The organism is Streptomyces aurantiogriseus, assembly GCF_014649375.1.
Classification (GTDB): Bacteria; Actinomycetota; Actinomycetes; order Streptomycetales; family Streptomycetaceae; genus Streptomyces; species Streptomyces aurantiogriseus.
Genome location: NZ_BMSX01000002.1, coordinates 371,669 through 429,339, shown reverse-complemented (window position 1 = coordinate 429,339; position 57,671 = coordinate 371,669). Strand labels below are relative to the sequence as shown.

49 protein-coding genes (2 of these 49 running past the window's edge) are annotated in these 57,671 nt (G+C 71.5%); 32 read left to right on the top strand and 17 right to left on the bottom strand.

Annotated elements, in window-relative coordinates:
* Positions 1-426, top strand: the 3' portion of a protein-coding gene (locus tag IE263_RS05360; RefSeq protein WP_189932707.1) for an ABC transporter permease. Its footprint begins 354 nt before the window's first position; only the last 426 of its 780 coding nucleotides appear in the window; its start codon lies beyond the left edge, outside the window; it ends in the stop codon at positions 424-426.
* 20 nt (positions 427-446) lie between these two features.
* Positions 447-1,286: an ABC transporter ATP-binding protein gene (locus IE263_RS05355; protein WP_189932705.1), complete on the top strand. Its 840-nt coding sequence runs from the start codon at positions 447-449 to the stop codon at positions 1,284-1,286.
* Between the two features lie 40 nt (positions 1,287-1,326).
* Here IE263_RS05355 and IE263_RS05350 read toward each other — a convergent pair whose 3' ends face one another.
* A complete protein-coding gene (locus IE263_RS05350) occupies positions 1,327-1,992 on the bottom strand; it encodes an MmyB family transcriptional regulator (protein ID WP_189932702.1) in 666 nt (221 codons plus the stop codon).
* A 231-nt stretch (positions 1,993-2,223) separates the two neighbouring features.
* Between IE263_RS05350 and IE263_RS05345 the strand changes: the two genes are divergently transcribed.
* The 3 genes from IE263_RS05345 (at position 2,224) to IE263_RS05335 (ending at position 4,241) form a co-directional block, all read left to right on the top strand.
* Positions 2,224-2,874 carry a helix-turn-helix domain-containing protein gene (locus tag IE263_RS05345; protein WP_189932700.1) on the top strand — a complete coding sequence of 217 codons (651 nt, stop codon included), beginning with the start codon at positions 2,224-2,226 and terminating at the stop codon, positions 2,872-2,874.
* Between the two features lie 32 nt (positions 2,875-2,906).
* Positions 2,907-3,449, top strand: coding sequence for a toxin-antitoxin system, toxin component (locus IE263_RS05340; RefSeq protein ID WP_189933191.1), 543 nt, complete (start codon positions 2,907-2,909; stop codon positions 3,447-3,449).
* Between the two features lie 552 nt (positions 3,450-4,001).
* Positions 4,002-4,241: a hypothetical protein gene (locus tag IE263_RS05335; protein ID WP_189932697.1), complete on the top strand. Its 240-nt coding sequence runs from the start codon at positions 4,002-4,004 to the stop codon at positions 4,239-4,241.
* A gap of 75 nt (positions 4,242-4,316) precedes the next feature.
* Here the strand turns inward: IE263_RS05335 and IE263_RS05330 are convergent, their stop codons facing one another.
* Positions 4,317-5,006: a 4'-phosphopantetheinyl transferase family protein gene (locus IE263_RS05330; protein ID WP_189932695.1), complete on the bottom strand. Its 690-nt coding sequence runs from the start codon at positions 5,004-5,006 to the stop codon at positions 4,317-4,319.
* Entirely contained in the window at positions 5,003-5,863 is an 861-nt protein-coding gene (locus IE263_RS05325; protein WP_189932693.1) for a metallophosphoesterase family protein, read from the bottom strand. The genes IE263_RS05330 and IE263_RS05325 overlap by 4 nt, the downstream gene beginning before the upstream one ends.
* Positions 5,864-6,158: 295 nt before the next feature.
* Here IE263_RS05325 and IE263_RS05320 point away from each other — a divergent pair, with 295 nt between their 5' ends.
* Complete coding sequence (locus IE263_RS05320; RefSeq protein WP_189932690.1) at positions 6,159-7,316, top strand: ATP-grasp domain-containing protein; 1,158 nt, start codon at positions 6,159-6,161, stop codon at positions 7,314-7,316.
* Between the two features lie 303 nt (positions 7,317-7,619).
* On the opposite strand, the gene IE263_RS05315 is transcribed toward IE263_RS05320, so the two are convergent.
* Genes IE263_RS05315 through IE263_RS05300 form a run of 4 tightly spaced genes read right to left on the bottom strand, consistent with a single transcriptional unit; the run spans position 7,620 to position 14,074 of the window.
* A complete protein-coding gene (locus tag IE263_RS05315; protein WP_189932688.1) occupies positions 7,620-8,870 on the bottom strand; it encodes an alpha-L-fucosidase in 1,251 nt (416 codons plus the stop codon).
* A 3-nt stretch (positions 8,871-8,873) separates the two neighbouring features.
* Positions 8,874-11,927, bottom strand: a complete 3,054-nt coding sequence (locus IE263_RS05310) for an alpha-mannosidase (RefSeq protein ID WP_189932686.1) — start codon at positions 11,925-11,927, stop codon at positions 8,874-8,876.
* Between the two features lie 48 nt (positions 11,928-11,975).
* A complete protein-coding gene (locus tag IE263_RS05305) occupies positions 11,976-13,313 on the bottom strand; it encodes a 6-phospho-beta-glucosidase (RefSeq protein ID WP_189932684.1) in 1,338 nt (445 codons plus the stop codon).
* On the bottom strand, positions 13,310-14,074 hold the full coding sequence (locus IE263_RS05300) for a DeoR/GlpR family DNA-binding transcription regulator (RefSeq protein ID WP_189932682.1): 765 nt from the start codon (positions 14,072-14,074) through the stop codon (positions 13,310-13,312). The genes IE263_RS05305 and IE263_RS05300 overlap by 4 nt, the downstream gene beginning before the upstream one ends.
* A 140-nt stretch (positions 14,075-14,214) precedes the next feature.
* On the opposite strand from IE263_RS05300, the gene IE263_RS05295 reads away from it, so the two are divergent.
* From IE263_RS05295 to IE263_RS05255, 9 genes are all read left to right on the top strand, one after another.
* Entirely contained in the window at positions 14,215-15,267 is a 1,053-nt protein-coding gene (locus IE263_RS05295) for a carbohydrate kinase family protein (protein ID WP_189932680.1), read from the top strand.
* A gap of 47 nt (positions 15,268-15,314) precedes the next feature.
* On the top strand, positions 15,315-16,595 hold the full coding sequence (locus IE263_RS05290; RefSeq protein ID WP_189932678.1) for an ABC transporter substrate-binding protein: 1,281 nt from the start codon (positions 15,315-15,317) through the stop codon (positions 16,593-16,595).
* 124 nt (positions 16,596-16,719) lie between these two features.
* Positions 16,720-17,604, top strand: coding sequence for a carbohydrate ABC transporter permease (locus IE263_RS05285; protein ID WP_189933189.1), 885 nt, complete (start codon positions 16,720-16,722; stop codon positions 17,602-17,604).
* The gene (locus IE263_RS05280; RefSeq protein WP_189932676.1) at positions 17,601-18,473 is read left to right on the top strand and encodes a carbohydrate ABC transporter permease; all 873 of its coding nucleotides are present in this window, start codon (positions 17,601-17,603) and stop codon (positions 18,471-18,473) included. The genes IE263_RS05285 and IE263_RS05280 overlap by 4 nt, the downstream gene beginning before the upstream one ends.
* Before the next feature lie 82 nt (positions 18,474-18,555).
* The gene (locus IE263_RS05275; protein WP_189933187.1) at positions 18,556-19,548 is read left to right on the top strand and encodes an alkaline phosphatase family protein; all 993 of its coding nucleotides are present in this window, start codon (positions 18,556-18,558) and stop codon (positions 19,546-19,548) included.
* Positions 19,545-22,511: a glycoside hydrolase family 2 TIM barrel-domain containing protein gene (locus IE263_RS05270; protein WP_189932674.1), complete on the top strand. Its 2,967-nt coding sequence runs from the start codon at positions 19,545-19,547 to the stop codon at positions 22,509-22,511. The genes IE263_RS05275 and IE263_RS05270 overlap by 4 nt, the downstream gene beginning before the upstream one ends.
* A gap of 194 nt (positions 22,512-22,705) precedes the next feature.
* Positions 22,706-24,535, top strand: a complete 1,830-nt coding sequence (locus IE263_RS05265; RefSeq protein ID WP_189932672.1) for a LamG-like jellyroll fold domain-containing protein — start codon at positions 22,706-22,708, stop codon at positions 24,533-24,535.
* 60 nt (positions 24,536-24,595) lie between these two features.
* Positions 24,596-26,272, top strand: coding sequence for a PHP domain-containing protein (locus IE263_RS05260; RefSeq protein WP_189932670.1), 1,677 nt, complete (start codon positions 24,596-24,598; stop codon positions 26,270-26,272).
* A gap of 70 nt (positions 26,273-26,342) precedes the next feature.
* A complete protein-coding gene (locus IE263_RS05255; RefSeq protein WP_229910798.1) occupies positions 26,343-27,185 on the top strand; it encodes a PaaX family transcriptional regulator in 843 nt (280 codons plus the stop codon).
* A 117-nt stretch (positions 27,186-27,302) separates the two neighbouring features.
* Here IE263_RS05255 and IE263_RS05250 read toward each other — a convergent pair whose 3' ends face one another.
* From IE263_RS05250 to IE263_RS05235, 4 genes are read right to left on the bottom strand one after another with little or no spacing between them, the layout of a single operon-like run.
* Entirely contained in the window at positions 27,303-27,758 is a 456-nt protein-coding gene (locus IE263_RS05250; protein WP_189932668.1) for a MaoC family dehydratase, read from the bottom strand.
* 10 nt (positions 27,759-27,768) lie between these two features.
* Entirely contained in the window at positions 27,769-29,289 is a 1,521-nt protein-coding gene (locus tag IE263_RS05245) for an acyl-CoA synthetase (RefSeq protein ID WP_189932666.1), read from the bottom strand.
* 12 nt (positions 29,290-29,301) lie between these two features.
* On the bottom strand, positions 29,302-30,177 hold the full coding sequence (locus IE263_RS05240; protein ID WP_189932664.1) for an amidohydrolase family protein: 876 nt from the start codon (positions 30,175-30,177) through the stop codon (positions 29,302-29,304).
* A gap of 11 nt (positions 30,178-30,188) precedes the next feature.
* Complete coding sequence (locus tag IE263_RS05235) at positions 30,189-31,106, bottom strand: SDR family NAD(P)-dependent oxidoreductase (protein WP_308430577.1); 918 nt, start codon at positions 31,104-31,106, stop codon at positions 30,189-30,191.
* A 297-nt stretch (positions 31,107-31,403) separates the two neighbouring features.
* Between IE263_RS05235 and IE263_RS05230 the strand changes: the two genes are divergently transcribed.
* From IE263_RS05230 to IE263_RS05210, 5 genes are all read left to right on the top strand, one after another.
* Positions 31,404-31,829 (top strand): MarR family winged helix-turn-helix transcriptional regulator, encoded by a 426-nt coding sequence (locus IE263_RS05230; RefSeq protein ID WP_189933180.1) that lies wholly within the window; start codon positions 31,404-31,406, stop codon positions 31,827-31,829.
* Positions 31,830-31,952: 123 nt separating this feature from the next.
* The gene (locus IE263_RS05225; RefSeq protein WP_189932662.1) at positions 31,953-32,702 is read left to right on the top strand and encodes an IclR family transcriptional regulator; all 750 of its coding nucleotides are present in this window, start codon (positions 31,953-31,955) and stop codon (positions 32,700-32,702) included.
* An 85-nt stretch (positions 32,703-32,787) separates the two neighbouring features.
* On the top strand, positions 32,788-34,062 hold the full coding sequence (locus IE263_RS05220; RefSeq protein ID WP_189932660.1) for a sensor histidine kinase: 1,275 nt from the start codon (positions 32,788-32,790) through the stop codon (positions 34,060-34,062).
* Entirely contained in the window at positions 34,059-34,745 is a 687-nt protein-coding gene (locus IE263_RS05215) for a response regulator (RefSeq protein ID WP_189932658.1), read from the top strand. The genes IE263_RS05220 and IE263_RS05215 overlap by 4 nt, the downstream gene beginning before the upstream one ends.
* Positions 34,742-35,179 carry a GNAT family N-acetyltransferase gene (locus IE263_RS05210; protein ID WP_229910797.1) on the top strand — a complete coding sequence of 146 codons (438 nt, stop codon included), beginning with the start codon at positions 34,742-34,744 and terminating at the stop codon, positions 35,177-35,179. Before IE263_RS05215 ends, IE263_RS05210 begins: the two co-directional genes overlap by 4 nt.
* Positions 35,180-35,182: 3 nt before the next feature.
* On the opposite strand, the gene IE263_RS05205 is transcribed toward IE263_RS05210, so the two are convergent.
* Complete coding sequence (locus tag IE263_RS05205; RefSeq protein ID WP_189932655.1) at positions 35,183-35,587, bottom strand: VOC family protein; 405 nt, start codon at positions 35,585-35,587, stop codon at positions 35,183-35,185.
* A 200-nt stretch (positions 35,588-35,787) separates the two neighbouring features.
* Between IE263_RS05205 and IE263_RS05200 the strand changes: the two genes are divergently transcribed.
* A complete protein-coding gene (locus IE263_RS05200; protein ID WP_189933176.1) occupies positions 35,788-37,893 on the top strand; it encodes an MMPL family transporter in 2,106 nt (701 codons plus the stop codon).
* A gap of 836 nt (positions 37,894-38,729) precedes the next feature.
* Positions 38,730-40,133, top strand: a complete 1,404-nt coding sequence (locus IE263_RS05195; RefSeq protein ID WP_189932653.1) for a glycoside hydrolase family 16 protein — start codon at positions 38,730-38,732, stop codon at positions 40,131-40,133.
* A 52-nt stretch (positions 40,134-40,185) separates the two neighbouring features.
* Here the strand turns inward: IE263_RS05195 and IE263_RS05190 are convergent, their stop codons facing one another.
* Complete coding sequence (locus IE263_RS05190; protein ID WP_189932651.1) at positions 40,186-41,073, bottom strand: helix-turn-helix transcriptional regulator; 888 nt, start codon at positions 41,071-41,073, stop codon at positions 40,186-40,188.
* 156 nt (positions 41,074-41,229) lie between these two features.
* Here IE263_RS05190 and tkt point away from each other — a divergent pair, with 156 nt between their 5' ends.
* The 8 genes from tkt to IE263_RS05150 are packed head-to-tail and all read left to right on the top strand — an operon-like array spanning position 41,230 to position 51,554.
* Positions 41,230-43,305: a transketolase gene (tkt, locus tag IE263_RS05185; protein ID WP_189932649.1), complete on the top strand. Its 2,076-nt coding sequence runs from the start codon at positions 41,230-41,232 to the stop codon at positions 43,303-43,305.
* Positions 43,306-43,324: 19 nt separating this feature from the next.
* On the top strand, positions 43,325-44,470 hold the full coding sequence (tal, locus tag IE263_RS05180; protein ID WP_189932648.1) for a transaldolase: 1,146 nt from the start codon (positions 43,325-43,327) through the stop codon (positions 44,468-44,470).
* Positions 44,467-46,011: a glucose-6-phosphate dehydrogenase gene (gene zwf / locus IE263_RS05175; RefSeq protein ID WP_189932647.1), complete on the top strand. Its 1,545-nt coding sequence runs from the start codon at positions 44,467-44,469 to the stop codon at positions 46,009-46,011. Before tal ends, zwf begins: the two co-directional genes overlap by 4 nt.
* Positions 46,008-46,943, top strand: coding sequence for a glucose-6-phosphate dehydrogenase assembly protein OpcA (gene opcA, locus IE263_RS05170; protein ID WP_189932646.1), 936 nt, complete (start codon positions 46,008-46,010; stop codon positions 46,941-46,943). Before zwf ends, opcA begins: the two co-directional genes overlap by 4 nt.
* Positions 46,936-48,585, top strand: a complete 1,650-nt coding sequence (gene pgi, locus IE263_RS05165; protein ID WP_189932645.1) for a glucose-6-phosphate isomerase — start codon at positions 46,936-46,938, stop codon at positions 48,583-48,585. Before opcA ends, pgi begins: the two co-directional genes overlap by 8 nt.
* A gap of 1 nt (position 48,586) precedes the next feature.
* On the top strand, positions 48,587-49,471 hold the full coding sequence (gene gnd / locus IE263_RS05160) for a phosphogluconate dehydrogenase (NAD(+)-dependent, decarboxylating) (RefSeq protein WP_189932644.1): 885 nt from the start codon (positions 48,587-48,589) through the stop codon (positions 49,469-49,471).
* 7 nt (positions 49,472-49,478) lie between these two features.
* The gene (locus tag IE263_RS05155) at positions 49,479-50,081 is read left to right on the top strand and encodes a histidine phosphatase family protein (RefSeq protein ID WP_189932642.1); all 603 of its coding nucleotides are present in this window, start codon (positions 49,479-49,481) and stop codon (positions 50,079-50,081) included.
* A 33-nt stretch (positions 50,082-50,114) separates the two neighbouring features.
* Positions 50,115-51,554 (top strand): membrane-associated oxidoreductase, encoded by a 1,440-nt coding sequence (locus IE263_RS05150; protein WP_189932641.1) that lies wholly within the window; start codon positions 50,115-50,117, stop codon positions 51,552-51,554.
* Position 51,555: 1 nt separating this feature from the next.
* Here IE263_RS05150 and IE263_RS05145 read toward each other — a convergent pair whose 3' ends face one another.
* Both IE263_RS05145 and IE263_RS05140 read right to left on the bottom strand, forming a co-directional pair.
* The gene (locus IE263_RS05145) at positions 51,556-53,391 is read right to left on the bottom strand and encodes a bifunctional sugar phosphate isomerase/epimerase/4-hydroxyphenylpyruvate dioxygenase family protein (protein WP_189932640.1); all 1,836 of its coding nucleotides are present in this window, start codon (positions 53,389-53,391) and stop codon (positions 51,556-51,558) included.
* A gap of 42 nt (positions 53,392-53,433) precedes the next feature.
* A complete protein-coding gene (locus tag IE263_RS05140) occupies positions 53,434-54,309 on the bottom strand; it encodes a shikimate dehydrogenase (RefSeq protein WP_189932639.1) in 876 nt (291 codons plus the stop codon).
* Between the two features lie 191 nt (positions 54,310-54,500).
* On the opposite strand from IE263_RS05140, the gene IE263_RS05135 reads away from it, so the two are divergent.
* Entirely contained in the window at positions 54,501-55,166 is a 666-nt protein-coding gene (locus IE263_RS05135) for a TetR/AcrR family transcriptional regulator (RefSeq protein WP_189932638.1), read from the top strand.
* A 200-nt stretch (positions 55,167-55,366) separates the two neighbouring features.
* On the top strand, positions 55,367-56,731 hold the full coding sequence (locus IE263_RS05130; protein ID WP_189932636.1) for an MFS transporter: 1,365 nt from the start codon (positions 55,367-55,369) through the stop codon (positions 56,729-56,731).
* A 269-nt stretch (positions 56,732-57,000) separates the two neighbouring features.
* On the opposite strand, the gene IE263_RS05125 is transcribed toward IE263_RS05130, so the two are convergent.
* Both IE263_RS05125 and IE263_RS05120 read right to left on the bottom strand, forming a co-directional pair.
* Positions 57,001-57,390, bottom strand: a complete 390-nt coding sequence (locus IE263_RS05125) for a hypothetical protein (protein ID WP_189932634.1) — start codon at positions 57,388-57,390, stop codon at positions 57,001-57,003.
* Positions 57,387-57,671: the 3' portion of a VOC family protein gene (locus IE263_RS05120; RefSeq protein WP_189932633.1), read on the bottom strand. The gene runs 126 nt beyond the window's last position; only the last 285 of its 411 coding nucleotides appear in the window; its start codon lies beyond the right edge, outside the window; its stop codon occupies positions 57,387-57,389. Before IE263_RS05120 ends, IE263_RS05125 begins: the two co-directional genes overlap by 4 nt.

The following is a 57,671-nucleotide window of genomic DNA, read 5'->3' as shown; positions in this document are numbered from 1 at the left end:
GACACCATGAAGGTCGTGGTGATCGCGGCCGGCTGCGTGTGGCCCGTGCTGCTCAACACCGTCGAGGGCGTACGGGCGGTGGACCCGGTGATGACGGAGACCGCCCGCTCGTACGGCATCACGGGCCTGGCACGCCTGAGGGATCTCGTGCTGCCCTCGGCGAGCCCGCAGATCTTCGCGGGCCTGCGCCAGGCCCTGTCCATCGGGATCATCCTCATGGTCATCAGCGAGATGTTCGCCGCCAGCAACGGCCTCGGCTTCACCATCGTGCAGTTCCAGCGCGGCTTCGCCATCCCCGGCATGTGGACCGGGATCCTCGTCCTCGGCCTGCTGGGCTTCGTCCTGTCGGTCCTCTTCCAGCTGGTCGAGCGGCGCGTGCTCGGCTGGTACCACGGTCTGCGCGCCTCCACCCGGCGGTCCCGGTGACGTCTTCGAAAGGGCGGATCATGCTCGACGTACGCGGCCTGAAGAAGGTCTACGAGGGATCCGGGCGGCGGGTGGAGGCGGTGCGCGACCTCACCTTCACGGTCGGCGCGGGCGAACTCGTCTGTCTCGTCGGCCCGTCGGGCTGCGGCAAGACGACGCTGCTGAAGTGCATGGGCGGCCTGCTGGCACCCACGGCCGGTGAAGTCCTGCTGGAGGGGCGGCAGGTGACGGGGCCGCCGCCCGGGATGGCGTTCGTGTTCCAGGAGTACGGGCGGAGTCTGTTCCCGTGGATGCGGGTCGGCGAGAACGTCGAACTCCCGCTGAAGCAGAAGGGGTTGAGCAAGGCGCGGCGACGGGACCTGGTCGCCGACGCCCTGAGGTCGGTAGGACTCGCGGACGCCTCTTCCGCGTACCCCTGGCAGCTGTCCGGCGGCATGCAGCAGCGGGTGGCGATCGCCAGGGCCCTCGCCTACGAGCCCCGCGTCCTGCTGATGGACGAGCCGTTCGCGGCCGTGGACGCGCAGACCCGCGCCGACCTGGAGGACCTCGTACGGGGCCTGTGGCGGGAGCGCGGAATCACCATCCTGTTCGTCACCCACGACATCGACGAGGCCGTGTACCTGGGCGAGCGGGTGGTCGTCCTGTCCGCCTCACCGACCGTCGTACAGGAACAGCTGAAGGTCGATCTCCCGCCGGACCGTGACCAGCTGCACACCCGGGTCGCCCCGCGCTTCGCCGAGCTGCGCACGCATGTGTACGAGCAGATCCAGGCGGCGAAGCGCGGTGTGCAGCTCGGCGGCACACCCCTGGAGGCAGCCCCGATGGACGCGCCTCCCCCGCTCAAGGACGGTCTTCGCTGACCTGGGCGCCGTCGGCGACCTGAACGCCGACGGTGCCCGGTCAGGCCTCGGGGGCCGGGACCACCCTGAGGTGTCCCGCGGTGCGGCGGGCACGGCGTGCCCTGCGGGGCGCGGGAGCCGGGGCCTCGCGCAGCACCATCGTCAGCCGCGTGTATCCCATGTCCTGCAGGGTCCTCGGCGTCTCGCCGACGATACGGCACTCCGTGGCACCCCGGCGCGGATCCGGATGGCGCAGGGGCCGGACCGCCCCGTCGTGCTCGACGGCCTCCTCGCCGACCGCGCGGATCCAGTGCGGCAGGCCCTGCCGGTAGGCGGCCTCCATGATCGGATCCTGGGCGATCTCACGGCGGATCGCCTGGAGCCCGGGGTCGTGCCCGTGCCGTTCGAGGGCCGCCGCGAAGCGGGCCAGCATCGGCAGGCACCAGCTGGACTCATGGTCGCCGAGAACCGAGGACGCGTCGGGATGGAAGAGGACGAACCGGAGGAAGTTGTCGCCCGGCAGGGCGGTCGGATGCGGACCCACCTCCCGGAAGAGTGACCGGAAAGCGGTGTTGGCGAGGACGACATCCCAGCGGTGGTCCAGCACGACGGACGGGAAGGGCACGGCCTCCAGGTACGCGGCGTAGTCCAGGAGGTAGGCCTGGGCCTCGGGACTCTCGGGGACGGGCCGCGGTGCCGACCGCTGCCCACCTGCCTGATATGCCATCGGGAGGTCACCCCTCTTGCCTCTGCGGCCTTCACGCGGCGCCCCGATCCTGCTGCCCGGGCGCTTCACATGTCAACTATCGTGGCATTCCACGCTCGTTGACGGCTGAAATTGGCCACAGTTGTGGCGAGACCTGGATGTGAGTTCGAAAGACCCGCTACTCTCCGGTCAGTTCACGGCGATCGCGTGTGTGCCTGTGAGAGGGTCGTGAGAGACGTAGGAGACCTGTCGGTGACGGATGGCTTTCAGGTTCCGGGCGCCACGGCGACGGTGCTGCTGTCGGCCGTCGTCGCCCGCGTCACCGCGCTCGCCGACCGGCTCGGCGTGCCGCACGCGGAGGTCTTCCACACCGGACGGCTCTCCGTCGCCTCCGGCGTCCCCGAGCCCGTCGTCAAGGCCCTGCTGAGCGGGCGCCCGGCCGGCGAACCGGACGTACAGGCCCGGTTCCTGCAACGGCTGGACCTGCTGCGCCGCACCCGGCTCAAGCCCAACGGGCGCAAGTACACCCAGCAGGAGATCGCCGACGGCGCCGGTATGTCGCGGCAGCAGGCGGGCGCCCTCATCAACGGCGACCGCCGCCCCACGATGGAGCACTGCGACGCCCTCCAGCGCTTCTTCCGCGTCCACGCCGGCTTCCTCACGGCCGAGGACCCCGAGGCCCTCGCGGGCGCCCTCCAGCACATCGAACAGGAGCTGCTGCAGAAGCTCGCCGCCCGGGAGGCGGCCGCGGCCGCCGAGGACCCGCTGGAGCGGCTGCTGCAGGACCACGGTGTGCGCGGGATCGCCTGGCGGGCCGCGCAGTTGCCCACCGACCAGCACCGGGACAAGGTCGCCGAGTGGCTGGACATGCTCCTGGAGAGCGTGAAGCGGCCCGAGTCGTGATCCGGGAGATAACTGTGGGCATCGCCAAGGACATGCGCCGCCTGTGCGACGAGCTGGTCGCGGAGCTGACCCTCCCGGCCCCGGCCGCACCGGCCGACCTGTACACCGCCCTGTGCGACGGCATGAGCAGACGCCGCGGCCGCCCCGTCCACTTCCGTACGGCCCCTTTCCCGCCCGGCACCGCCAGCGGGCTGTGGCTCGACATGACCGACCAGGACCTCGTCGTCATCGAGGAACGCACCGCGCCCGACCACCAGTTGGTGATCCTCGGTCACGAGCTGTGGCACATGAAGGCGGGCCACTGCAGTCACCACGTCGAGGGTGCCGCCGTCGCCGCCCGTTTACTGCACGACGGGGCGGACCTCCAGGCGACGGTCCACAAGGTCGCCGCCCGCACCCGCTTCGACCAGGCCGACGAGCGGGACGCCGAACGCTTCGGGCTGCTGCTGGCCAGCAAGTGCCGCGCCTGGCTGGCGGGTTCGTCGGGGCGAGGGCGCGGCCAGCGGGACCATCTGGCGGGGCGGATCGAGGCGTCGCTGGGGTATCTGGGGCGGCAGAAGCGGGGCGGGGCCTGAGGATCGGCGGATCGGGGCGCGAGCGGCCTCGGTCGTCGATCGACCGTCGCCGGTCGACGGTCACCGGTCACCGGTCACCGGTCGACAGTCACCGGTCGACAGTCACCGGTCGACGGACACCGGTCGCAGATCGACTGTCACCGGTGGCCGACCGACGGTCGCCGGTTGTCGGTTGCCGGTCGCTTGTAGACAGTCACCTGTCGCCTGTCGTCCGCCGCCTGCCGTGGACCCGTCTCCGGTCACCTGTAGACAGTCGTCAGTCGTCTGGCGCCCGCCATCATCGGACTGTCGTCGGTCGTCGGCCGCCCGTAGACAGTCGCCTCCCGTCACCGAGGCCGTCGGCGATCCGCCGAAAGCCCTTCACCCCAGCGTAGGGACGGTTTTCCCCAGGGGTTTCCCCGAGGTTCCACCTCGGCTAAGCGGGCGAACCGAGGTGGAGCGAGACCGGATTGTCAGTGGTGGACGGCAAGCTGGGAGGTGCGCCGCCGCATGGGGGGCGTACGCGCCGTCAGGGCGCGTGGGAGACGACGCCGACACGGGGAGAGCCGACCGATGCCCACTGCCGTACTGACCGACCGCGAGCGCACCGCCGTCCAGGCCTACCTGCGCCTGCTCCACACCGTCAGAGCCGCCTTCGGCGACGACACCGGCGACCCGCCCCACGACCGTTTCCCCCCGGTGGTCCCACCCACCGTCCTGGCCGAGGCGGAACAGGCCCTGGCGGCCGCAGGCCTGACGGGCAACGAGGAGGAGTTCTTCCGCCTGCTGCACAGCTGGTGCCCGGAGAGATGACGGGGTGACGAGCGGGCCCGGGCGTGCGGGGAAGCGCGTCCGGGCGCCCGTCCGTGACGAGGCCGACTGCAGGGCTCAGGCGTGCGGCACCGCGACGGCCGTCGCCACCAGCCCCTGGCCCACGGTCCAGCGGCCGTCGAAGTGGCCGAGCCTGCGGTCGCCGAGAAGAGGGCCGGGGACGAGGAGACGGGCTCGGAAGGTGCCGCCGGAGCCGTTCGCGAGGCCCGCGTCGATGTCGATGTCGGCCTCGCTGAAGTCCAGCCACTTTCGGGTGAGGGGGAACCACGCCTTGTAGACGGATTCCTTGGCGCTGAACAGCAGCCGGTCCCAGTGGATCTCGGGGCGGTCCGCGGCCAGGCCGCGAAGCCGTTCGGCCTCGGCCGGCAGGGCAACGGCGGACAGGACACCCTCCGGGAGCGGCTGGTGGGGTTCGGCGTCGATGCCGAGGGAGGCCAGGTCGGCGGCGCGGACCAGCGCGGCGGCACCATAGCCGTCGCAGTGGGTCATGCTGCCGGTCAGCCCGGCCGGCCACTGCGGGGCACCGCGCTCGCCGGGCAGCACGGGCTGCACAGGCACCCCGAGCTTCTCCATGGCGCGCCGAGCGCAGGAGCGTACGACGGTGAACTCGCGCCGGCGCTTGGCGACGGCGCGCGCCACGAGCGCTTCTTCCTCCGGGTACAGCGGCCCGTCCCCGAACTCACGGACGCCGTCCTCGCCGTGGGCCTCCACGGCGACGACCGTCTCCGGCAGCAGCTCCTCGATCACGCGGATCCGTCCTTGGTCGGCAGGATGCGGCGCAGGCGCCCCGGCGGCTGCGGGCGCTTGCTCCACTCGCGGGGGTAGCCCACCGACACCTCCTCGAAGCGGACGCCCTCGTGCCAGGTGATCCGCGGGATGTGCAGATGGCCGTAGACCATGGCGGCGACGCGGAAGCGGCGGTGCCAGTCCGCGGTCAGCGCCGTGCCGCACCACATGGCGAACTCGGGATACCACAGGACGTCCGTGGGGTGCCGGTCCAGCGGGTAGTGGTTGACGAGGACCGTGGGCAGGCCGGACGGCAGGGCGGCCAGCCGGCGTTCCGTCTCCGCGACACGGGCCCGGCACCAGTCCTCGCGGGTCGGGTACGGGTCGGGGTGCAGCAGGTACTCGTCGTTGCAGACCACCCCGGTCCGGTGCGCGTACGCCAGCCCCTCCTCCTTGGTGGCGCAGCCGGCCGGCAGGAACGAGTAGTCGTACAGCAGGAACAGCGGAGCGACCGCCACCGGGCCGCCGGGGCCCTCCCACACCGGGTAGGGGTCCTCGGGGGTGATCACGCCGAGGTCGCGGCACAGTTCGACGAGGTGCTCGTAACGGGCGACCCCGCGCAGGGTGACGGTGTCCTTGGGGTGGGTCCACAGTTCGTGGTTGCCGGGCGCCCAGACGACCTTGCGGAAGCGGCTCGCGAGCGTCTTCAGCGTCCATCCGATGTCGGCGACGCTCTCGGAGACGTCACCGGCCACGAGCAGCCAGTCGTCGTCGGACTCCGGGACCATGCGCTCGACCAGAGCGCGGTTCTCCGGATATCCGATGTGCAGATCGCTGATGGCCAGCAGCTGTCCGGCACCACCGGCCGTCGACGTCACGTCCGCTCCCCCGCTCGTGCACGCGCGCCCCGGACGAACACACGAATGGCACCACGACAACACATTCCCGCGCGTGGGACAAGGCGTCATTACCCGACACCCGGATCGACCTGAACATGATCGGGAAATCCGTAACACGCGCGTTGCACGCGGCACCCCCGGGACGCCGTATGATCGCCCCAACACCACCGCCATGAACGTCCCTTCGCACGGGGCGGTTTGGTGTCCCTCCATCCACCCTGCCCGGGCACGGGCCTGCTTCGCCCTGCCCGCGAACCCTTGAAAGGCGGCCTGCATGGTCTCTCGCGTACGCGTCTGGCTCAACCGCACGTACGCGGAGAACGTGTTCTTCATGGATCAGCTGCGGCGAAATCCCAGCGACCGCGCCGTCGAGATCCATGCCACGCACGGGGACGCCGACTCACCCGTCCTGGCCGCCGCCGACACCGCCGACCTGGAGCCGGAGGGCCTGTCCCCGGCCGCGTACGTGGAGTACGCGCTCGACCAGTGCGCGCGGCGCGGCATCGACGTGTTCGTGCCCCGGCTGCACCAGGCGGCGATCGTGGCGCACCGCGCGGACTTCGCGGCGGCCGGCACGGCACTGCTGGCGCCGCCGCCCGAGGCGGTGGCCGTCTTCCACGACAAGGTGATCGCCTACGAGGCCGTCCAGGCGATCGGGGCGCCCGTGCCGCCGTGGTGGCGGGTGCGAACGGCCGACGAACTCGTCGCCGCCGTCGAGGAGCTGGAGGCCGGCGGCCACAAGGCGTGCTTCAAGCCCGCGTCCGGCGCGGGCGGCGTGGGCTTCCGCGTGATCACGCGCGCCCCCTTCTCGCTCATGCACCTCAACGGCTTCCCGAGCCCCTACGTCCAGCTGGACCTGGTCGTCGAGACGCTGAGGCAGGCGGACGAGCCGGTGGACTGGCTGGTGATGCCCCGTCTGGAGCAGCCCGAGGTGTCCGTGGACTGCCTCACCGGCCCCGACAACCGGGTCCGCCTGGCCATCGGCCGCACCAAGAACGGCCGCCGCCGGGGTTTCACCCTCCAGGAGCAGTGGCTGGAGCCGGCCAAGCGGATCGCCGAGGGCTTCGGTCTGCACTACCTGTCCAACATCCAGTTCCGGATGTTCGGCGAGCAGCCGGTCCTGATGGACGTCAACACGCGTCCGGCCGGCGGCCTGCACCAGCTGTCCCTCTGCGGCGTCAACGCGCCGTGGGCGGCCGTGCAGTTGGCGCTCGGCGAGGACCCGGGCGAGATCGTGCCACCGTTCCTGGGGCAGGACTACACGGTGGTGTCGGGCCCGCGTCCGGTGCGGCCGGTGTCGCTGCCGCAGCAGCGGGTCGAGGAGACGGAGACGCTGCTGCCGGCGGTGCCGGCGCAGGCCGACTCCGTCCAGGACCAGGATCAGCCCCAGGCGCAGGTCCAGGCTTCCGCGGCGGCGGTGTTGCCGCTCTAGCCCACGCCCCTTCGTCGTACGAAGAAGTCCCCCGGACGAAAAATCCGGGGGCTTTTTTCCGCTCGGGGTGTATCAGGGCTCGAGGAGTGTGCTCTTAACGGTGTAACACCGAAGGCCCACGGAGGAACGACGGGGGATCACGGGGGATCACGGGGGACCTCCGTGGGAGGCACCAAGGCACCAGCGCACCGAGGAGCACAGGGGACCGACGGGGGAATCGGGGATCGACGGGGGATCCCCGGGGGAACGGGGGATCGGGCCGGTCGGCCGCTGTCACGGGGAGCGGCCGACCGGTCCGAAGCGTCAGAAGCGTCCCGCCCCCCGGTACAGCTCCAGCTCGCCGTCGAGTTCCACGGCGAGCACGGTGGCGTGCGGGTCGAGGTCGGACCCGGCGGGCGGGTCGATCCACAGCACCCCGACGGCCTCGTGCAGGCCGCCGACGACACGGTGGGCGAGTTCGGTGCCGGTACCGAGCACCGAGACCTTGCGGACCGGGGTGACCAGACCGCGGACGCCGATCTCGGCGCGCGGGATGTCGAACAGGGTGAGATAGAGGGTGCGGCGGTCGGCGGAGAGGGTGCTGGGCCCGTAGTGGTGCCCGGCCGGGAGCCCCCGGACCGTCCCGTACACGGCCTCGGCGTGCTTGCGGATCCACTCCCCCAGCCCTTCGAGGCGCTCCACCTGCGGCCGCGGGATGGTGCCGTCCTCCCTCGGACCGACGTCGAGCAGCAGGTTGCCGCCCCCGCCGATGGTCTCGGTGAAGTAGCGGACGAGCTGGGTGAGCGACTTGTGGTTGTGGTCGTGGTGCTGGTAGCCCCAGGAGTCGTTGATCGTCAGGCACAGCTCCCAGGGGCCCTCCGGCGGCACGATGGGGGCGCCCTGCTCCGGGGTGGCGTAGTCTCCCTCGCTGAGCATGCGGGCGTTGAACACGACGTCCGGGGAGTAGGAGCGGATCAGCGCGGCGAGTTCCTTGATGCGCCACTGTTCCTCGCTGCGGTCCCACTCGCCGTCGAACCACATCAGGTCGGGCCGGTAGCGGGAGGCCAGTTCGCGGATCTGGCCGTCGCGGTAGGCGAGGAAACGCTCCCAGGCCTCGAGGTCCTCGTCCTCGGCCGCGCACTCGGAGTAGCGGTTGTCCTCCATCTCCGGCGGGCGGCCCGGCTTGCGGGTGGTGGCGTAGTCGGGGTGGTTCCAGTCGGAGTGAGAGTAGTAGAGGCCGACCTTGAGGCCCTTCTCGCGCAGGGCCTCGGCGTAGCCGGAAATGTAGTCGTGGCCCAGGTTGAGGTCGCCGTACCGGGTGTCCCAGAGGGCGACACCGTCGTGGTGGCGGCTGGTGAGCACGGCGTACCTGGCGCCGGCGCGGGCGAAGAGGTCGGCCCAGGCGCGCGGGTCGTAGTGGGCGCCGGTGAAGCGGTCGAGCTGGGACATGTACCGGTCGTGCGGCACGATGTCGTCGTAGAACGACCAGGACTCCTGGACGCCGTCGACGGCGTAGATGCCCCAGTGGACGAAGATCCCCAGCTTGGCGTCGGTGAACCAGGGTTGCATGGCCATGGGTCAGCTCACCCCGGCGCGCTTCAGACGGAGCGTCAGGACCTGGAAGGGCCGCAGGACGACGGAGACCGCCTGGTCCCCGTCGACGGCCGCCGGCTCCAGGGGGCGCTCCAGCAGGTCGGTGACGTGGGCGCCCGCGAGCGGGAAGCCCGTGCGCAGGGTGCCGGTGGCCCGGCCGCCGCGGGACTCGTAGAGCCGTACGACGACGTCGCCGGACTCGTCGTCGGCGAGCTTCACCGCCTCCACGGTGACGCCCTCGCCGTCCATGGAGACGACCGGACCGGGCGCGCCCTGCGCGTCCGCCACGCGCAGCGGCAGGTTGAGGGCGTAGCCCTCGGCGACCGCGTCCTCGATGCGCGCGCCGGGCAGGAGCGCGTAGGTGAAGCGGTGCCTGCCCTGGTCGGCCTCGGGGTCCGGGATGCGCGGGGCGCGGACCAGGCTGAGACGGACCGTGGTGGTCGTGCCGCCGTCCTCGCGGACCGTGCGGGAGACGTCGTGGCCGTACGTCGAGTCGTTGATGACGGCGACGCCGTAGCCGGGTTCACCGATGTGCACCCAGCGGTGGCCGGCGACCTCGAAGCGGGCCGCCTCCCAGCTGGTGTTGGTGTGGGTGGGGCGCTGGATGTGGCCGAACTGGATCTCGGCGGAGGAGTGCGGGGCCCGGATGTCCACCGGGAAGGCCGCCTTGAGGATCTTCTCGGTCTCGTGCCAGTCGATGTCGGTCTCGATGTCGATGCGGGGGCTGCCCGCCCGGACCGTGATCGTCTGGGTGATCGTGGACCCCTTGCCGAAGGAGCGGGTGACGCGGATCGCGCCGACGAGGGGGCCCTCTTCGACGACGGTCAGCGACTCGGCGTCCAGCAGGTCCGTGTAGCGGTTCTTGTAGTGCTTGTCGATGTCCCAGGCGTCCCAGTAGTTCGGGAGGTCGGTGTGCAGACGGAGGAGGTTGCCCTGGTCCGCGAGGACTTCGCGGTTCGCCCGTAGATCGTATACAGAGGACAGTGTTCCGTCGTCCGCCACCTGTACACGCACCAGACCGTTGTCGAGGACACGGCCGGTGACCGTGACCGGCTGCGCAGGCTCGGTGTGGGTGAGGGGCGCGCTGCCGCTCGCGGGCACCTCCACGTACACCGGTGCGCCCTCGGCCGTACGGACGACCTCGGCCCGGTCGAACGGGCTCGTGTTGAACACCCGGGGCCCGCCGGCGCCGAGCGCGGCGGTCGCCTCCGCCGTCAGCTCCTCCAGCTCCGCCGCCACGCGGGCGTATTCGGCCTCCGCCTCGCGGTGCACCCAGGCGATCGACGACCCCGGCAGGATGTCGTGGAACTGGTGCAGCAGCACCGTCTTCCAGAGGCGGTCCAGCTTCTCGTACGGGTACGCGTAGCCCGGCGCGTGCAGCGCCGCCGTCGTCGCCCACAACTCGGCCTCGCGGAGCCTGTGTTCGCTGCGCCGGTTGCCCTGCTTGGTGCGGGCCTGGGAGGTGTAGGTGGCGCGGTGCAGTTCCAGGTAGAGCTCGCCGTTCCAGACCGGGGCGTCCGGGTACTCCTCGCGGGCCTTGGCGAAGAAGTCGTCGGGGTGTTCGACGACGACCTTGGGCGAGCCCTCCAGGTCGGCGAGCCGGCGCGCGCGTTCCATGATCTCGCGGGTGGGGCCGCCACCGCCGTCGCCCCAGCCGAAGGGCGCGAGAGAGCGCGTACCGGCCCCCTTCTCCGCGTAGTTGCGCACCGCGCGGTCCATCTCCTCGCCGCTGAACCGGGCGTTGTAGGTGTCGACCGGCGGGAAGTGGGTGAAGATGCGGGTGCCGTCGATGCCCTCCCACCAGAAGGTGTGGTGGGGGAACTTGTTCGTCTGGTTCCAGGAGATCTTCTGGGTGAGGAACCACTCGTTGCCGGCGAGCTTGGCGAGCTGCGGGTAGGCGGCGGTGTAGCCGAAGGAGTCCGGCAGCCAGACGCCCTTGGTCTCGATGCCGAAGTGCTCGATGAAGAACCGCTTGCCGTGGATGAGCTGGCGGGCGATGGCCTCGCCGCCGGGCAGGTTGCCGTCGGCCTCGACCCACATGCCGCCGACCGGAGCCCACTGGCCCTTCTTCACCGACTCCTGGATGCGCGCCCAGACGTGGGGGTAGTGGTCGCGCACCCACTCGTACTGCTGGGCCTGGGAGCAGGCGAAGATGAAGTCGTCGTACTCGTCGGCGAGCGAGGTGACGTTCGAGAAGGTGCGGGACGTCTTGCGCTTGGTCTCGCGGATGGGCCAGAGCCAGGCGGAGTCGATGTGGGCGTGGCCGACACCGGAGATGGTGTGGGCGCTGGCGTGGGCGGGCCTGGCCAGGACGGGGGCGAGCACCTCGCGGACGGCCGGGGCGCTGCCGGAGATGTCGTCCAGGTCGAGGGCGTCCATCGCCCGGTCCAGGGCGTGCAGGATCTCGTGGCGGCGCGGTTCGTGCTCGCCGAGGTGGACCATGAGTTCGCGCAGCACCTGGAGGTCCAGGTCGAGGTGCCAGACCTCCTCGTCGAGGACCGCCAGGTCGGCGCGGCGGAATGTATACAGTGGACGGTCGCCTGCCGTCAGTACATCGCCGAGCGGCGTCGGCGCAGCGAAGTCATTGGCCAGGATGTCGGGGTTGGAAGCCGCCTCGACCAGGTAGTCGATCTGCTCCCCGCCCGTCGCCGGGTTGGCGATCGGCACGTACTGGTTGAGCGGGTTGACCGCTTTCAGGGGCCGACCGTCGGGCAGGTGCACCAGCGCCTCGGCCTGGTTGCCCGGCCAGTCGCCCACGAACCCGAGGTCGATGACCGCCTCGACCCGCTTTCCGGCCCACTCGGCGGGCACCTGGCCGCGCATCCGGAACCAGGTGGTGCCCCAGGGCGGGCCCCACGGGGTGTCCATGGCGAAGGGCGTGTACCGCGCGGCCGCGGCCTCCTCGAACGTGACCGGCTCCCCCGGTGCCTGCCAGGCCTCGACCTCGAAGGGGACGGTGGCCGCGTAGATCGCGGGCTTGATGCGCTGGTTGTGGGCGCGGTCGACGCGCTCCTCGATCCGGCGGCGTTCGTCGTGCATGAGGGTCTCCAGGAAGCGAACGGAGGGGAAAGCGCTTTCCGCAGGCGCTTACTTAAGGTACGCGAGCCCAGGGTGTACCTCGGTGTAGCCCTCGACCAGCCTGCGGGCCACATTGACCGAGTCGACCAGCGGGTGCAGCGCGAAGGCCTTCACCGCCGTGACACGGGAGCCGGACTCGGCGGCGGCGAGCACCTCCCGCTCGACCGCCTTCACCGCGCAGACCAGGCCGGTGGCGTGGTCGGGCAGCGGGGCCACGGTGATCGGGTGCGCGCCGTTGGCGTCGACCAGACAGGGCACCTCGATGACGGCCTCGGAGTCGAGCACCGAGAGCGTGCTCCTATTGCGGACGTTGAGGATCAGGGTGGTGCGTTCGTCGCGGGCGATGGCCCGCATCAGGGCGAGGGCCACCTTCTCGTAGCCGCCGGACAGATCGTCGGCCTCGCGTTCGCCGGCGCCGGCAGTCTCCCGGTTCTCGGCCATGTAGGTGGCCTCGCGCTCGGCGCGGGTGCGGTCCCAGGCGGCCAGGGCCGGCGCGTCCGGGTCGCGCATCTCCTCGTAGAAGTGGGCCTGCTGGTCGCGCAGGAAGGCGCCGCGGGTCTTCTCGGCCTGCTGGTAGGCGCGGACGGCCTCGCGGTTGAAGTAGTAGTAGTGCAGGTATTCGTTGGGGATCGCGCCGAGCGACTGGAGCCAGTCGACGCCGAAGAGCTTGCCCTCCTCGAAGGAGCCGAGCAGATCGGGGTCGGCGAGCAGGCGCGGGAGCTCGTCGCGGCCGGCGACGCGCAGGCCGCGCACCCAGCCGAGGTGGTTGAGGCCGACGTAGTCGATGAAGGCCTCGCGCGGGTCGGCGCCGAGCACGCGGGCGATCCGGCGGCCGAGGCCGACCGGGGAGTCGCAGATGCCGATGACGCGGTTGCCGAGGTGGCGGGACATGGCCTCGGTGACGAGGCCGGCCGGGTTGGTGAAGTTGATGACCCAGGCGTCGGGGGCGAGGCGCGCGACGCGTCGGGCGATGTCGACGGCGACGGGGACCGTGCGCAGACCGTAGGCGATGCCGCCGGCGCCTACCGTCTCCTGGCCGAGGACGCCCTCGGCGAGGGCCACCCGCTCGTCGTCGGCGCGGCCCTCCAGGCCGCCGACGCGGATCGCGGAGAAGACGAAGTCGGTGCCGCGCAGGGCCTCGTCGAGGTCGGTCGTGGTGGTCACCCGGGGCGCGTCGGGGACGCCGGCGGCCTGTTCAGCCAGAACACGGGCGACTGCATACAGTCGACCGGCGTCCAGGTCGTGCAGAACGACCTCCGTCACCCGTCCCTCGGCGCGGTCCGTCAGCAGCGCCCCGTACACGAGCGGCACCCGGAACCCGCCGCCGCCCAGAATTGTCAGTTTCACTCTTGCACCTTTCCTGCCAGGACCACCTCGACGCCCGCCTCCTCCAGGGAGGAGCGGGTCGCCGCGTCCACCGGCGCGTTGGTCACCACCACGTCCAGGTCCTCGGGACCACAGACCCTCGCCATGCCCGTACCCGGGAACTTCGCCGCGTCCGCCAGCAGGACGACCTTGTCGCTCGCCTTGATCATGGCGCGCTTGACCGGCACCTCGACGACCGTCGTGTCCATCACCTGCCCGCCCGGCCGCACCCCGCTGGTGCCGAGGAAGAGCCAGTCGGCGTGCAGCTGGCGCAGGTTGTCCTCGGTGAGGAAGCCGACCAGGGAGCGGTACTCGCGGCGGACCATGCCGCCGAGCAGCACCAGCTCGATGCCCTCGTCGTCGGCGAGCTCCTCGTAGACCACCAGATTGCTGGTGATCACGGTGAGACGGCGGCCGTGCAGCTGACGGGCGAGCCGGTAGGCGGTGGTGCCGATGTCGAGCAGCACCGACTGACCGTCCCTGATCATCTCCGCCGCGAACACCGCTATGGCGTCCTTCTCGGGCACGCGCACCTCGGCGACCTCGGCGAAGGGCTGGTCGCCCTCGTCGACGACGGCACCGCCGTGCACGCGCGTCAGCAGGCCGTCCTCCTCGAGTTTCACCAGGTCACGCCTGATGGTGGCGGGGCTCACGCCCAGCTGCTCGGAGAGGTCGGTCACAGCTGCGGGGCCGCCGGAGCGCAGGGCCCGCAGGATGAGTTGGTGTCGTCGTTCTGCCAGCACGGCATGAACAGTACTCGTCATCTTCAATCAAATCCATGCTCACTTCTGCTCGGGTATTGACCAATCTCGCGGAGGGGCGCACGATTCCGGTCACCGAAATGAAGAGTTTTGACGAGCTCCCTGACGAGAGGACGGCCCCCGTGGACGACGACCGGCCCGACGTGCTGCTCACCGGGCTGCTCTTCTACGACCTCGTCCTCACGGGCCTGGGCCGGCCGCCCACGCCGGGCGAGGAGATCTGGACGGCCGGCATGGGCTGCGGCCCGGGCGGCATCGCCAACCTGGCGGTGGCCGCCTCCCGCTTCGGGCTACGGACCTCGCTGGCCACGGTCTTCGGCGACGACTTCTACGGCGAGTACTGCCGGGACGTCCTCGACGACCAGGAGGGCATCGACCTCGGCCCCTCCCGCACCGCGGACGGCTGGCCCACCCCGGTCACCGTCTCCCTCGCGCACGGCGACGACCGGGCCCTCGTCACCCACGGCCAGGAACCGCCGTACTCGCAGGACGCGCTGATGGGCGACCCGCCCGAGGCGCGCACGGCGCTCGTGCACATCGAGGCCGAACCGCGCGCGTGGATCGGCAAGGCGGCCGCGAACGGCACGCAGATCTACGCCGACGTCGGCTGGGACCCCACCCAGCAGTGGTCCCGCGACCTCCTCGACCAGCTCGCCCTGTGCCACGCCTTCCTCCCCAACGAGGCCGAGGCCATGGCCTACACCCGCACCGACAGCGCGGTGGCGGCCCTCGGCACGCTCTCCGAGCTGGTGCCGGTGGCGGTCGTCACGCGGGGCGGGGACGGCGCGGTGGCCGTCGACCAGATCACCGGCGAGTACGCGGAGGTCCCGGCCCTGGACGTCGATGTCCTCGACGCGACGGGCGCCGGGGACGTCTTCGGCGCGAGCTTCGTCGCGGCCTCGCTCGGCGGCTGGCCACTGGAGCAGCGGCTGCGGTTCGCGGTGCTCGCGGCCGGGCTGTCCGTCCAGCACCACGGTGGGGCGCTCGCAGCCCCGGGCTGGTACGGCGTCGACCGCTGGTGGGGCTCGCTGACGGACCCCGATCTGCGACGCGCCTACGGTTTCCTGGCCGACCGCCTCCCGACGGACGTGGGCCCGCCCGTGCGCCATGCCCCCGTCACCCCGCCGGCCCCTCACACGCCCGTCGGCCCGCGCGGCTCAACACGGCGGCACTGACTCTCAGACCCCCTCAGCACGTCGAACAGGAACAACAGGAGTGACCCGTGGACCTTTCTCGTAGAGGCTTCCTCCAGGCCGCCGTGTTCACCGCGGCCGCGTCCGGCCTGACCGTCGCCTGCGGCGGCGGCTCGGAATCGGGCGGCACCAAGAACGGCAAAGACCTCACCATGTGGTACTGGGGTGGCGCGCTCAGCGACAAGGTGGTCGCGGAGGCCAAGACGCACTTCAGCAGCCAGGTCAAGCTGACCGCCGCCTCCATCGGCGGCGACTTCAAGCAGAAGCTCACCACCACCCTCGCCGCGGGCGGCTCCTCCGTGCCCGACATCACCGGCATCAAGGGTGAGGACATAGCCTCCTTCCTGCCCAACGCCGACCGCTTCCTCGACCTGAACGACCTGGGCTTCAAGAAGGTCTCCTCCCAGTACCTGGAGTGGAAGACCAAGCTCGCCCAGACCAAGGACGGCAAGCAGATCGGGTTCCCGATCGACATCGGTCCCACCGCGCTCTTCTACCGCGCGGACCTGTTCGACAAGGCCGGGCTGCCCACCGACCCCGACAAGGTCGCCGCCGAGGCCAAGACCTGGGACGACTACTTCGCCCTCGGCTCCGAGCTGAAGAAGGCGGTGCCCGGCACCTTCCTGATCAACAACATCAGCTCCGTGTTCAACATCGCGGTCGGCCAGGGCACCAAGCGGTTCATCGACGAGGACAACCACTTCATCGGCGACCAGGAGCACATCCGTACCGCGTGGGAAACGGCGATCCGCCCCTACACGCTCGGCATCGACGCCAAGATCAACGACAACACCTGGAACGCCGCCATCGGCAAGAACCTCACCACCGAACTCGGCGCCGCCTGGCACGCGTTGGACATCGAGTCGGCGGCCCCCGGCACCAAGGGCAAGTGGCGGGTCTGCGCGACGCCCGGCGGACCGGCCAACCAGGGCGGCTCCTACCTGGCCCTGCCCTCGCAGTGCCGGAACCCCGAAGAGGCGTTCAAGATCATCAGCTGGATCCTCAGCCCGGACAACAACGCCAAGAGCTACACCGACGCCACCATCTTCCCCGCCTCTCCGGCGACGTACTCGATGGAGGCCATGACGGGCCCCGACGCCTTCTTCGGCGGGCAGAAGATCATCGAGGTCTTCGGCCCGGCCGCCGAGGCCATCCCGGTGAGCTACGAGGCGCCCGCCGACTCCGCGGTCATGGCTCCCTTCATGGCCGAGCTGACCAGCATCGAGGCCAAGGGAAAGAAGCCCGACGACGCCTGGAACGACGCGGTCGACCAGGCCAAGCAGATCGCCCGGCGACAGGGGGTGAACTGAGGTGTCGTCACCTCCGGTCACCGGTTCCGCCACGGTGCGCGAGCATCGTGGCGGGCCGGGCCCGGCCCGTTTCCGCCCGCGGCGCACCCCGCCCGCGGGCGCCGTGCGGCCCAGGCGTCGCGGGGTGCTCTCGTACTGGCGGCAGTACCTGGCGATCTCGCCCTTCTACCTGATCTTCGCCGCCTTCTCCTTCGTCCCCGTCTTCTATTCGCTGTATCTGTCCTTCCAGCGCTACGACGGCCTGGGCACCAAGCAGTTCGTGGGCCTGCAGCAGTTCGAGTTTCTCTGGAACGACCCGGTCTTCTGGCTGTCGATCCGCAACACCCTGCTGATCTGGATCCTGTCGACGGTCCCCACGCTGTTCGGCGCCCTGGTGCTGGCGACGCTGCTGCACTCGGTGCGCCGCTTCAAGGGCTTCTACCGCATCGCCCTGTACGTACCGAACGTCACGTCGATCGTCGCCGTGGCGATCTTCTTCGGCGCGGTGTTCAGCAACAACTTCGGTCTGGTCAACGCGATCCTGGGCACGGTCGGCATCGAGCCCGTCCCGTGGCTGAGCAATCCGTGGCTGATCAAAGTGGTGATCGCGGCGCTGATGACCTGGATGTGGACCGGCTACAACATGATCATCTACCTGGCCGGCCTTCAGGCCATCCCGCAGTCGGTCTACGAGGCGGCCAAGATGGACGGCGCCGGCCCCGTCCGCACGTTCTTCCAGATCACCATTCCGATCATGCGGCCGATCATCCTGTTCACCGTCGTCGTCTCGACGATCAACGGTCTGCAGAGCTTCAGCGAACCCCAGGTGCTCTTCGCCAGCAACGCCGCCAACCAGAACCTCGGCGGCCCCGGCCAGGCGGGCCTGACCACGCTGCTGTACTTCTACCAGTCGGCCTTCCTCGACAACGACTACGGCTACGGCGCGGCCATCGTGTGGGCCTTCTTCGTACTGATCATCGTGCTCGTCGTCATCAACTGGCGCATCGTGCAACGAGGGAGGAAGTCATGACGACAGCCGCCACCACATCGCCGGCCACGGGCGCGAGGCGGCGGCTTCGGCGCCCCAAGGGCCTGACCACGCACATCCTGCTCGCCCTGGCCGTCCTGATCTCGGTCTTCCCGTTCCTGTGGACGATCGTGATGGCGACCAACACCACCAAGGACATCTACCAGAGCCCGCCGAAGCTGACCTTCGGCTCCCATCTGCTGGAGAACATCCGGAACGTGCTCGACACCATCGACTTCTTCGGGTCGATGCTCAACACGGTCGTCGTCGCGTGTGTCACCACGGTCCTGGTGCTGTTCATCGACTCCCTGGCGGCCTTCGCCTTCGCCAAGTTCGACTTCCCCGGGCGCAAGGTGCTCTTCGGCACGCTGCTGGTGTTCATGATGCTGCCGCTCCAGCTGGCCGTCCTGCCGCAGTTCATCCTGATGTCCGAGATCGGCTGGGTCGGCATGCTCAAGGCGCTGGTCTGGCCCGCCCTCTCCAACGCATTCGGCATCTTCTGGCTGCGCCAGTACATCGAGAACGGTGTGCCCGACGAACTGCTCGACGCGGCGCGCATCGACGGCGCCGGGTTCTTCCGTCAGTACTGGAACGTCGCCCTGCCGATGATCAAGCCCGCGCTGTCCTTCCTCGCCATCTACGCCTTCGTCAACGCCTGGAACGACTACGTCTGGCCGCTGATCGTGCTCACCAACCCCGACCACGTCACGCTTCAGGTGGAGCTCGCCCAGCTCAACGTCGGCCACAACACCGACTACAGCATGGTCATGGCCGGTGTGCTGATGGCCTCCCTCCCCCTGGTCATCGTCTTCAGCATCTTCGCGCGCGGGTTCATCGCGGGCGCCACCGAAGGCGCGGTACAGGGCAGCTGAACCGGTGTCGAGACAGAGGTGCACTGTGGTGGATGTCGCCGGCGGTGGACGACCGGGGCGCGGCAAGGTGCTCGTGGTGGGCATGGACGGGCTGCGCTTCGACAGGCTCACCCTCCCCCAGCCTCCGGCCGGGGGGACCCCCATCTCGCTTCGCTCGCCGTCCAACGCACCCGTGCTGCACGGCCTGATGGCCCAGGGCGCCCACGGCACCAGCCTGCTGCCCTACGGCGAGGCGGACGGCCAGGCCGAGAACGGGCCGTCGACCAGCATGGCCTACACCGACTCCGGCCCCGGCTGGTCGAGCGTGCTGACCGGGGTGTGGCCCGACCGTCACGGGGTGACCGGCAACGACTTCGTCGGCGCCGACTTCGCCCGCTACCCCGACTTCCTGACCCGCGCCGTCACCGCCCGGCCCGGTCTGCGCACCGCGGCCGTGGTGTCCTGGCCGGAACTGGTCCGCCGAGGCGTCCTCGGCGCCGCCATCGGCCGGCGGGTGCACTACGACGGCGAATCCGACGGCTACGACACCGCGGACCGCCTCGTCGCCCGCACCGCCGCACGCTGGCTCACCGAGGACGACCCGGACGTCGTGTTCGTGTACTTCGGCGCCACCGACGAGGCCGGCCACGCCACGGGACCCCTCTCCCCCGCCTACGACCACGCCCTCCTCGCCCAGGACACCCACCTCGGGCGGCTGCTGGAGGCGATCAATGCCCGGCGCTCGGCCCCGGGGCGCGCCGACGAGCACTGGACCGTGCTGGTCACCACGGACCACGGTCACCTCGACACCGGCGGCCACGGCGGCGACACGCGTGCCGAACAGGAGGTCTTCGTCATCCTCGCCGAGCCCGGCGTGCCCGACGGCACCCGGCTCGACGCGCCCCGCCTCATCGACATCGCCCCCACCGTCCTGGACCGTCTCGGCATCCCCGTCGACCCCGTCTGGGGCCTGCAGGGCCGCGCCCTGCCCCGGCCCACTCCACCGGGGGAAACCCTCGGGGCCTCCTCCGGGCCCGGGCGATCGGGGCAGAGCTCACCGCCACCCACCTCACCACCGACTTCGGAATGGTCATGACCGACGCACTGATGAACGATCCGTCGACCCACGGGCCTCACCCGGCCGATCCCCTGATCGCCCTGCGCCCCTGGGAGGCACCCGAGGTGACCTCCTGGGGGCGCCTGCCGATGAACGCCGTCGACCGGCGCGACGGAGCTCTCGTGCTGGACGGCGACTGGCGTTTCCAGCTGCTGCCGACGCCGGAGGCGCCGGTGTCGGACAGGTGGTCCTCGGCATACGTTCCTGGTGTCTGGACCATGCAGGACACGGACGACCTTCCGCAGTACACGAACATCCGTATGCCGTATACAGAATTCCCCCCACAGTCGCCCGCCGCCAAAAACCCGACGGGTGTATACGAGCGACAGGTGGACGTCCCCGCCGAGTGGGCCGGGCGCCGCATCGTGCTCCAGGTCGGGGCCGCCGAGAGCGTGCTGCTGGTGCACGTGGACGGGCGGCCCGTCGGCATCTCCAAGGACTCCCATCTGGCGGCCGGGTTCGACCTGTCCGGCGTCGTACGCCCCGGGGAGCGGGCCACCGTACGGCTGACCGTGGTGAAGTGGTCGGACGCCTCGCACATCGAGGACCAGGACCAGTGGTGGCACGGCGGCATCACACGGTCGGTGCTGCTGTACGCCACCGACCCGCTGTATCTCGCGGACGTGACCGTCCGGGCCCGCCACGACGGTGACCTGCGCGTCGACTGCCTGGTGCGGGACGCCTCCGGCGCCCTCCCCGAGGGCTGGTACGTCACCGGTGAGCTCGACGGCCATCTGCTCGCTCAGGACATCGGGTTCGACCGTGCCAACGAGGAGGACGGGCGGGTCTCCGACTTCCTCGGCGAGGTGCGGCTGCACACCCTCGTCCCCCAGGTGCGCCTGTGGACCGCCGAGACGCCCGAGCTGTACGGGCTGACCGTCCGCCTGCACCGCGCCGACGGCACGATCGCCGACACCTCCCGCCACCGTGTCGGCTTCCGCGACGTGGAGATCGTCGGCCGGGACCTGCTGATCAACGGCGAGCGCGTCTTCATCCGGGGCGTCAACCGGCACGACTTCCACCCGCTGACCGGGCGCACGGTGTCGTACGACGACATGCGCGCGGACCTGGTCCTGCTGAAGCGTTTCGGCTTCAACGCGATCCGCACCGCGCACTACCCGAACGACCCGTCCCTGTACGACCTCGCCGACGAGCTCGGCTTCTACGTCGTCGACGAGGCGGACATCGAGTCGCACGACCACGCCCATGAGATCGCCGACGACCCGCGCTATCTGAACGCCTTCGTGGACCGGGTCTCGCGCATGGTGCTGCGCGACAAGAACCACCCGTCGGTCATCATCTGGTCGCTGGGCAACGAGTCGGACTACGGCGCGAACCACGACGCGGCGGCGGGCTGGGTGCGCCGGCACGATCCGACCCGGCCCCTCCAGTACGAGGGCGCCGCCAAGCGCGGCTGGGCGGACCCGGGCCTGGCCTCGGACATCGCCTGCCCGATGTACGCGCCGTTGGAGGAGTGCGTGGCGCACGCGCTGTCCGGGGTGCAGACCAAGCCGCTCATCCAGTGCGAGTACTCGCACGCCATGGGCAACAGCAACGGCACGCTCGCCGACCACTGGGCGGCCATCGAGGCCACCCCGGGACTTCAGGGCGGCTTCATCTGGGAGTTCTGGGACCACGGCATCCTCCAGCGTGTGACGGACGGAAGACCGGCCGGGCGTGGGGGCGCCGGCCTCTACGACAACGGCGTCGCCGCGCCCGGCCACCGCTGGGCGTACGGCGGCGACTTCGGGGAGCCGTACCACGACGGCGCCTTCATCGCGGACGGGATCGTCTTCCCGGACCGCACCCCCAAGCCGGTGCTGTACGAGCACCGGGAGCTCGCGGCCCCGGTGCGTCTGAAGTGCTTCCGGCACGAGGGGCTGGTCCTCTCCAACCACCAGCACTTCCGTGGCCTGGAATGGCTCGCGGCCGAGTGGGAGCTGTCCCTCGCGGACGGCGGCACGCTCACCGCGCCGGCCGAGCTGCCGGATCTGCGGCCGGGTGAGACGGCGGTGGTTCCGCTGCCCTTCGAGCTGCCGCGGGACGGCGGCGAGGCGTGGCTGACGCTGCGGGTGCGGACGGCTCAGGACCTGCCGTGGGCGCCGCGTGGTACGGAGGTGTGCGCGCCGCAGCTGCGGTTGCGGGCGGCCGAGCCCGTGGAGGAGTCGGCGGTGGCCGCGCAGGTCGAGGTCGACGACGACGGGCTGCTCGTCCATCCCCTGCTCACCGTCGCCCCGACGCTGTCGCTGTGGCGGGCGCCCACCGACAACGACGAGTTGGGCGGGATGGCGGCGCGCTGGCGGGCCTGGGGGCTGGACACGCTCGTACGCAAGCCGGTCTCGGTGCGCCGGGACGGCATGTCGGTGACCGTCGACGCGGAGTACGCCGGCACGACCGGTGTGGTCCGGCACCGGCAGGTGTTCACGCCGGTCGAGGGCGGGCTCCGGGTCGACGAGGAGGCCGAGCTGCCGGACGAGTGGGACGACGTGGCGCGGGTCGGCTCGGTCTTCGAGACGGTCGCGGGGCTCGACCTGCTGGAGTGGTTCGGGCAGGGCCCCTGGGAGTCGTACCCCGACCGCAGCGCGGGCGCCCCGGTGGGGCACCACTCCGTTCCGGTCGACGCGCTGTTCACGCCCTATCTGCGTCCGCAGGAGAGCGGGGGGCGGCACGGGGTGCGGCGGTTCACGCTGTCCGCGCCGGACGCCACGGGTCTCGCCGTCACGCTGGACGAGCCGCGCCAGGTCTCCGTCACGCGCTACCGCGCCGAGGACCTGACCGCCGCCGCCCACCACGACGAACTGGTGCCGCGCCCCGGCTGCGTGGTGCACCTCGACGCGGCCCACCGCGGCCTCGGCACCGCCTCCTGCGGCCCCGACACCTTCCCCTCCTACCTCGTCCCCCCGGGCGTCCACCGCTGGAGCTGGACCCTGCGCGCGCTCTGAACCCCCTCGTTCATCACGGACTTCGTCGGCCTTCTTCCGTCTTCTTCGCACCTCACCGGACCGCCTCGGACCTCTTCCCCGAACCTCCTGGGACCTTTCCTCGAACTTCTACGGACCTCTTCGGACCTCTTCGGACTCCTTCGGACTCCTTCGGACCTCTTCGGACCTCATCGGACCTCTTCTACGGAGCACACGTGTGTACTTCGCATGCCCATGAACAAGGCGAGGCCGCGCAGGCCGGCGCCGGGCGACGCGGTTTCCTGAGAGCCACCGCGCTGCTCGGCGCCGCCGCCACCGCGTCGGTCGCGCTGCCGGCCACCGCCGAGGCCACGTCGGGGAGCAACTGGCGGCCCGACCCGGACAGCCGCCGCTTCACGCTCGCGGTGATGCCGGACACGCAGTACCTCTTCGACGGACCGAGCATCGACAAGGCCCCCGTCGAGGCCTCCCTGCGGTACCTCCTGGAGCACGGCAGGGACGAGAACATCGTGTTCCTGTCGCACCTCGGCGACCTCACCCAGAACGGAACGAAGGCCGAGGTCACCGCGATCAGCGAGGCGTTCGGGCTGCTCGACCGACGCGGGGTCGGCTACAGCGTCCTGGCCGGCAACCACGACGTGAAGTCCTCGACGACCGACCAGCGCGGCGCGAGCCCGTACCTGGACGCCTTCGGCCCGGAGCGCTTCCGGGGCAGGAAGACCTTCGGCGGCGCCTCTCCGGACGGCTACAACACCTTCCACCTGTTCCGGGCCGGCGGCCGGGAGTGGATGGTGCTGGCGCTGGACTGGCGGCTGTCGGCGCAGGGATACGCATGGGCCGCCGACGTCCTGGCGCGGCACCCGAAGACGCCCGTCATCCTCACCACCCACGAACTGGTCGTCGAAGACGACGCGTTGTCGGCGTACGGGCAGCAGCTCTGGGAGCGGCTGATCGAGGACCACGACCAGATCTTCCTCACCCTCAACGGCCACTACTGGCCCGCCGGACGGGCGACGCGCAAGAACGCGGCGGGACATGACGTCCACCTGCACCTGACGAACTATCAGAACCGTTACTTCGGCGGCGCGGCGATGATCCGCCTCTACCGCTTCGACCTCGACCGGAACGTCATCGACGTGGAGACGGTCTCCCCGTGGATCCTGGGCCGGGCCGCGAAGGGGCTCAACGAGCTGGAGCGGCAGGAGATCAAACTGAGCGGGGACGCCGACCGGTTCACCGTCGACCTCGACTTCGCCGAGCGGTTCTCCGGCTTCGACCCGGTGCCGGCGCGTGCCGCGCGGCCCGCGTCGGCGATGCTGGTCCCGGGGACGGCCGCGTACTGGCGCTTCGAGTCGCCCGCGAGCGGCGGCACCGTCCGTGACCTGTCCGGGCGGGGCAACGACCTCACCGTCGTCTCCGTCGGCGGCGGCTCGCTCGGCTGGTCCTTTGACCACCACCCCGACCAGCCCGGCCACGGCAGCCTGGAGTTCCAGGGCTACAAGTCCCCGCTGAGGGGCGCGTACCTGCGCACCGTGGACGGCGCTCCGCTCAACTCGGCCACCTTCGCGCGCGGTTACACCATCGAGGCCTTCTACCGCCTGCCCGCCGACTGGGACCCCGCGCACCACGCCTGGTCGGGCCTGGTCAGCCGTACCGGCACGGGCGGCGCCGCCGGGAAGACCGCCGACGACCCCGACGAGCCGCTCGCCACCCTGTCCCTGTCGAACGACCGGGAGCCGCAGTGGGCCATGCGGCCGCTGAACCAGGAGGGCATCGCCACCAACTGGGGTCAGGAGACCCCGCTGGAGACCTGGTGGCACCTCGCGGTCGTCAACGACGGCCGGCACACCACGCTGTACGTCGAGGGCTGCCCGGTGGTCCGCAACCCGAAGGCGACGGCGGTCGGCATCACGTCCGTCGGGCTGCCCTGGCTGCTCGGCGGATACGAGTACGGCGGGACGATCGACCAGATCCTGCACGGCCGGCTCGGTGACGTCCGGATCGTCGAACGGGCGCTGCCCGTCACCTCCTTCATGAACCACTGAGTCCATGAACCGCTGAGTCCATGAACCGCTGAGTCCGCCCGAGCCCCGCGAAAGAGAGTCATGTCCGAGCAGCAGCTGCCCGTCTGGGCCGACCCCTCCGTCTCCCCCGCCACCCTGGACCCACAGGGGGCTTCCCGGCGCCAGCTCCTTCGTGCGGCGGGCCTGTTCGGTGCCGCGTTCGCGCTCGGGTCGGCGGCCACGCCGGCCGTCGCCGCCGGACGGGGCCATGGCGGGTTCGGCGGTGAGGACCCGCGCCTCGCCTACCTCGTCGGCGACCACCACATCCACACCGTGTACAGCCACGACGCCAAGTACACGTTCTCCCAACTGGCCGCGGCGGGCGCGCGGTACGGCCTCGACTGGATGGTGTTCACCGAGCACTCCAACTTCGGGCACGCCCAGTACGGCGCGCCGCTGGAGCACGACGAGATCCTCAGGGCCCGCGCCGAGAACCCGCGCCAGCTGATCTTCCAGGGCCTGGAGTGGTACATCCCGGCCGCCGAGCACTGCACGGTCTTCGCGGCGCCCGGCCCGCACGAGGTCGATCTGCTCACCCGGTTCGAGAGCGCTTACGACGGCAAGCTCCTCGGCTACACCGAGGGCGCCGCCGGCGCCGCGGACACCGTCCGCAACGAGGCCCACGCGGTCAAGGCCATCCAGTGGCTGGCCGAACAGCGCCGCACCGGCTACGTCGACGACGTCCTCGTCCTCGCCAACCATCCGATGCGGCTGGGCATCGACTCCCCGCACGAGATGCGCAACTGGCGGGACGCGGCCCCCGAGATCATGATCGGCATGGAGGGCGCGCCGGGCGCCCAGGGCGCGGCCATCCCGGGCTGGCGCGGGACGACGTCGATCCGCGGCGAGTACGAGAACAAGCCGTCGGCGCAGTCGTGGGCCGGTTACCCGGCGGACGCCTACCTCACGTACGGCGGCTTCGACTGGGCGACGGCGACCGTGGGCGGCCTGTGGGACGCGCTGCTCGCCGAGGGCAGGCTCTTCTCGATCACCACCAACTCCGACGCGCACCGCGTCGTCTTCGACACGTGGAAGAACGGCGACTGGGCGCCGGGCCGGAACTTCGACAACACCGGACGGCTGCCCGACCCGGTGAACACCGACACCCCGCAGCCGGGCAGCGACTTCTGGCCCGGCCAGTTCAGCCGCACCCACGTCGGCGTCACCCGCTACGGGTACCGCTCGGTGATGGCGGGCCTGCGCGCGGGCCGTGTCTGGGTGGACCACGGGCATCTGCTCGACGGGCTGGAGGTCCGGCTGAAGCGCGACCGCGACCACGGGCGGGGGGTCACCCTCGGCGGCCGGCTGCGGGTCCGCAGGGGCGAGAAGCTCACCCTGAACGTCACCGTCACCAGCGCCTCCCGCCCCAACCCGGAGGGAATCCTCCCGGAGTTGGCGCACGTGGACGTCGTCCGGGGCGCGGTGCGCGGCCCGGCCGCCGACCGGGACGGCTGGCGGGCGCCCGACACCAGGGTCGCCTGGACGAAGGACGTGAGCGGCCGTACGGGGACGTACACCCTGCGCGTCCCGCTGACCGCCGGCGACGAGTCCTTCTATGTGCGCCTGCGCGGCAGCGACGGGAACCGCCACGGAACCGGTTACCTCGGCGCCGCGGTCGACCCGCACGGACCGATCCCGCACGCGCCCGGCGACGGCGACCCGTGGGCCGACACCTGGTTCTACTCCAACCCGGTCTTCGTGGACGTGGTGGGCGCCTGACCGGCTTGCGAGGGGTACCGGACGAAAACCGGACCGGAGGGACCGGCGGGACCGGAGGTACCGTGGCCGCGTGACCACCGAAGAGTCGCTGCGGCCGCAGTCCCTGATGCTCACGTTCCTCGGCGAGCAGGTGCTCGGGCGCGCGGTGTGCGTGTACTCGGGCAGTGTGATCGACGTCTTCGCGCGCGCCGGAGTCGGCGAGCAGGCGACGCGCTCGACGCTGACCCGGATGGTGGGCCGTGGTCTGCTGCGCCGCCAGCGCGAGGGCCGCCGTATGTACTTCGGCCTGACCGAGCACTCCGAGGCCGTGCTGCGCGACGGCGAGCACCGCGTCTGGCAGACCGGCGCCGTCAACCGCCACTGGGACGGCACCTGGACCCTGCTCGGCTTCTCCCTGCCCGAGTCGTGGCAGCGCCAGCGGCACGACCTGCGCTCGAAGCTGACCTGGAGCGGCTTCGGCCCGCTGTTCGGCGGACTGTGGATCGCCCCCGGCGAGGTCGACGTGTCCGCGCTGGTGGCCGAACTCGGCCTGTCTGCCCATGTGAAGGTCTTCCGCGCCCACGCCGACACCGGCACCGACATCGGGGCGATGATCGAGGAGACCTGGGAGCTGACCGAACTCGCCCACCGCTACGAGGACTTCGTACGGCACTGGCAGCCGTGGCTCACCCGGTCCCCGCACCCGGACGACGCGCTCGCCCACCGGTTGCTGCTCCAGACGGAGTGGCTGCGGATCATCCGCCGTGACCCGCGGCTGCCGGTCGAGCACCTGCCCGGGGACTGGCCGGCGGAGCGGGCCGAGAAGACGTTCCGGTCGGTCCACGGCGCGCTGACCCCGCTCGCCGAGGAGGCCGCCGCGCACCTCATCGACCTCGTGCCCGCCCGGGACCACCCGGACGCCCCCGGCGCATGATCCGTCGACCGGCATGTTCCGGATGGCCAGGGGCTTCGAAGGGGGCCGCGCAGGCGCACCGGGGTGTGCACGGGGGCCCGGCCACGGCCCGGCCCCCCTCCGACCGCCTCCCGGCACTCAGGCGTAGAACCGCGACAGGCTCTGCAGTACCGCCGCCGGCTTCGCCCCGCCCTCGATCTCGATCGTGCCGTCGACGGTGATCTGCACCCCGCCCGGCACCTCCTCGACCTCGGCGAGCCTCCCCACCAGACGGATGCGGGAGCCGACCTTGACCGGGGAGGGGAACCGCACCTTGTTCAGGCCGTAGTTGACCTTCGTGGTCACGCCCTGGACGTCCAGCAGCTCGGTGAACAGCGGGATGAACAGGGAGAGGGTGAGGTAGCCGTGCGCGATGGGGGCGCCGAACGGGCCGTCCTTGGCGCGTTCGGGGTCGACGTGGATCCACTGGTGGTCGCCGGTGGCGTCGGCGAAGGTGTCGATGCGCTCCTGGGTGACCTCGATCCACTCGCTGGCGCCCAGATCGCTGCCGGCCAGCTTCTTCAGCTCGTCGAGGCCGTTGACGGTGATGCTCATATGCCGTTCCTCACTTGGGAGTCGATGCCGTGTTGGTGCCGTACCGGGAGCGCACCCGGGACTTCAGGAGCTTGCCGGAGGCGGTGCGCGGGAGTGCGTCCGCGACCACCACGGACTTGGGGATCTTGTACTTGGCGAGGCGGCCGGACAGGGAGGCCAGGATCTCGTCGGGGTCGATCGCGGCGCCCTCGCGGGGCACGACGACCGCGCGCGGCACCTCCCCCCACTTCTCGTCGGGCACGCCGATGACCGCGCACTCGACGATGTCGGGGTGGGCGAGGAGCAGGTCCTCGATCTCGGCGGGGTAGACGTTCTCCCCACCGGAGATGATCATGTCCTTTATACGGTCGACGATGTACACGTAACCGTCTTCGTCGACCCGGGCCGCGTCCCCGCTGCGGAACCAGCCGTCGCCGAAGGAGGCGGCCGTCTCCTCGGGCAGCCCCCAGTAGCCGGGCATGACGTGCGGGCCGCGCACGACCACCTCGCCGGTCTCGCCGACCTCGACGGGCGCCAGGTCGGGCCGGACGACCCGCACGTCGCTGAAGAAGTGCGGGACGCCGGCCGAGCCCGCCTTGCTGATCGCGTGCTCGGCGTCCAGGAAGAGGGTGCCGGGGGAGGCCTCGGTCATGCCGTAGCCCTGGAGGAAGGTGAGCCCTCGCTCCTGGTAGGCCGCGATCAGCGGGGTGGGGACCGGGGAGCCGCCGCAGGTGAGGATGCGCAGGGAGGACAGGTCGGCGTCCGGCCAGCGCGGGTGGCGGGCGATCTGGTCGAACATCGTCGGCACCCCGAACATGAAGGTGATGCGGTGCCGTTCGACCAGGTCGAAGGTGGCCTCCGGATCGAAGGCCTCGACCAGGACGCAGGTGCCGCCCTTCAGCAGCACCGGCAGCGTCAGCATGTTCAGGCCGGCCGTGTGGAACAACGGCGCGGAGACCAGGGCGCGTTCGTCGGCGATCAGGTCGGTGTCGACGAGGACGTTGATCGCGTTCCAGGTCAGGTTGCCGTGAGTGAGCATGGCACCCTTGGGCCGGCCGGTCGTGCCCGAGGTGTACATGATGATGCAGGTGTCGTCGGCGCCGACCGGCTCGTCGATCGGCTCGTCCGGCGCCGACGCCAGCGCCTCCTCGTACTCGGCGCCGACCTCGACGTAGGCCCGGACGTCGGTGTTGCCCGGCAGCCCGGCGACCAGGCCCGCGTGGGAGGGGCCGTAGACGAGGGCCTTGGCGCCGGAGTCGGCGAGCTGGTAGGCGATCTCGGGGCCGGCCAGGCGGGTGTTGAGCGGGACGAAGACCGCGCCGAGCGTGCCGGCCGCGAACAGGGTCTCCAGGTAGGAGGGGTGGTTCGGGCCGAGGTAGGCGATGCGGTCACCGCGGCGGACGCCCCTGGCGCGCAGGGCGTGGGCCAGGCGCGTGGTGCGTGTATGCAATGTGCGGTAGTCGGTCGACTGATCGCCGTGGACCAGGGCGGTGCGGTGCGGGGTCTTGCGGGCCCGGCGTGCGGGCCATGACCCCAGTCCCTCGTTGCGCATCGTTCAGGCCCCTTACGGTGTGGTCAGCCCGAGCAGACGGGCGGCGTTCTCCTTGAGGATCTTCGGCTTCACCTCGTCCTTGATCGTCAGCTTGTCGAAGTCGGCGAGCCAGCGGTCGGGGGTGAGGACGGGGAAGTCGGAGCCGAAGAGCACCTTGTCCTTCAGCAGTGTGTTCGCGTACTGCACGAGCTGCGGCGGGAAGTACTTCGGCGACCAGCCGGACAGGTCGATGTGCACGCCCGGCTTGTGCGTGGCGACGGCCAGGGCCTCGTCCTGCCAGGGGAAGGACGGGTGCGCCAGGATGATCTTCAGGTGCGGGAAGTCGGCGGCGACGTCGTCCACGTGCAGCGGGTTGGAGTACTTCAGGCGGATCCCGCCCCCACCCGGGACGCCGGCGCCGATGCCGGTCTGGCCCGTGTGGAACAGGGCGATCGTGCCCGTCTCCTCGATCACCTCGTACAGGTCGTACGCGATCGCGCGGTCGTTGGGGAAGAAGCCCTGGATGCTGGGGTGGAACTTGAAGCCCCTCACCCCGTACTCCTCGACCAGGCGGCGGGCCTGCCGCACGCCCGCCTTCCCCCGGAAGGGGTCGATGGAGGCGAAGGGGATGAGGACGTCCGCGTTGGCGGCGGCCGCCTCGGCGACCTCCTCGTTGGGGACGGGGGCCGTGCCGGTCGCGGACTCGGCGTCCACCGTGAAGATCACGGCGGCCATCTTCCGCTCGCGGTAGTAGGCGGCCGTCTCCTCCAGGGTCGGCTTGCGCTTGCCCTCGACCTTGAAGTAGGCGGAGGAGGCGTCGTGCAGGTCCTCGTCCAGGGACGAGTGACCCTTGGAGGAGACCTCCGCGTGGGTGTGGACGTCGATGGCGACGAGGTCGTCGACGTTCATCGAGCGCTCCATCACGCCTCCGGGAACTTGGGCGCCGGGATGCCGACCGTCTGGAGTTCGGCGCCGACCGAGGTGGGGAAGGCGTCGGCCAGGCTCTCGGGGGTCCAGCCGCCGTCGGCGTAGGCCGCGCGGATCTCCTGCGGATGCGACCAGAGTGCCACCTTGTCGCCGCCGATGCCGATGGCCTGGCCGGTGAGGGAGCGGGCGGCCTCGGAGGCGAGGAACGGGACCAGGGCCGCGCAGTCCTCGGGGGTGCCGAAGCCCTCGCCCTTGCGGAGGAAGTCGGGGAGCGGCTCGCCGTTCTTCATGGCCTCGATGTACGGGGCGAAGGCGGGGATGGTCTCGGTCATCGCCGTCGCGGCGACCGGGACGATCGCGTTGACGGTGATGTTCGCGCGGGCCAGCTCCATGGACCAGGTGCGGGCGAAGGCGGCGATGCCGGCCTTGGCGGCGGCGTAGTTCGTCTGGCCGAAGTTGCCGCGCTGGCCGGCCGGGGAGCCGACCAGGATCAGCGTGCCGCCCTCGCCCTGCTCGCGCATACGGATCGCGGCGGCGCGGGCGCAGGTGAAGGTGCCCTTGAGGTGGGTGGCGATCACCGCGTCGAAGTCGTCGTCGGTCATCTTCCACAGCACCTTGTCGCGCAGGATGCCCGCGTTGGTGACGAGGACGTCGAGCCGCCCGAACTCCTCGACCGCGCGGCCCACCAGCCGGTCCGCGGCCTCGGAGGTACCGACCGGGACGACCTCGGCGACGGCCTTGCCGCCCGCCTCGGTGATGGACTTCACGGCCGCCTCGGCCACGGCGTCGTCGACGTCGTTGACCACCACGGAGGCGCCGTGAGCGGCCAGGGCCTGGGCGTACGCGAGGCCGAGGCCCCGGCCGCTGCCGGTGACGACGGCGACTTTGCCGGTGAGATCGATGCTGGGCACGGGGGGAGTCCCTTCACGCAGTGAGCGGTGACACGGGTGAGCGGCCGGCGACACGCGGGGGCGGCTCGGGACGCACAGGGGTGCGGCTCGCGAGTCGCCTACGGTGCGGCCTCTGCGAGATCGAAGCTAAGAGCAATAATTGTTGTCGTCAATAGTTGTTGCCGACCTGCGGGTGCGCCATGCTGGAATCTGCCACGACGAACCCGCCCCCACGGGGCCGAGACCAGGGAGCCCGCCATCGCCCGCCAGCACGACGCCGTGAACGCCGCCACCCCGATCGACGCGGACGAGCCGTGGATGCGCGGGCTGCACGCGGACACGGGCTACCTGCTCTACCGCCTGGGCCTGCGCTCGGGGCAGCTGTTCAACACGTTCCTGCAGGCGTCGGGGCTGCGTCTGCGCCACTACGCGGTGCTGCGCTTCCTGGCCACCGCCGAGGGCGCGCTCCAGCGCGAACTGAGCGCACGGCTCGGCTACGACCCGAGCGCCATCGTCGGCCTGGTCGACGACCTGGAGAAGCTGGGCTTCGCCGAACGCCGCCCGGCCCCGGACGACCGCCGCAGCCGGATCGTCGCCCTCACCGAGGACGGCCGCGCCTTCCTGCGCGGCACCGACGCGGCGGGCCTGCGCGTGACGAACGAGCTGCTGGCCCCCCTCGACCAGGCCGAACGCGAGACGCTGCACGCCCTGCTGCTGCGCATCGCGGAGGACGGCCTCAGCTGAAGTTGCGACCCCACCCCCGTGCGATCCGCCGCGCCCGTGCGATCCGCCGCCCCCGCGCGGGAAGGAACACCGCAGTGACCGTGAAGTCGCCACAGCGACAGTGAAGTCGAGGAACCTGATGCCATGACCGCCACCCGCTCCGCGCCCGACCGGCTGCTGTCCGTGCTCGCCGCGTTCGACCACGCGCACCCGGCGCTGTCCCTCACCGACATCAGCCGGCGGGCCGGGCTGACCCTCACCACCGCGCACCGGCTCGTGGCCGCCCTCACCGAGTGGGGCGCCCTGGAGCGGGACGAGTCCGGCGCGTACCACGTCGGGCTGCGGCTGTGGGAGGTCGCGGCGCTCGCCCCGCGCGGCCTGGCCCTGCGCCAGGCCGCACTGCCCTACCTGGAGGACCTGTACGAGGCCACGCACGAGAACGTGCAGCTGGCGGTGCGGGACGGCTCCGAGGTCGTGTACACCGAGTGGCTCTCCGGGCATTCGGCGGTCGGCGTCCGCATCCGCGTCGGCGCCCGCTGGCCGCTGCACGTCACCGGCGTCGGCCTCGTCCTGCTGGCGCACGGCGGAGCGGAACTGCAGGAGGCCTACTGCGCCGCTCCGTTGGCCTCCTGCACCGACCACACGATCACCGACCCCGCGCGGCTGCGCCGGGTACTGGCCGAAGTACGGCGCACCGGGGTGGCGGTGAGCGAGCGTCAGGTCACCGACGACGCCCTGTCGGTGGCCGCTCCGGTGCGCGGGCCCGGCGGTGCGGTGGTCGCCGCCGTGTCGGTCGTCGTGCCGTACGCGGACGCGCAGGTGCCGGTGCTGGTGCCTGCGGTGCGGCTCGCGGCGCGCGGGATCTCGCGGGCACTGGGCTGGCAGCCGGACTGACCACCCCGCATATCCCTCTCACCGGTGAGGACCCGGCGCGGGCGCCTCGCGATACTGGAACGGCCCTTGCCCCGAGGAGCCGCCCATGCAGTCACCCGATCGCCCGCCCGTCCCCGACCGTCCCCGGACGGGGCGGGCCCGGCCGTCCGGCCGACTCCGGTTCGCCCAAGCCTGGTTCAGGGCCACCGTGGCCCGATGGCGTTCGGCGAACCCGTACGCCGTCGACGCCGCGCTCGCCGCGCTGGTGCTGTTCGCGGCCTCCCTGCAGTGGATGTTCCCCGACGAGGGCGGCGAGCGGCTGACCTGGCAGGGCTGGCTGCTGGGCGCCGGCACCGCCGTGCCGCTGGTGTGGCGCCGGCGGGCGCCGTTCGCGACCGCGTGCGCGGTGTCGGTGGCCACCACGGCGCAGGCGCTCCACCACGCCCCGCCGCCCGACGTGATGTACGGCGGCCTGGTCGTCCTCTACACGACGGCCGCCCTGTGCGCCCCGGGGCAGCGCCGGTTCATGCTGGTGGGCTGGCTGATCGGCGTCGCCGTCACCATGCGGCACGAGCACGGCGCCGATCCCTACGAGTACGCCTTCCAGCTCCTCAGCGTGGTCTGCGCGTACGCGCTCGGCATGCTCGCCCGTGTCCAGCGCGCCTACGCCGCCGAACTGGAGGACCGGGCCCGCAGGCTGGAGCGGGAGCGGACCGCGGACACCGAGCGGGCGCGGGCGCAGGAACGGGCCCGGATCGCACGGGACATGCACGACATCCTCGCGCACGCGGTGAGCCTGATGGTGGTGCAGGCGGAGGCCGGGCCGGTCGTCGTGCGCAGTGATCCGGCGCGTGCGGAGGCCGCGTTCGACGCGATCGCGTCGACCGGACGGGACGCGATGACACAGTTGCGGCGGATCCTCGGCGTCCTCAAGGAGGAGACGGGCGGGACGATTTCGCCGAGGTCACCGCGGCCGGGGGTGGCCGCACTCGGCGAACTGGTCCGCCAGGTCGCCGAATCCACCGGCCTGCACACCGAGTTGCGTACCTCGGGCGCGTCACACCCGCTGCCCCCGGACACCGAGGTCGCCGCCTACCGGGTGGTGCAGGAGGCGCTCACCAACACCGTCAAGCACGCGTACGCTTCCTCCGCGGTCGTCGAACTCGACTGGACGGAGGACGGGTTGACCCTGACGGTGACGGACGACGGGCGGGGCCCCGCGACAGGCGCGGACGGCGACGGCGGGCACGGGCTGATCGGCATCCGTGAGCGGGCTTCCGCCTGCGGAGGTGCGGCCGAGGCCGGGCGCGGTCCCGACGGCGGCTTCCGGGTCGTCGTACGGCTGCCGACGGCTGTCGAGCGGCAGGCGGCTCTGGGGTGAGCATCCGGGTGGTCGTCGCCGACGACCAGGAACTGGTGCGCAGCGGCTTCAGCATGATCCTCGAGGCGCAGCCGGACATCGAGGTGGTCGCCGAGGCCGGCGACGGGGAGCAGGCGGTGGCCGCGGTGGAACGGCACACGCCGGACGTGGCGCTCCTCGACATCCGCATGCCGGTCGTGGACGGCCTGGAGGCGGCCCGGCGGATCTGCGCCCGGTCCGGCTGCCGGGTGGTCATGCTGACCACGTTCGGCCTCGACGAGTACGTGTACGAGGCACTGTACGCGGGCGCCAGCGGCTTCCTGCTGAAGGACGTACGGCGCGACGACCTCGTGCACGCCGTGCGGGTCGTCGCGGCCGGCGACTCGCTGCTCGCGCCCGCGGTGACCCGCCGGCTGGTCGCGGACCTCGTGCGCCGGCGCCGCGAGGAGGCCGCCGCCGAGGTCACCCCGCAGCGCCTCGACGTGCTCACCGCCCGCGAGGTGGAGACCCTGCGGATGCTGGCCCGCGGCCTGTCCAACGCGGAGATCGCCACGGCGCTGTTCGTCAGCGAGCACACCGTCAAGACCCATGTCAGCAATGTGCTGGGCAAGTTGGGGCTGAGGGACCGGGTGCAGGCGGTGATCTGCGCGTACGAGACGGGGCTGGTGACGCCGGGGATGTCCGGCGACAAGGGGCGATCGTGATCGAAACCGGTTCCCTGCTCCCGTCGGACCGTGCCGCCTGGGAAGTGCTGGCGCGCGGCTACAAGGCGTTCTACCGCACCGAGGTGCCCGACGACGGGTACGAGGAGATGTGGCGGCGGCTGCGGGACGGGACGGAGGTGCACGCCTTCGCCGCCCGCGCGGACGGCAAGCTGGTCGGGATCGCGCACTACCTGTTCCACACCACGGGCTGGATGGCGGACAGCTGCTACCTCCAGGACCTGTTCGTCGACGAGGCGGCGCGCGGCCGGGGCGTGGCACGGGCGCTGATCGAGCACGTCGCGGGGGCGGCCCGCGCGCGGGGCGCCGCCCGCCTGTACTGGACCACCCAGGAGGACAACACCACGGCACGCGCCCTGTACGACAGGCTGGCCCGCTTCAACGGGTTCGTCCGCTACGACTATCCGCTCGCGTAGTCCCTAGCCGTCCAACTCCTCGAACAGGGTCAACTGCAGGGCGGCCGGCGCGTCGAGGCGTGCGTTCAGCGAGTTCCACGGGGTGCGGGTCGGCTCGGCGATCACCTCCGCGCCCGCCGCGGCGAGTCTTGCTGTCACGGAGGCGGAGTCGTCCACCTGGAAGGCGACCCGGATGTGCCCGGCGACGCGGCGGCCGACCTCGACGTCGTCGATGAAGGCCGCGTGGTTCGGGTCGGTCAACTCCAGGGTGGCGCGGCCGGCTTCGAGGATGGTGACCCGTCCGTCGGGCGAGGAGAACGCGGCCCGCTCGGGCAGGCCGAGGACGTCGCGGTAGAAGCGCAGGGCCTCGTCGTAGTCGTCCGCCGTGACCACCAGCCGGAGTTCGCGGACTGTGGGCTCGTCTGCCATGGGCGCTCCTCGAAGATCGCGGGTGTCGTGAGGATCAACTCCCGTACCGCCCCGTTTGTTTCCTCCCTCGCGGGAGTGAGCCCCGTGCCCGACTCCCCCGTACGGCGGAGGCCTCGAAACCGCTCCCTCCGGCGATCCGGTGGGCGCCCCTCCCGCACGAGGCTGAGGGCATGTCAACCGATGCCCCGCCGGGAGGGACCGTGCTGTCCACACTCGCCCGGGCGGCGACCCGTCGCCCGCTCACCGTCATCCTGTTCTGGGTGCTCTTTCTGCTGCTCGGCTTCGGCCTGGGCACCGGCGTCTTCGGGCGCCTGTCGGACAACGTGGCCGAGGTGCCGGGTACGGAGTCGGAGGCGGCCGCACGGTACCTCGACCGCGTCGACCCCGCCGGGGAGTCGATCACCGCCGTCGTCGAGGGCGTCGCCGTGGCCGACCCCGGTCTGCGCGCGCAGGTCGAGTGGGCCGTCACCCAGGTCCGTACGATCGCCGGCGTCGCCGCCGTACCCGATCCGTACGCGACACCCGGTCTGACCGCCGAGGACGGGCGGGCGTTGATCATCCCTGTCACCCTCGACGGCGGTCTGGACGACGAAGCCGAGGAGAAGGCCGTCGACGCGGCGGCGGCCCGGATCCAGCGGATCGACGCGCCCGAGGTCCATGTCAGCGGCGGCCCGTTGCTCGGCACGCAGATCGGCGAGCGGGCCCAGGCGGACGTGCGCAACGCGGAGTTGATCTCGCTGCCCGTCGTCCTGGCCCTGCTGCTGGTGGTGTTCGGCGGACTGCGCGCGGCCGCGCTGCCGCTGGTGATCGCGGCGAGCGGGATCGCGGGCGCGTTCCTCGCGCTGTTCGCTTTCAGCGAGGTCACCGACATCTCCGTCTACGCGATCCAGGTGACCACCATGCTGGGCCTCGGACTCGCCGTGGACTACGCCCTGTTGATGCTGGTGCGCTTCCGCGAGGAGCGCCGGGACACCGAGGACGTCGCCCTGGCCGTGCACCGCACGGTCACCGCGGCCGGCCGGACCGTGCTGTTCTCCGGGCTGACGGTGGCGGTCAGTCTCACCGGGCTGCTGGTCTTCCCGAGCACGTTCCTGCGCAGCATGGGGCTGGCGGTGGCCGCCGTGGTCGTCGTCGACATGCTGGCGGCGGTGACGCTGCTGCCCGCGCTGCTCGCCCGTTTCGGCGGGCGGATCGCCCCGGCGAAGGTCCGCCCCGAGGGCGAGGAGGGCCGCGTCTTCGCCCGCCTGGCCCGCTTCTCGGCCCGCAACCGGGTCGCCGTCCTGGCGGCGGTCGTCCCCGCCCTGCTCGTCCTCGCCCTGCCCGTCGCCGGCATGAGGATCAATCTCGGCGACGCCCAGCAGCTCCCCTCGAACACCGAGGCACGCCGGCTGTACGACACGGTCGGCGCGCACTTCCCGGCGGGCACCGGTGTCTCCCCTGTCATCGTCGTCCTGAAGCCGGGCACGAGCGCGTCGACCGTCGACCGTATACACGCCCTCTCTCCGCGCGCCGTCTCCCGCGACCTGCCGGACGGCACGACGGTGGTGGAGCTGCCGCCGGCCGGCAGCGTCGACGGCAAGGCCGCCACCGACCTGGTGGAACGGGTACGGAACCTCCGAGGCGACGAGCCCGTGCAGGTCACCGGCACCGCGGCCCGCCTGGTCGACTTCCGTGCGATGCTCGCCGACCGGGCGCCCTGGGCGGCCGTGACCGTCCTGGCCGGGATCTTCGCCCTGCTGTTCGCCTTCACCGGCTCGGTGTTGCTCCCGCTGCGCACCATCGCGACCACCCTGCTCAGCCTGGGCGCGGCGCTCGGCGCGGTGGTGTGGGTCTTCCAGGACGGCCACCTGGCCGGCCTCCTCGGCGCGGAGGGCCTCGGCTCGCTCAGTCTCACCGCCCCGCCGCTGATCGTCGCGATCGCCTTCGGCCTCGCCATGGACTACGAGTTGTTCATCCTGGCCCGGATGCGCGAGGCCCGGCAGCTGACCGACGACGACCGGGAGGCCGTGGTCACCGGCCTGCGCCGCTCCGGCCGGGTGGTCACCTGCGCGGCCCTGCTGCTCGCCGTCGTCTTCGGCGCGTTCATGACCGGCGGCTTCTCCCCCATCCTCCAGATCGGCCTCGGCCTCACCCTCGCGGTCCTCGTCGACGCCACCGTCGTCCGCATGCTGCTCGTCCCGGCGACGATGGCCGTGCTGGGCCGACGCGCCTGGTGGGCACCGGCCGCGCTGCGGCGGGCACACGAGCGGTTCGGCCTGCGGGAGGAGCAGCCGACCGCGGTCCCCCGGGCGACGACGAGCGTCTGACGCCCGGCACCACGAACCGCCTGGACGTCCGGGCGCGGGTCTCCTCACGCCCGGCACCACGAACCACCCGGCATCCGGGCGCTGGTCCCTTCACGCCCGGCGCCGGGAACCCTCCGGTCCATCCGAGCAGGGACCACCTGCGCCCCGCGCCGCGGACCATCCCGCCGACCGGGCGCGGACCACCTCACGCCCGGCACCACGAACCACCCGGCCATCCGGGAGCCGTAGGCCGGAGGATCCGCTGGATGCCGCGCCCGCCCAGCCCGCCCGGCCATGCGGGCGCGGCGGACCACCGGCTCGCCGGATGCCGTGGCCCGCCCGGCCCGGCCCGCCCGACCCGCCCGGCCCGCCCGGCCCGCCGGATGAACCTGCCCGGACCGCCCGGACCACCACGCCCACCAAGCAGTCCCCTCGCTCCACCCGGGCCCGGCACCCCGGCCCGGCCCGGCCCCGTCCCGCGCAACCGCCTCTCCGCGCGCCCTGCGAGCCTCCGAAAGACACCGTTCCCTCCAGGACACCCCGCTGCGACCGGCCGGCATGCGGCTCGCGAGCCCGCTGACGCCGGCGCCGGCCCCCGGCCCTGGTCCAGGGCGAAACCCGCCCGCCGCCCGGGGCAGCGCCGCAACAAGCAAGAAACCGGCCGCCCGCCCCGGCGGGGGCGCCCGCCCCATCCCTGTGTTCATCCGGTGAACTCACCTGCGACGCAAGGGATTTCTCCGTTACACCTCTTGACGGCCGGGGTGGCCGAGAGCACATTGGGCCCACTTTGAGAGCGCTCTCAGAGTGCTCTCAAAGGCACCCGCGCTTCATCACCCCGTACCCGAGAGGCACTCCCCATGAGCGAAACCTCCGGCATACCCCGCAGACGGCGCCCCCTGCGGCGGGCGCTCGTCGCCGTCCTGAGCACCCTGGGTCTGGCGGCCGTCGCCGCCACGGCCGTCACCCTGCCCGCGAACGCCTCCGCGCCCACGCCCCCGGCGGGCTGGACGCAGGTCTTCCTCGACGACTTCAACGGCGCCGCGGGCACCGGCGTCAACACCTCCAACTGGCAGTACGCCACCGGAACTTCGTATCCGGGCGGCCCGGCCAACTGGGGCACCGGCGAGGTCGAGACGATGACGAACAGCACCAGCAACGTCTCGCTCGACGGCAACGGCAACCTGCGCATCACCCCGCTGCGCGACTCCGCCGGCCGCTGGACCTCGGGCCGTATCGAGACCAACCGCACGGACTTCCAGCCCCCGTCCGGCGGCAGGTTGCGCGTCGAGGCGCGGCTGCAGATGCCGAACGTCACCGGTACGGCCGCCGAGGGCTACTGGCCGGCGTTCTGGATGCTGGGCGCTCCCTACCGCGGCAACTACCAGAACTGGCCTGCGGTCGGCGAGCTGGACATCATGGAGAACGTCCAGGGCCTGAACCGGGTCTGGGCGACCCTGCACTGCGGCACCAACCCGGGCGGCCCGTGCAACGAGACCAGCGGCATCGGCAACTACACCGCCTGTCCCAACACCACGTGCCAGTCCGGCTTCCACACCTACACGATGGAGTGGGACCGCTCGGTGACCCCCGAGGCGATCCGCTTCCTCGTCGACGGCGTCACCTTCCACACCGTCACCGCGAACCAGGTCGACGCGACGACCTGGAACAACGCCACCAACCACGGCTTCTTCATCATCCTCAACGTGGCGATGGGCGGCGCCTTCCCCGACGCCTTCGGCGGTGGCCTGGACGCTGACACCCGCTCGGGCGTCCCCATGGTCGTGGACTACGTGCAGGTGCTCCAGGCCTCGGGCGGTGGGAGCGGTACCACGCCGCCCCCGTCCGGCAGCCGCGACGCCTACGCCGCCATCCAGGCCGAGTCCTACGACGGTCAGTCCGGCGTGAGCACCGAGACCACCACCGACACCGGAGGCGGTCAGAACATCGGTTCCCTCGCGAACGGCGACTGGGCACTCTTCCGGGGCGTCACCTTCGGTTCCACGGCGGCCACCCAGTTCTACGGCCGGGTCGCGAGCGGCGCGGCGAGCGGCGTCAGCGGTCTGGTCGAGGTGCGCCTGGACAGCCGTGGCAACGCACCCGTCGGAAGTTTCGCGGTGGGCAACACGGGCGGCTGGCAGTCATGGCGGACGATCCCGGCGAACATCACCTCGGTCACCGGCACCCATGACGTCTATCTGACCTTCACCAGCGGTCAGCCCTCGGACTTCGTGAACGTGAACTGGTTCAACTTCGGTCGCTGACAAGGCAGTCGGGGGCGCAGGGCCCGAGGCCGACGGACGACCCGGCGGCGTTCTAGCGCAGTTCCGCGCGGAACGCCGCCGGTGTCATGTCCGTGTGCTGATGGAAGAACTTGGAGAAGTTCGCCGGGTCGGGGAAGCCCACCGCCGCGCCGACCCGGCCGATCGGCAGGTCCGTGTGGGCCAGCAGCCGCTTCGCCTCCAGGACGACCCGCTTGTCGATGAAACCCTTGGGTGTCTCGCCGGTGGCGGCGCGGACCGCGCGGACGAGGGTGCGGCGGGAGTAACCGAGCGCGTCGGCGTAGGCGCTGACGCTGTGGTTGGTGGCGAAGTCCCGCTCCACGGCGTCCCGGAAGAGGGTGAAGGTGGTGTCGCCCTGGCGGCGGGCCGCCTCCGCGGAGCTGGCCGCGAGGTGCGCCAGGCGCAGCAGGAACGCGGTGAGGGAGTGCCGCAGCACCGAGGTGTGCAGGCTCGGCGGCAGGGTCGCGGTGTCCTCGTACTCGCGTTGCAGGTACGCGAGGGCCGCGCGCAGGCCGGCCGACTGGGCCTCGTCGGGGTGGAGCAGGGGCGCGAGGTCGTAGCGGTACAGGCCGGTGGCCTCGACGGTGGCGCGGGGCAGGAAGCCGGGCTGCATGGCGAGGACGGTTCCGCGGTACTCGCTCGTCTTCGAGAAGCGGTGGACCTGGCCCGGGCGGATCCACAGCACGTCGCCGGCCGTCGCCTCGTACTCGGCGAAGTCGATCATGTGACGGACGGGGCCGTCGGTGAAGAGCAGCACGACGTGGAAGTCGATCCGGTGCACGCGGTACAGGGGTGCGTCGGCGTGCCAGCGGCGACCGGCGCCCATGGGGCCGACCTGCATGCCGACGCCGCCGACGCTGAGGTCGACCGGGAAGGGGAACGTTCTGATCCCGCCGGCGTCCTGGAGCGTTCTGTCCACCATGTCCGTCTCGTGCCGCCTCGATCGCGCCCTGGACCCGTCCGGGTGTCCCACTTTCACCACAGCCTGACACACAGGGACCTTCCGCCGAAAAAATCAGACTTTTAGTTTTGAACGCGCCAGACCAGCAACTTCGCTCTCACCGAGGACTTCTTGAAGATGAGCAGGCAGACACCGGACAGCTTGGAATGGACCGAACTCGACCGGCGCGCCGTCGACACCGCCCGTGTCCTGGCCGCGGACGCCGTCCAGAAGGTCGGCAACGGTCATCCCGGCACCGCGATGGCGCTGGCCCCGGCCGCGTACACGATCTTTCAGAAGGTGATGCGGCACGATCCGGCGGACCCCGAGTGGACCGGGCGTGACCGCTTCGTCCTCTCCCCCGGCCACACCTCGCTGACCCTCTACACGCAGCTGTTCCTCTCCGGCTACGAGGTCGAGCTGGACGATCTGAAGGCGTTCCGGACGCACGGGTCGAAGACGCCCGGGCACCCCGAGTACGGGCACACCGCGGGCGTCGAGACCACCACCGGCCCGCTCGGCCAGGGCGTCGCCAACGCCGTCGGCATGGCGATGGCCGCCCGCTACGAGCGCGGTCTGTTCGACCCCGAGGCCCCCGAGGGCACCTCGCCGTTCGACCACACGATCTGGGCGATCGTCTCCGACGGCGACCTCCAGGAGGGTGTCTCCGCCGAGGCCTCCTCGCTCGCCGGCCACCAGCGGCTCGGCAACCTCGTCTTCCTCTACGACGACAACCACATCTCCATCGAGGGCGACACCGCGACCGCGTTCTCCGAGGACGTGCTGAAGCGGTACGAGGCGTACGGCTGGCACGTGCAGCGGATCGAGCCGCAGGAGGACGGCGACGTCGACGTGCACGCCCTGTACGCGGCGCTGAAGGCGGCGCAGGCCGAGACCGGGCGGCCATCGATCATCGCGATGCGCACGATCATCGCCTGGCCCGCCCCGAACGCGCAGAACACCGAGGCCTCCCACGGCTCCGCGCTCGGCGCGGACGAGGTGGCCGCCACCAAGCGCGTCCTCGGCTTCGACCCGGAGCGGTCCTTCGAGGTGGCCGACGAGGTCCTCGCCCACACCCGCGCCGCCCTCGACCGGGGCGCCGAGGCCCACGCGGCCTGGGACAAGCAGCTCGACAAGTGGCGCGGCGCCGACCCCGAGCGCGCGCGGCTCTTCGACCGGGTCGTCGCCGGTCAGCTCCCCGAGGGCTGGGAGGACGCCCTGCCGGTGTTCGAACCCGGCCACTCCGTCGCCACCCGCGCGGCCTCCGGCAAGGTCCTCCAGTCGCTCGGCGCGGTCCTCCCCGAGCTGTGGGGCGGCTCCGCCGACCTGGCCGGCTCCAACAACACCACCATCGACAAGACCTCGTCCTTCCTGCCGGTGGGCAACCCGCTGCCGGAGGCGAACCCGTACGGCCGCACGGTCCACTTCGGCATCCGCGAGTTCTCGATGGCCGCCGAGATGAACGGCATCGCCCTGCACGGCAACACCCGGGTCTACGGCGGCACCTTCCTGGTGTTCTCCGACTACATGCGCAACGCGGTGCGGATGTCGGCGCTGATGCAGCTGCCGGTGACGTACGTCTGGACCCACGACTCCGTCGGCCTCGGCGAGGACGGCCCGACCCATCAGCCGGTCGAGCACCTCGCGTCACTGCGGGCCATCCCCGGCCTGAACGTCGTCCGCCCGGCCGACGCCAACGAGACGGCGATCGCCTGGGCCGAGATCCTCCGGCGCCACGCCACCCACCCGGCCCCGCACGGCCTGGCCCTCACCCGGCAGGGCGTGCCCACGTACGCGCCCAACCCGGAGGCGGCGAAGGGCGGTTACGTCCTGCAGGAGTCGTCGAAGGAGACCCCGGACGTCGTCATCGTCGCCACCGGCTCCGAGGTGCAGCTCGCGGTCGCCGCGCGGGAGCGGCTCGAGGCCGAGGGGATCGGCACCCGGGTGGTGTCGATGCCGTCCGTGGAGTGGTTCGAGGAGCAGCCGCGTGCGTACCGGGACAGCGTGCTTCCGCCGTCGGTGAAGGCCCGCGTCGCGGTGGAGGCGGGCATCGGCCTCACGTGGTACCGGTTCGTGGGCGACGCGGGACGGATCGTCTCCCTCGAGCACTTCGGCGCCTCCGCCGACGCGAAGACGCTGTTCGCCGCGTACGGCTTCACCCCCGAGAACGTCGCCGCCGCAGCCCGGGAATCCCTTACTGCCGCGCGTGGTTGATCCGATCGCCAGAAAGAAGATGATCACTGTGACCGAAGCAACCGCCGGCGCGGGAGCACTCAAGCACCTCTCCGACGAGGGCGTGTCGATCTGGCTGGACGACCTGTCGCGCAGGCGGATCACGTCCGGCAACCTCGCCGAACTCGTCGCGACGCGGCATGTCGTCGGCGTCACCACCAACCCGTCCATCTTCCAGGCCGCCATCGGCTCCGGCGAGGGATACGAGGAGCAGCTCGCCGACCTGGCCGTGCGGGGCGTCACGGTCGACGAGGCCGTACGGATGATGACGACCGCCGATGTGCGTGCGGCCGCCGACATTCTGCATCCTGTATACACGGCCACCGGTGGTCGCGACGGCCGGGTCTCCATCGAGGTCGACCCCCGCCTCGCCCACCACACTGAGGCCACCATCGCCGAGGCCAAGCAGCTCGCCTGGCTGGTCGACCGCCCCAACGTCATGATCAAGATCCCGGCGACGAAGGCCGGTCTCCCGGCGATCACCGAGGTCATCGGCCTCGGTATCAGCGTCAACGTCACGCTGATCTTCTCGCTGGAGCGCTACCGCGAGGTCATGGACGCCTATCTGGCCGGCCTGGAGAAGGCCGCCGCGAAGGGCCTGGACCTCTCCGCCATCCACTCCGTGGCCTCCTTCTTCGTCTCCCGCGTCGACTCCGAGATCGACAAGCGTCTGACGGTCCTCGGCACGGACGCGGCCCTCGCGCTCAAGGGCAGGGCGGCGCTCGCCAACGCCCGGCTCGCCTACGAGGCGTACGAGGAGGTCTTCGCGGGTGACCGCTGGACCGCGCTGGCCGGTGCCCGGGCGAACAAGCAGCGTCCGCTGTGGGCGTCCACCGGTGTGAAGGATCCTGCATACAAGGACACGCTGTATGTCGACGAGCTGGTCGCCCCCGGCACCGTCAACACCATGCCGCAGGCCACGCTCGACGCCACCGCCGACCACGGGCAGATCACCGGGAACACGGTGACCGGCGGCTACGCCCAGGCCCGCGCCGACCTGGCCGCCGTCGAGGCGCTCGGCATCTCCTACGACGAGGTCGTCACCCGGCTGGAGGACGAGGGCGTCGCCAAGTTCGAGACGGCGTGGCAGGACCTTCTGGACGCGGTCACGAAGTCACTGAGCAGCAAGGGAGTTGACGCGGAATGAGCACGGTCAGCACCGCCACCGCCTGGGAGAACCCGCTCCGGGACCCCCGTGACCGGCGTCTGCCCCGGATCGCCGGACCCTCCGGGCTAGTCATCTTCGGCGTGACCGGCGACCTGTCCCGCAAGAAGCTGATGCCGGCCGTCTACGACCTCGCCAACCGCGGTCTGCTGCCGCCGGGTTTCTCGCTCGTGGGCTTCGCCCGCCGCGACTGGGAGGACCAGGACTTCGCGCAGGTCGTCCACGACGCGGTCCGCGAGCACGCGCGCACCCCGTTCCGCGAGGAGGTCTGGCAGCAGCTCGCCGAGGGCATGCGGTTCATCCCGGGCGACTTCGACGACGACACGGCGTTCAAGCAGCTGCGGAACGCGGTCGAGGAGCTGGACTCCTCCCGCGGTACCGGCGGCAACTTCGCCTTCTACCTCTCCGTACCGCCGAAGTTCTTCCCCAAGGTCGTCGAGCAGCTCAAGAAGCACGGGCTGGCGAACGCGCCGGACGGGGCGTGGCGGCGGGCGGTCATCGAGAAGCCGTTCGGGCACGACCTGGCGAGCGCGCGCGAGCTGAACGCGATCGTGCACGACGTGTTCGAGCCGGACCAGGTGTTCCGCATCGACCACTACCTGGGCAAGGAGACCGTCCAGAACATCCTGGCGCTGCGCTTCGCCAACCAGATGTTCGAGCCGATCTGGAACCGGTCGTATGTCGACCACATCCAGATCACGATGGCCGAGGACATCGGCATCGGCGGCCGCGCCGGCTACTACGACGGCATCGGCTCGGCGCGGGACGTCATCCAGAACCATCTGCTCCAGCTGATGGCGCTGACCGCGATGGAGGAGCCCGCCTCCTTCGACGCGGCCTCGCTGCTCACCGAGAAGCTGAAGGTCCTCAAGGCCGTGAAGGTCCCCGAGGACCTGGGCCGGCACACCGTGCGCGCGCAGTACGCGGGCGCCTGGCAGGGCGGCGAGAAGGTGCGCGGCTACCTGGAGGAGGACGGCATCGACCCGGCCTCCACGACGGACACGTACGCGGCCGTCCGGCTGAACGTCGACAACCGCCGCTGGGCGGGCGTCCCCTTCTACCTGCGCACGGGCAAGCGCCTCGGCCGCCGGGTGACGGAGATCGCGGTCGTGTTCCAGCGGGCGCCCCACTCCCCCTTCGACTCCACGGCCACCGAGGAGCTCGGCGAGAACGCCATCGTCATCCGCGTCCAGCCGGACGAGGGTGTGACGGTCCGCTTCGGCTCCAAGGTGCCGGGCACCTCGATGGAGATCCGGGACGTGACGATGGACTTCGCGTACGGCGAGTCCTTCACGGAGTCCAGCCCGGAGGCGTACGAACGCCTCATCCTGGACGTGCTGCTCGGTGACGCCAACCTGTTCCCGCGCCACCAGGAAGTGGAAGAGTCCTGGAAGATCCTCGACCCGATCGAGGAGTACTGGGCCGCGCACGGCAGGCCCGCCCGGTACGCGTCGGGCAGCTGGGGACCCGAGGAAGCCGACGAGATGCTCGCACGAGACGGACGGAGCTGGCGCAGGCCATGAAGATCGACCTGACCGACACCACGGCAAGCAAGATCAACAAGGCGCTGGTGCAGGGTCGCCGCGCCATCGGTACACCCGCCGTGGGCATGGTCCTGACGATGGTCATCGTCACGGACGAGGAGAACGCCTACGACGCGATCAAGGCCTCCGAGGAGGCCTCGCACGAGCACCCCTCCCGCACCCTGGTCGTCATCAAGCGGCACGCCCGCACCCCGCGCGACCGCACCAACTCCCACCTCGACGCCGAGGTGCGGGTGGGCGCCGACGCCGGTACCGGCGAGACGGTCGTCCTGCGGACGTACGGCGAGGTCTCCGACCACGCCGACTCCGTCGTCCTGCCGCTGCTGCTGCCGGACGCGCCGGTCGTCGTGTGGTGGCCGGTGGACGCGCCCGAGAACCCGTCCAAGGACCCGCTGGGCGCGCTGGCCCAGCGCCGGATCACCGACATGTACGCCGTCGAGCAGCCGCTGCGGGCGCTCGAGGCGCGCGTGACGTCGTACGCGCCCGGCGACACCGACCTCGCCTGGACCCGGCTGACGCCATGGCGCTCGATGCTGGCGGCGGCCCTGGACCAGGCGCGGGTGCCGATCGTCTCGGCGGCCGTCGAGAGCGAGGCGGAGAACCCGAGCGCCGAGCTGCTCGCGCGCTGGCTGGAGGCCCGGCTGAACGTGTCCGTGGAGCGGGTCGTCACCGCGGGCCCGGTCGTCACGGCCGTGCGGCTCGGCACCGAGAACGGCGAGATCGTCATCGACCGCCCCGAGGGCCCGCTGGCCACGCTGACGCTGCCGGGCCAGCCCTCGCGCACCCTCGCGCTGAAGGTCCGCCCCACCTCCGAACTCATCGCCGAGGAGCTGCGGCGCCTCGACGCCGACGAGATGTACGCCGTCGCCCTGCGGGGCGAGGGCACCAAGGAGACCTCCTTTCATGTCTGACTCTCCTGTGCTCAGCCGGCGCCCCGAGTGGGCCGCGCTGGAGGACCACCGCGCCCACTGGCGCGCGCGGCTGCGGGAGCTGTTCGCGGCGGACCCGGGGCGCGCGGAGCGGTACGTGGTGCGCGTCGGCGATCTGCGCATCGACTACTCCAAGAACCTGGTCACCGACGAGACGCTGGCCCTGCTGGGTGAACTCGCCGTCGCCACCGATGTGTTCGGGCTGCGGGACGCGATGTTCCGCGGCGAGAAGATCAACCTCACCGAGCGGCGGGCGGTGCTGCACACCGCGCTGCGCGCGCCGGCGGACGCGGTGATCGAGGTCGACGGCGAGAACGTCGTGCCCCAGGTACACGGGGTCCTCGACAGGATGACCGCCTTCGCCGAGGAGGTCCGCTCCGGACGTTGGACGGGTCACACCGGCAAGCGGATCAGGAACGTCGTCAACATCGGCATCGGCGGCTCCGACCTGGGTCCGGCGATGGCGTACGAGGCGCTGCGGGCGTACACCGCACGGGAGTTGACGTTCCGCTTCGTGTCGAACGTGGACGGCGCGGACCTCCACGAGGCCGTGCGGGACCTCGACCCGGCGGAGACGCTGTTCATCGTCGCGTCGAAGACGTTCACCACGATCGAGACGATCACCAACGCCACCTCGGCCCGCTCCTGGCTGCTCCGAGGGCTCGACGACGGGGGAGAGAAGGCGGTCGCGAAGCACTTCGTCGCCCTGTCGACGAACGCGGGGAAGGTCACCGATTTCGGCATCGACCCGGACAACATGTTCGAGTTCTGGGACTGGGTCGGCGGCCGTTACTCCTACGACTCGGCGATCGGTCTGTCGCTGATGATCGCGATCGGTCCGGAGCGGTTCCGGGAGATGCTCGACGGGTTCAGGATCGTCGACGACCACTTCCGCACCGCGCCCGCCGAGTCCAACGCCCCGCTGCTCCTCGGCCTGTTGGGCGTCTGGTACGGCAACTTCTTCGACGCCCAGTCGCACGCGGTGCTGCCGTACTCGCACTACCTGTCGAAGTTCACCGCCTATCTCCAGCAGCTGGACATGGAGTCCAACGGCAAGTCGGTGGACCGCGCCGGCCGGCCCGTGCAGTGGCAGACCGGGCCGGTGGTGTGGGGCACGCCGGGCACCAACGGGCAGCACGCGTACTACCAGTTGATCCACCAGGGCACGAAGCTGATCCCGGCCGACCTGATCGGGTTCGCCCGTCCCGTCGCCGAGCTGAGCGACGAACTCAGGGCGCAGCACGACCTGTTGATGGCGAACCTGTTCGCGCAGGGGCAGGCGCTCGCCTTCGGCAGGACCGCCGAGGAGGTCCGTGCGGAGGGCGTGCCCGAGGAGCAGGTCGCGCACCGCACCTTCCAGGGCAACCACCCCACCACCACGATCCTCGCGACCGAGCTGACCCCGTCGGTCCTCGGCCAGCTCATCGCCCTCTACGAGCACAAGGTGTTCGTCCAGGGCGCGATCTGGGACATCGACTCCTTCGACCAGTGGGGCGTGGAGCTCGGCAAGGTCCTCGCCCGGCGCGTCGAACCCGCCCTCACCGAAGGCGCCGACGTCCCCGGCCTCGATCCCTCCACCGCCGCCCTCGTGGCCGCCTACCGTGAACTGAAGGAAGTGCACTGACATGCAGCTGGGTCTGATCGGTCTCGGCAAGATGGGCGGCAACATGCGCGAGCGCATCCGCCGCGCCGGCCACACCGTCGTCGGCTACGACCGCAACCCCGAGCTCTCCGACGTGAGCGGCCTCCCCGAGCTCGTCGAGCGGCTCGACGCACCGCGCACGGTCTGGGTGATGGTCCCGGCCGGCGCCCCCACCCAGTCCGTCATCGACGAACTCGGCGGCCTCCTCCAGGCCGGCGACACGGTCGTCGACGGCGGCAACTCCCGCTGGACGGACGACGAGAAGCACGCCGCTGAGCTGGGCGCCAAGGGCATCGGCTTCGTCGACGCCGGTGTCTCCGGCGGTGTGTGGGGTCTGCAGAACGGCTACGCCCTGATGGTCGGCGGCGACAAGGAGCACGTCGACCGTCTGCAGCCGATCTTCGACGCGCTCAAGCCGGAGGGCCCGTACGGCTACGTCCACGCGGGCAAGGTGGGTGCCGGGCACTTCTCGAAGATGGTCCACAACGGCATCGAGTACGCCATGATGCAGGCCTACGCCGAGGGCTGGGAGCTGCTCGAGAAGGTCGACTCCGTGACCGATGTGCGCGAGGTCTTCCGCTCCTGGCAGGAGGGGACCGTCATCCGCTCCTGGCTGCTCGACCTCGCGGTCGACGCCCTCGACGAGGACGAGCACCTCGACAAGCTGCGCGGCTACGCGCAGGACTCGGGCGAGGGCCGCTGGACCGTCGAGGCCGCCATCGACAACGCCGTACCGCTGCCCGCGATCACGGCGTCCCTCTTCGCGCGGTTCGCCTCCCGGCAGGAGGACTCCCCGCAGATGAAGATGATCGCGGCACTGCGCAACCAGTTCGGCGGCCACGCCGTCGAGTCGGCGAAGAAGGCGTAGTCCGGCCGTGGGAGATCTGCTGCTGGTCCGCCACGGGGAGACGGAGTGGAGCCTGACGGGACAGCACACGGGCCTCACCGACCTGCCCCTCACCGCACACGGCGAGGAACAGGCCAAGTCCCTCGCTCCGCTCCTCACCGGCCGGACCTTCTCCGTCGCCCTGACCAGCCCGCTGCACCGCGCGGTCCGCACCGCCGAACTGGCGGGCGTCACCGGGGCCGTCCCCGACCCGGACCTGCACGAGTGGGACTACGGGGCCTACGAGGGCGTCACGACCGTCGAGATACACCGCACCCGTCCCACCTGGGACCTGTGGACCGACGGCGTGCCGCCCGGCCCGGACGGTCGTCCCGGCGAGTCACCCGAGGACGTCGGGCTGCGCGCCGACCGGGTGCTCGCCCGGGTGGACGCGGCGCTCGCGCACGGCGAGGGTGACGTCGTCCTCGTCGCCCACGGCCATTTCCTTCGGGTCCTGACGGCCCGTCGGCTCGGACTCCCGCCCGCGCAGGGGCGGTTGTTCCAGCTGGCCACCGGCACGGTCAGCCGGCTGTCGACGGAACACGGGCGACCGGTCATCGCCGAATGGAACACCCGGACACAACCGGATTGACACCGCACAGAGGGCCCGCCAGAGTCGCGGCTGATGGAGATCAACGATCTGACACCGGCCGAACAGCGCGTCTGGCGGGCCTTCGCCACGGGGACGACCGTGGACTTCCGTACGGCGGGCGAGGAGAACGGTCCCGAACGGACCGTCCGCGCGGTCGTGTTGCGGGCCCTGCTGCTCAACGGCCCCAGGGAACCGGGCGAGGTGGCGGCTCTCAAGGTCCTGGGAGCGCGGATCACCGGCGTCCTGGACCTCCGGTACGCGGCCGTCGACAGCGTGGTGCGTCTCGGCCACTGCCGCTTCGAGAAGGCTCCTCGCCTCGCCGGCGCCCAGCTCAACTACCTCAGTCTGCGCGACTCGGTGCTGCCCGGCCTCGGGGCGGCCAGGACCCGGATCGACGGCAGTCTGCGGCTGACGCGCTGCCGGATCGACGGACCGGTGCACCTCGGCGGCGCCCAGATCTCCGGCGCGCTGTTCCTGGAGCAGGCGGAACTCGCCGTCGAGGACCCCGCTCAGCCCGTGCTCCAGCTCCACCAGATCTCCATCGACGACGACCTCTGCGCCCGCGGCCTGCGCGCCCAGGGCCTGATCCGGCTCGACGGCGCCACCGTCGCCGGCTCGATCGATCTGGAGGACGCCGAGCTGATCAACCCCGGCGCGCACGTCCTGGACGGGGAGTCCCTCGACGTCGGCGCCAACCTCCTCGGCCGACGGCTGCGCGCCCGCGGCCGGATCGACCTGCGCGGCGCCCGCATACCCGGCCGGGTGGACCTGCTGCGCGCGCACCTGTCCAACCCCGGGGACACCGCCCTGCGGGCCAGCAGCTGCGTGATCGGCGAGATCTGGCTGCGCGGGGGCGGCACGATCGAAGGCCGGCTCAACCTGCGGCGCGCCGAGATCAACCAGCTCCATCTGGAGCCGGAGATGCTCCCCGACGAAGTACGCCTGCTCGACCTGACCTACACCTTCCTCACCCCGCACGAGCCCGCCGAGCGGCGGCTGCCGATGCTGGAGCGCGACGAGGAGTTCGATCCGCACGCCTACGAGCAGTTGACGGCCGCGTACCGCCGGATCGGCGACGACCAGGCCGCCCGGCTCGTTCAGCTCGCCAAGCAGCGCCGCCGGCGGTCCACGCTCCCCTGGTACGGCCGGCTGTGGGGCCACCTCCAGGACGCGGCCGTCGGCTACGGCTTCCGCCCGCTGCGGGCCGCCGTCTGGCTGCTGTCGCTGCTCGCGGTCGGCTCGGTCGCCTTCGCGCTGGAGCACCCGCGTGCGCTCAAGGCGTCCGAGGCCCCCGACTTCAACCCGGTCTTCTACACCCTCGACCTGCTGCTGCCGGTCATCTCCTTCGGCCAGGAGTCCGCGTTCGCCCCGTCCGGGTGGCACCAGAGCCTGGCGTACGTCCTGATCCTCACCGGCTGGATCCTGGCCACGACCGTCGTCGCCGGTGTGACCAGGACGGTCAGCCGCCAGTAGGTCAGCGCACGGCGTGCTGGGCGGCCAGCCGCACCGGCGCGTTCGCGGCGCCGTAGCCCTGGTAGCCGCCGTCGCGCTGGACGAGTTCGAAGAAGACACGGCCGACGGTGCGCGTGTAGCAGTGCCGGAACTCGCCGCGGGTGTCCCGGTCGTAGAGGATGCCGAGCTCGCGGTACGTCTCCAGCTCGCCGTCGGTGAACTCGAAGCGGGCCGCGAGGTCGTCGTAGTAGTTCGCGGGGATCGGCAGCAGGCTGCCGCCGGCCGCGACGAAGCGGCGGGCCGCGGCGACCACGTCGTCGGTGGCCAGCGCGATGTGCCGGGCGTGGGCGGTGTCGTCGGCGGGGGCCGCGCCGACGGTGAGGGGGATGCGGACGCCGCCGTCGGCGGTGGTGACGGCGCGGCTGCGCAGCAGGCCGTAGGGGTCGGCGACGTCGACGCTCTCCTGGGCGTCGAGGCCGAGGACGCCGCGGTGGAAGAGGACGGCCTCGTCGAAGTGGTGCCAGGGCTGGGTGAGGGAGAGATGGTCGATACGGACCACGGCCCCGGCGGCGGGGGTGTGCGGGACGTCCTCGAAGTCGGCGCGCCAGTTGGGCAGTCCGGGGCGATCGGTGGCGCACAGGAAGAGTTCCGTCCCGTCGGGGGCGGCCACCGCGTCGAGGGGGGCGTCCTCGGCGGCGCGACGGCGCGGCAGGACGGGGGCCAGCAGGGCCTCGGCGCGGCGGGCGGCGGCGGCCGGGTCCGGTGACTCGAGACCGACGGCGGCGAGGGTGGTGCCGTCGATGGGGGTTCCCCCGCTCATGGGGGTCCCCCCGCGCGAGCGAAGCCGAGCGTGGGGGAGGGCCGCCGGGCCGGTGTTGACCAGGACGCGGGCCTCGCCCTGCTCCCACAGCTCGACGGGTTTGCCGCGGTGGCGGGCGGTGCGGGCGAAGCCGAGGGGGCCGAGGAGGGCGGAGACGGGCTCGGCGTCCGGGGTGACCAGCTCGGCGAAGGCGACGCCGGTGGGGACGACCGGCGCGGGGAGGGCGCCGAGGCCGGCCTCCTCCTGGAGGAGCAGCAGGGAGCGGCGGGCGTCCACGGCGGTCGGGCCGGCCTCGGCCTGCCGGAAGACGTCGTTGAAGACCTCCAGGGAGAGCGGGCCGTCGTAGCCGGCGCGCAGCACGTGCCGCAGGAGGCCCGCCACGTCGAAGCCGCCCTGGCCGGGGAAGCGGCGGTGGTGACGGGACCACTGCAGGACGTCCATCGCGGGCAGCGGGGCGTCGGCCAGCTGGAGGAAGAAGATCTTCTCGCCCGGGATGTCCTCGATGCCCTTGGGATCGGAGCCGCGGGAGAGGATGTGGAAGCTGTCCAGGCAGGTGCCGAGCGCGGGGTGGCCGGCGGTCTCGACGATGTGCCAGGCGTGGTCGTACGTACTGACGTGCCGTCCCCAGGCGAGCGCCTCGTAGGCGACGCGGATGCCGAAGTCCTGGGCGAGGCCGGCGAGTCGGGCGAGCTGTTCGGCGGCGAGGGCGTCGTCGTCCTCGGCGAGCGGGGAGACGCTGGAGCAGACCAGGACGGTGTCGGCGCCGAGCCGGTTCATCAGCGCGAACTTGGCGCGGGCGCGGCGCAGGTTGCGGGCGAACTCCTCGGCGGGCACGGCCTCGATGTCCCGCATCGGCTGGTAGAGGTCGATGCTCAGACCCAGGTCGGCGCAGCGCGCGCGGATCTCCTCGGGGGTGAGGGGGCTGGCGAGCAGGTCGTTCTCGAAGATCTCGACGCCGTCGAAGCCGGCCCGGGCGGCGGCGGTGAGCTTCTCGGTGAGGGGACCGCTCAGGGAGACGGTGGCGATGGACGTACGCACCTGGGTACCTCTTCTCCTGCTTCCTTGCTTCCCGGACCGCGTCTATTTCGGGGCCGGGACGGCGCCGGCCAGCTCGGTGAACTCCGCGAGCATCCGCGTGCTGTCGGGTTCCCGGCCGGTGAACAGGCGGAACGCGTCCACCGCCTGGAAGACGGCCATGCCCCCGCCGTCGAGGGTGGCGCAACCGAGGTCGCGCGCGGTGAGCAGCAGCTCCGTCTCCAGCGGACGGTAGACGACCTCGGCGACCCACAGTCCGGGATGCAGCAGCTCGGCCGGGAAGGGCAGGCCGGGGTGGGCGGCCATGCCGGTGGGCGTGGCGTGCACGACACCGTCGGCGTGCGCGAGCAGACCGGAGAGGCGGTCCGGGGTCGCGGCGGCGGCCCGGCCCGCGCCGAAGTGGCCGGTCAGGGAGTCGGCGAGGGCGGCGGCCCGCTCGGGCAGCGCGTCGACGACGGTCACGCACCCGGCGCCGAGGGTGAGCGTGGCGTGCGCGACGGCCGCGCCCGCACCACCCGCGCCCAGCTGCACGACCCGGTCCAGCGGGACGTCGGGCAGACCGCGGGCGAAGGAGGCGGCGAAACCGGTGACGTCCGTGTTGTGGCCGATCGCCCGGCCGTCCTCGAAGACGACCGTGTTGACCGCGCCCAGCGCCTCCGCCTGCGGGGCGAGCGCGTCGAGATGGGGGATGACGAGCTGCTTGCACGGATGCGTGATGTTCAGCCCGTCGAAGCCGAGGTCGCGCGCGGCGCGCACCAGGTCGCCGACCGCCTCCGGGCCGACGCCCAGCTCGTCGATGTCGATGAGCCGGTACAGGTAGCGCAGGCCCTGGCGGTCCGCCTCCCGCTCGTGCAGCGCCGGGCTGAGCGACGGGCCGATGCCGGAACCGATCAGTCCGACGAGATACGAGTCCTTGGTCACGCGGGACCTCCTGAGCGGCCGGCCAATGAGAGAACCCGTTCCCCTGAGAAGAACCGGCCCAATGTACGAACTGGTTAGTTAGTCATAACACCGAGGCGGGCCCCTGGGGAAGACCTCTCCCCACGGGACGTGATCAGGCTTCTAGAATCCCGTCACGCGAGTGACCAGCGCCCTACGCCCGAAGGAACCCGATGACCAGCGTCGACGAACCGGCACGACCAGGCGGGCGCATCCGTGACGCCGCCCGCACCCAGGCCGAGATCCTCGACGTGGCCACCCAGGAGTTCGCCCGGGTCGGCTACGCCGGGGCCCGCGTGGACGACATCGCCGCCCGCACCCGCACCACGAAGCGGATGATCTACTACTACTTCGGCGGCAAGGAGCAGCTCTTCACCGCCGTCCTGGAGCGGGCCTACGGCGTGATCCGCGACGCCGAGCAGCAGCTCGACGTCGAGCATCTGGACCCGGTCGCGGCCATCCGCCGGCTGGCGGAGCTGACCTTCGACCACCACGAGCAGCACCCGGACTTCATCCGCCTGGTCAGCATCGAGAACATCCACGAGGCCGTGCACATCGCCGCCTCCGAGAAGCTCGGGAAGATCGGCTCGCCGGCGCTCGACGTGATCCGCCGCATCCTGGCCTCCGGGCAGGAGTCCGGCCTGTTCACGGCGGACGTCGACGCCGTCGACCTGCACGCGATGATCAGCTCGTTCTGCTTCTTCCGGGTGGCCAACCGGCACACCTTCGGCGCCCTGTTCGGGCGGGACCTGGTCGACCCGGCGCAGCGCGAGCACTACCGCACCATGCTCGGCGACATGGTGATCGCCTATCTGACGGCGGAGCGGGCGGCGGACTGAATCCGCCGCGCACCACCCCTTGACACCGGCGAAACGCGGGCGCAACATCCCTACCCAACCGCTACTAACTATCCAGTGCGTTAATTAGCCGGGTAGCGCCCGGCAGAGCCGCCCCGCCACCCCAGGGATCCGGCCCCTTCTCCCCTCCCTCGCCTTCCCTCACTCCGGCCTACGTTGGAGTCCCCTCGAAGGAGCACGCCGTGTCCGTCCCCGCAGCACCCCACGACGCCGCCCCGCCCGGCCCAACCGCTCAGCCCAGGAAGGCCGCGACCGCGGCCTGGATCGGCAGCGCCCTGGAGTACTACGACTTCTTCATCTACGGCAGCGCGGCGGCGCTGATCTTCCCGAAGGTCTTCTTCGACGAGTCCGACCCGGCCACCGCGACCCTGCTGTCGCTGGCCACCTTCGGTGTCGCGTACGCGGCCCGGCCGATCGGCGCGCTGTTCCTCGGCCACTTCGGGGACCGGGTCGGCCGTAAGAAGATCATGGTCTTCACGCTGATCCTCATGGGCGTGTCCACGTTCCTGATCGGCTGTCTGCCCACCCGCGCCCAGGTCGGCACCCTCGCACCGGTCCTGCTGGTGCTGTGCCGGGTGCTGCAGGGCATCTCGGCGGCCGGTGAGCAGGCCAGCGCCAACTCCATGACGCTGGAGCATGCCCCGCCGCACCGGCGCGGCTTCTTCACCAGCTTCACTCTCAGCGGCACACAGGGCGGCCAGCTGCTGGCCACGCTGGTCTTCATCCCCGTCGCCGCCCTCCCCGAGGAGCAGCTGCTGTCGTGGGGCTGGCGGGTGCCGTTCTGGCTGAGCATCGCGGTCGCCGTCGCCGGCTACGTCATCCGCCGCAAGCTGGACGAGACCCCGGCCTTCGCCCAGCAGGCGAGCAGTGAGGGCGTCGTCAAGCTGCCGCTGGCGGTGCTGCTGCGCGAGCACTGGGCGGACGTACTGCGGGTGATCGCGGGCGCGCTCGTCGCCTCGGTCTCCACGATCTTCACGGTGTGGGCGCTGGCGTACGCCACCAGCGACTCGGTCGGGATGAGCCGCTCCTCCATGCTGTGGGTGGGCGCGCTGGCCAACCTGGTCGCGCTGGCCGCGATCCCGCTGTGGGCGACGCTGTCGGACCGTGTCGGCCGCCGTCCGGTGTTCCTGATCGGCGCAGCCGGCAGCGCGGCGGCGATGTTCCTCTACCTGTGGGCGATCTCCACGGGCTCCTACCCGCTGACGCTGGTCCTCGGCATCGTCACCTTCGGTGTCGTCTACAGCGCCGCGAACGGCGTGTGGCCCTCCTTCTACGGCGAGATGTTCTCCACCCGCGTCCGGCTGTCCGGTATGGCGATCGGCACGCAGATCGGCTTCGCGGTGGCGGGCTTCGCGGTCACCTTCGCCGCACAGATCGCGGGCCCGAACGGTGACGACTGGTCGTCGGTGGCCCTGTTCACGGCGGCCCTGTGCGTGCCGCCGGTGATCGCCGCCCTGTCGGCGCGGGAGACGGCGAAGGTCCCGACGGAGGCACTGGGCGAGCGCGCCCGCCGGGAGGCGGCCCAGCCGGAGACGGTGACGGCCTAGAACCGACCTGAGCGGACCCGAGCGACCGCTCGGTCTCCCGAGCCCCCGGACGCCCTCGCGGCTCCGGGGGCTCGGGCGTGGGCACGGCCAGGCATGGGGCTGGGCCGGGCATGGGGCTCGGGCGTGGGGCTGGGCCGGGCATGGGGCTCGGGCGTGGGGCTCGGGCGGGCGTGGGGCTCGGGCATGGGGCTCGGGCATAGGGCTCGGGCGGGCGTGGGGCTCGGGCGGGCGTGGGGCTCGGCCAGGCGTCGGCGCGTCGGGGCCCGTACTCACTCCACGACGTCGACCTGGTCCGGTTTGGGAAAGGGCATCATCTCCCAGCCCATGGGCCAGCCGCGGTGGCGGGGCAGCCCCGGTTCCACCTCCAGGACGCGGGGGACGCGCCACGTCCACCACTGCCCGGTGAGCTGCTCGTGCCCCGGGAAGGGGATCGTGGCCGCCCGGAACCGCTCATCGAGCGCCTCCAGTTCGGCCTGCCGTGCCGTCCGCACCTTCTCGGGCAACAACCGCCACACGGCGGCGAGTTGGGTCCGGCAGAAAAGGTCGTTGGCGAGCTCCGGCCCGGACCACCCGTACCCTTCCTCCACCTCGCACACCAGCTCGCGCCAGCGGGTGAGGCAGGCATGGGCGCGGGGCAGAACGGCGTCCGGGGCCGTCACCGGTTGGACCAGCCGCGTCGGCACAGCACCAGCCGGTATCCGTCCGGGTCCTCGAGGGTCACTCCCCACTCGTTCCAGTACGGGTTGGGAGACTCCACCCGCCTGCCGCCGTGGGCCTCCAGCCGGGCCACCAGGTCGTCCGGCACGGGACCGTCGACGTAGATCACCAGGAGGTCCTCCTCGGTGGGCCGGGGCTCGACGGGGTGGGCGGCCTCGGTGACCAGCTCCAGGTGCCAGTCGGCGTCCGGCCAGCCGAGCATCAGCAGGTCGTGCTCGCCGGG

Bases quoted from the DNA above. Each gene is read 5' to 3' on its own strand.
- IE263_RS05355 (WP_189932705.1), top strand. From the start codon at position 447: ATGCTCGACGTACGCGGCCTGAAGAAGGTCTACGAGGGATCCGGGCGG.
- IE263_RS05350 (WP_189932702.1), bottom strand. From the start codon at position 1,992: ATGGCATATCAGGCAGGTGGGCAGCGGTCGGCACCGCGGCCCGTCCCC.
- IE263_RS05340 (WP_189933191.1), top strand. From the start codon at position 2,907: ATGCGCCGCCTGTGCGACGAGCTGGTCGCGGAGCTGACCCTCCCGGCC.
- IE263_RS05335 (WP_189932697.1), top strand. From the start codon at position 4,002: ATGCCCACTGCCGTACTGACCGACCGCGAGCGCACCGCCGTCCAGGCC.
- IE263_RS05320 (WP_189932690.1), top strand. From the start codon at position 6,159: ATGGTCTCTCGCGTACGCGTCTGGCTCAACCGCACGTACGCGGAGAAC.
- IE263_RS05315 (WP_189932688.1), bottom strand. From the start codon at position 8,870: ATGGCCATGCAACCCTGGTTCACCGACGCCAAGCTGGGGATCTTCGTC.
- IE263_RS05310 (WP_189932686.1), bottom strand. From the start codon at position 11,927: ATGCACGACGAACGCCGCCGGATCGAGGAGCGCGTCGACCGCGCCCAC.
- IE263_RS05280 (WP_189932676.1), top strand. From the start codon at position 17,601: ATGACGACAGCCGCCACCACATCGCCGGCCACGGGCGCGAGGCGGCGG.
- IE263_RS05275 (WP_189933187.1), top strand. From the start codon at position 18,556: ATGGACGGGCTGCGCTTCGACAGGCTCACCCTCCCCCAGCCTCCGGCC.
- IE263_RS05270 (WP_189932674.1), top strand. From the start codon at position 19,545: ATGACCGACGCACTGATGAACGATCCGTCGACCCACGGGCCTCACCCG.
- IE263_RS05260 (WP_189932670.1), top strand. From the start codon at position 24,596: ATGTCCGAGCAGCAGCTGCCCGTCTGGGCCGACCCCTCCGTCTCCCCC.
- IE263_RS05250 (WP_189932668.1), bottom strand. From the start codon at position 27,758: ATGAGCATCACCGTCAACGGCCTCGACGAGCTGAAGAAGCTGGCCGGC.
- IE263_RS05245 (WP_189932666.1), bottom strand. From the start codon at position 29,289: ATGCGCAACGAGGGACTGGGGTCATGGCCCGCACGCCGGGCCCGCAAG.
- IE263_RS05240 (WP_189932664.1), bottom strand. From the start codon at position 30,177: ATGAACGTCGACGACCTCGTCGCCATCGACGTCCACACCCACGCGGAG.
- IE263_RS05230 (WP_189933180.1), top strand. From the start codon at position 31,404: ATGCGCGGGCTGCACGCGGACACGGGCTACCTGCTCTACCGCCTGGGC.
- IE263_RS05225 (WP_189932662.1), top strand. From the start codon at position 31,953: ATGACCGCCACCCGCTCCGCGCCCGACCGGCTGCTGTCCGTGCTCGCC.
- IE263_RS05220 (WP_189932660.1), top strand. From the start codon at position 32,788: ATGCAGTCACCCGATCGCCCGCCCGTCCCCGACCGTCCCCGGACGGGG.
- IE263_RS05205 (WP_189932655.1), bottom strand. From the start codon at position 35,587: ATGGCAGACGAGCCCACAGTCCGCGAACTCCGGCTGGTGGTCACGGCG.
- IE263_RS05195 (WP_189932653.1), top strand. From the start codon at position 38,730: ATGAGCGAAACCTCCGGCATACCCCGCAGACGGCGCCCCCTGCGGCGG.
- IE263_RS05190 (WP_189932651.1), bottom strand. From the start codon at position 41,073: ATGGTGGACAGAACGCTCCAGGACGCCGGCGGGATCAGAACGTTCCCC.
- tkt (WP_189932649.1), top strand. From the start codon at position 41,230: ATGAGCAGGCAGACACCGGACAGCTTGGAATGGACCGAACTCGACCGG.
- tal (WP_189932648.1), top strand. From the start codon at position 43,325: ATGATCACTGTGACCGAAGCAACCGCCGGCGCGGGAGCACTCAAGCAC.
- zwf (WP_189932647.1), top strand. From the start codon at position 44,467: ATGAGCACGGTCAGCACCGCCACCGCCTGGGAGAACCCGCTCCGGGAC.
- opcA (WP_189932646.1), top strand. From the start codon at position 46,008: ATGAAGATCGACCTGACCGACACCACGGCAAGCAAGATCAACAAGGCG.
- pgi (WP_189932645.1), top strand. From the start codon at position 46,936: ATGTCTGACTCTCCTGTGCTCAGCCGGCGCCCCGAGTGGGCCGCGCTG.
- gnd (WP_189932644.1), top strand. From the start codon at position 48,587: ATGCAGCTGGGTCTGATCGGTCTCGGCAAGATGGGCGGCAACATGCGC.
- IE263_RS05150 (WP_189932641.1), top strand. From the start codon at position 50,115: ATGGAGATCAACGATCTGACACCGGCCGAACAGCGCGTCTGGCGGGCC.
- IE263_RS05135 (WP_189932638.1), top strand. From the start codon at position 54,501: ATGACCAGCGTCGACGAACCGGCACGACCAGGCGGGCGCATCCGTGAC.